The 57671-nt window shown below is 70.7% G+C and carries 49 protein-coding genes and 1 pseudogene (2 of these 50 running past the window's edge); 24 read left to right on the forward strand and 26 right to left on the reverse strand.

The window, feature by feature from the left end; translation table 11 throughout:
- Both LWF15_RS00740 and LWF15_RS37210 read left to right on the forward strand, forming a co-directional pair.
- On the forward strand, positions 1-1186 hold the 3' portion of the coding sequence (locus LWF15_RS00740; protein ID WP_232808345.1) for an FAD-dependent oxidoreductase. The gene continues 473 nt to the left of window position 1, outside the view; the window shows 1186 of its 1659 coding nt (coding positions 474-1659); its start codon lies off the left edge, out of view; the stop codon is at positions 1184-1186.
- Between the two features lie 48 nt (positions 1187-1234).
- Positions 1235-2743 carry an ATP-binding protein gene (locus LWF15_RS37210; RefSeq protein WP_232808346.1) on the forward strand — a complete coding sequence of 503 codons (1509 nt, stop codon included), beginning with the start codon at positions 1235-1237 and terminating at the stop codon, positions 2741-2743.
- Positions 2744-2752: 9 nt separating this feature from the next.
- On the opposite strand, the gene LWF15_RS00750 is transcribed toward LWF15_RS37210, so the two are convergent.
- The gene (locus LWF15_RS00750; RefSeq protein ID WP_232808347.1) at positions 2753-6514 is read right to left on the reverse strand and encodes a BTAD domain-containing putative transcriptional regulator; all 3762 of its coding nucleotides are present in this window, start codon (positions 6512-6514) and stop codon (positions 2753-2755) included.
- Positions 6515-6526: 12 nt separating this feature from the next.
- Positions 6527-6805 (reverse strand): annotated as a pseudogene (locus tag LWF15_RS38040) (AfsR/SARP family transcriptional regulator); the annotation flags it as partial.
- A 448-nt stretch (positions 6806-7253) separates the two neighbouring features.
- Here LWF15_RS38040 and LWF15_RS00755 point away from each other — a divergent pair.
- A complete protein-coding gene (locus tag LWF15_RS00755) occupies positions 7254-9668 on the forward strand; it encodes an MFS transporter (protein WP_232808348.1) in 2415 nt (804 codons plus the stop codon).
- A gap of 18 nt (positions 9669-9686) precedes the next feature.
- Here LWF15_RS00755 and LWF15_RS00760 read toward each other — a convergent pair whose 3' ends face one another.
- Positions 9687-11012, reverse strand: coding sequence for a mechanosensitive ion channel family protein (locus LWF15_RS00760; RefSeq protein ID WP_232808349.1), 1326 nt, complete (start codon positions 11010-11012; stop codon positions 9687-9689).
- Positions 11013-11270: 258 nt separating this feature from the next.
- Here LWF15_RS00760 and LWF15_RS00765 point away from each other — a divergent pair, with 258 nt between their 5' ends.
- Positions 11271-12647, forward strand: a complete 1377-nt coding sequence (locus LWF15_RS00765) for a cryptochrome/photolyase family protein (RefSeq protein WP_232808350.1) — start codon at positions 11271-11273, stop codon at positions 12645-12647.
- Positions 12648-12672: 25 nt separating this feature from the next.
- Here LWF15_RS00765 and serA read toward each other — a convergent pair whose 3' ends face one another.
- On the reverse strand, positions 12673-13911 hold the full coding sequence (gene serA / locus LWF15_RS00770; protein ID WP_232808351.1) for a phosphoglycerate dehydrogenase: 1239 nt from the start codon (positions 13909-13911) through the stop codon (positions 12673-12675).
- Positions 13912-14154: 243 nt separating this feature from the next.
- Between serA and LWF15_RS00775 the strand changes: the two genes are divergently transcribed.
- The gene (locus LWF15_RS00775; RefSeq protein ID WP_232808352.1) at positions 14155-14595 is read left to right on the forward strand and encodes a hypothetical protein; all 441 of its coding nucleotides are present in this window, start codon (positions 14155-14157) and stop codon (positions 14593-14595) included.
- Between the two features lie 49 nt (positions 14596-14644).
- Here LWF15_RS00775 and LWF15_RS00780 read toward each other — a convergent pair whose 3' ends face one another.
- Genes LWF15_RS00780 through LWF15_RS00800 form a run of 5 tightly spaced genes read right to left on the reverse strand, consistent with a single transcriptional unit; the run spans position 14645 to position 19213 of the window.
- Entirely contained in the window at positions 14645-15070 is a 426-nt protein-coding gene (locus LWF15_RS00780) for a hypothetical protein (RefSeq protein WP_232808353.1), read from the reverse strand.
- A 36-nt stretch (positions 15071-15106) separates the two neighbouring features.
- Complete coding sequence (locus LWF15_RS37215; protein ID WP_232808354.1) at positions 15107-15706, reverse strand: DUF5666 domain-containing protein; 600 nt, start codon at positions 15704-15706, stop codon at positions 15107-15109.
- Between the two features lie 32 nt (positions 15707-15738).
- Positions 15739-17025: an ABC transporter permease gene (locus LWF15_RS00790; RefSeq protein ID WP_232808355.1), complete on the reverse strand. Its 1287-nt coding sequence runs from the start codon at positions 17023-17025 to the stop codon at positions 15739-15741.
- Complete coding sequence (locus LWF15_RS00795) at positions 17022-17783, reverse strand: ABC transporter ATP-binding protein (RefSeq protein ID WP_232808356.1); 762 nt, start codon at positions 17781-17783, stop codon at positions 17022-17024. The genes LWF15_RS00790 and LWF15_RS00795 overlap by 4 nt, the downstream gene beginning before the upstream one ends.
- Positions 17780-19213: an efflux RND transporter periplasmic adaptor subunit gene (locus LWF15_RS00800; protein WP_232808357.1), complete on the reverse strand. Its 1434-nt coding sequence runs from the start codon at positions 19211-19213 to the stop codon at positions 17780-17782. The genes LWF15_RS00795 and LWF15_RS00800 overlap by 4 nt, the downstream gene beginning before the upstream one ends.
- Positions 19214-19435: 222 nt before the next feature.
- On the opposite strand from LWF15_RS00800, the gene LWF15_RS00805 reads away from it, so the two are divergent.
- The gene (locus LWF15_RS00805; protein ID WP_269809404.1) at positions 19436-20167 is read left to right on the forward strand and encodes a response regulator transcription factor; all 732 of its coding nucleotides are present in this window, start codon (positions 19436-19438) and stop codon (positions 20165-20167) included.
- A 16-nt stretch (positions 20168-20183) separates the two neighbouring features.
- A complete protein-coding gene (locus LWF15_RS00810; RefSeq protein ID WP_232808359.1) occupies positions 20184-21803 on the forward strand; it encodes a sensor histidine kinase in 1620 nt (539 codons plus the stop codon).
- Here the strand turns inward: LWF15_RS00810 and LWF15_RS00815 are convergent.
- From LWF15_RS00815 to LWF15_RS00845, 7 genes are all read right to left on the reverse strand, one after another.
- On the reverse strand, positions 21800-23983 hold the full coding sequence (locus LWF15_RS00815; protein ID WP_232808360.1) for a histidine kinase N-terminal 7TM domain-containing protein: 2184 nt from the start codon (positions 23981-23983) through the stop codon (positions 21800-21802). The genes LWF15_RS00810 and LWF15_RS00815 overlap by 4 nt on opposite strands.
- Positions 23984-24100: 117 nt before the next feature.
- Entirely contained in the window at positions 24101-29734 is a 5634-nt protein-coding gene (locus tag LWF15_RS00820) for an EAL domain-containing protein (RefSeq protein ID WP_232808361.1), read from the reverse strand.
- A gap of 1141 nt (positions 29735-30875) precedes the next feature.
- Positions 30876-31688, reverse strand: coding sequence for an ABC transporter permease (locus tag LWF15_RS00825; RefSeq protein WP_232808362.1), 813 nt, complete (start codon positions 31686-31688; stop codon positions 30876-30878).
- Between the two features lie 14 nt (positions 31689-31702).
- Positions 31703-32698 (reverse strand): ABC transporter ATP-binding protein, encoded by a 996-nt coding sequence (locus LWF15_RS00830; protein WP_232808363.1) that lies wholly within the window; start codon positions 32696-32698, stop codon positions 31703-31705.
- Between the two features lie 26 nt (positions 32699-32724).
- Entirely contained in the window at positions 32725-33579 is an 855-nt protein-coding gene (locus LWF15_RS00835) for a DUF4097 family beta strand repeat-containing protein (RefSeq protein WP_232808364.1), read from the reverse strand.
- An 8-nt stretch (positions 33580-33587) separates the two neighbouring features.
- Positions 33588-34121 carry a hypothetical protein gene (locus tag LWF15_RS00840; protein ID WP_232808365.1) on the reverse strand — a complete coding sequence of 178 codons (534 nt, stop codon included), beginning with the start codon at positions 34119-34121 and terminating at the stop codon, positions 33588-33590.
- A 160-nt stretch (positions 34122-34281) separates the two neighbouring features.
- Positions 34282-34575, reverse strand: coding sequence for a DUF1540 domain-containing protein (locus tag LWF15_RS00845; protein ID WP_232808366.1), 294 nt, complete (start codon positions 34573-34575; stop codon positions 34282-34284).
- A gap of 321 nt (positions 34576-34896) precedes the next feature.
- On the opposite strand from LWF15_RS00845, the gene LWF15_RS00850 reads away from it, so the two are divergent.
- The 6 genes from LWF15_RS00850 (at position 34897) to LWF15_RS00875 (ending at position 40061) form a co-directional block, all read left to right on the forward strand.
- Entirely contained in the window at positions 34897-35229 is a 333-nt protein-coding gene (locus tag LWF15_RS00850; protein ID WP_232808367.1) for a DUF1330 domain-containing protein, read from the forward strand.
- 57 nt (positions 35230-35286) lie between these two features.
- On the forward strand, positions 35287-35922 hold the full coding sequence (locus LWF15_RS00855) for a hypothetical protein (RefSeq protein WP_232808368.1): 636 nt from the start codon (positions 35287-35289) through the stop codon (positions 35920-35922).
- Positions 35923-36161: 239 nt separating this feature from the next.
- The gene (locus LWF15_RS00860) at positions 36162-36791 is read left to right on the forward strand and encodes a copper chaperone PCu(A)C (protein ID WP_232808369.1); all 630 of its coding nucleotides are present in this window, start codon (positions 36162-36164) and stop codon (positions 36789-36791) included.
- On the forward strand, positions 36788-38008 hold the full coding sequence (locus LWF15_RS00865; RefSeq protein ID WP_232808370.1) for a Dyp-type peroxidase: 1221 nt from the start codon (positions 36788-36790) through the stop codon (positions 38006-38008). Before LWF15_RS00860 ends, LWF15_RS00865 begins: the two co-directional genes overlap by 4 nt.
- 198 nt (positions 38009-38206) lie before the next feature.
- A complete protein-coding gene (locus LWF15_RS00870) occupies positions 38207-39106 on the forward strand; it encodes a hypothetical protein (protein ID WP_232808371.1) in 900 nt (299 codons plus the stop codon).
- A gap of 145 nt (positions 39107-39251) precedes the next feature.
- A complete protein-coding gene (locus tag LWF15_RS00875) occupies positions 39252-40061 on the forward strand; it encodes a hypothetical protein (protein WP_232808372.1) in 810 nt (269 codons plus the stop codon).
- A 170-nt stretch (positions 40062-40231) separates the two neighbouring features.
- On the opposite strand, the gene LWF15_RS00880 is transcribed toward LWF15_RS00875, so the two are convergent.
- Positions 40232-40846, reverse strand: a complete 615-nt coding sequence (locus tag LWF15_RS00880; protein WP_232808373.1) for a DUF4386 family protein — start codon at positions 40844-40846, stop codon at positions 40232-40234.
- A 49-nt stretch (positions 40847-40895) separates the two neighbouring features.
- Positions 40896-42707 carry a tetratricopeptide repeat protein gene (locus LWF15_RS00885; RefSeq protein WP_232808374.1) on the reverse strand — a complete coding sequence of 604 codons (1812 nt, stop codon included), beginning with the start codon at positions 42705-42707 and terminating at the stop codon, positions 40896-40898.
- A 206-nt stretch (positions 42708-42913) separates the two neighbouring features.
- On the opposite strand from LWF15_RS00885, the gene LWF15_RS00890 reads away from it, so the two are divergent.
- From LWF15_RS00890 to LWF15_RS00900, 3 genes are all read left to right on the forward strand, one after another.
- Entirely contained in the window at positions 42914-43501 is a 588-nt protein-coding gene (locus LWF15_RS00890) for a SigE family RNA polymerase sigma factor (protein ID WP_232808375.1), read from the forward strand.
- 3 nt (positions 43502-43504) lie between these two features.
- Positions 43505-44497 (forward strand): hypothetical protein, encoded by a 993-nt coding sequence (locus LWF15_RS00895; protein ID WP_232808376.1) that lies wholly within the window; start codon positions 43505-43507, stop codon positions 44495-44497.
- A gap of 356 nt (positions 44498-44853) precedes the next feature.
- On the forward strand, positions 44854-45039 hold the full coding sequence (locus LWF15_RS00900; RefSeq protein ID WP_232808377.1) for a hypothetical protein: 186 nt from the start codon (positions 44854-44856) through the stop codon (positions 45037-45039).
- 24 nt (positions 45040-45063) lie between these two features.
- Here LWF15_RS00900 and LWF15_RS00905 read toward each other — a convergent pair whose 3' ends face one another.
- The 4 genes from LWF15_RS00905 to LWF15_RS00920 all read right to left on the reverse strand — a co-directional run bounded on the left by LWF15_RS00905 (position 45064) and on the right by LWF15_RS00920 (position 47491).
- Positions 45064-45252 (reverse strand): hypothetical protein, encoded by a 189-nt coding sequence (locus LWF15_RS00905; RefSeq protein WP_232808378.1) that lies wholly within the window; start codon positions 45250-45252, stop codon positions 45064-45066.
- A gap of 45 nt (positions 45253-45297) precedes the next feature.
- Positions 45298-45720, reverse strand: a complete 423-nt coding sequence (locus LWF15_RS00910) for a hypothetical protein (RefSeq protein ID WP_232808379.1) — start codon at positions 45718-45720, stop codon at positions 45298-45300.
- A gap of 78 nt (positions 45721-45798) precedes the next feature.
- On the reverse strand, positions 45799-46560 hold the full coding sequence (locus LWF15_RS00915) for an alpha/beta hydrolase (RefSeq protein WP_232808380.1): 762 nt from the start codon (positions 46558-46560) through the stop codon (positions 45799-45801).
- 94 nt (positions 46561-46654) lie between these two features.
- A complete protein-coding gene (locus LWF15_RS00920; protein ID WP_232808381.1) occupies positions 46655-47491 on the reverse strand; it encodes a CPBP family intramembrane glutamic endopeptidase in 837 nt (278 codons plus the stop codon).
- A gap of 59 nt (positions 47492-47550) precedes the next feature.
- Here LWF15_RS00920 and LWF15_RS00925 point away from each other — a divergent pair, with 59 nt between their 5' ends.
- Positions 47551-48138 (forward strand): TetR/AcrR family transcriptional regulator, encoded by a 588-nt coding sequence (locus LWF15_RS00925; RefSeq protein WP_232808382.1) that lies wholly within the window; start codon positions 47551-47553, stop codon positions 48136-48138.
- A 50-nt stretch (positions 48139-48188) separates the two neighbouring features.
- On the forward strand, positions 48189-49055 hold the full coding sequence (locus LWF15_RS00930; protein WP_232808383.1) for a DODA-type extradiol aromatic ring-opening family dioxygenase: 867 nt from the start codon (positions 48189-48191) through the stop codon (positions 49053-49055).
- Between the two features lie 5 nt (positions 49056-49060).
- Here the strand turns inward: LWF15_RS00930 and LWF15_RS00935 are convergent, their stop codons facing one another.
- Genes LWF15_RS00935 through LWF15_RS00945 form a run of 3 tightly spaced genes read right to left on the reverse strand, consistent with a single transcriptional unit; the run spans position 49061 to position 50649 of the window.
- Positions 49061-49213, reverse strand: coding sequence for a hypothetical protein (locus tag LWF15_RS00935; RefSeq protein ID WP_232808384.1), 153 nt, complete (start codon positions 49211-49213; stop codon positions 49061-49063).
- A 22-nt stretch (positions 49214-49235) separates the two neighbouring features.
- Positions 49236-50132, reverse strand: coding sequence for a thymidylate synthase (gene thyA, locus LWF15_RS00940; protein ID WP_232808385.1), 897 nt, complete (start codon positions 50130-50132; stop codon positions 49236-49238).
- A 10-nt stretch (positions 50133-50142) separates the two neighbouring features.
- Complete coding sequence (locus LWF15_RS00945; protein ID WP_232808386.1) at positions 50143-50649, reverse strand: PGPGW domain-containing protein; 507 nt, start codon at positions 50647-50649, stop codon at positions 50143-50145.
- Between the two features lie 223 nt (positions 50650-50872).
- On the opposite strand from LWF15_RS00945, the gene LWF15_RS00950 reads away from it, so the two are divergent.
- On the forward strand, positions 50873-51319 hold the full coding sequence (locus tag LWF15_RS00950; protein ID WP_232808387.1) for a BLUF domain-containing protein: 447 nt from the start codon (positions 50873-50875) through the stop codon (positions 51317-51319).
- Positions 51320-51321: 2 nt separating this feature from the next.
- On the opposite strand, the gene LWF15_RS00955 is transcribed toward LWF15_RS00950, so the two are convergent.
- Complete coding sequence (locus LWF15_RS00955) at positions 51322-52041, reverse strand: GntR family transcriptional regulator (RefSeq protein WP_232808388.1); 720 nt, start codon at positions 52039-52041, stop codon at positions 51322-51324.
- A gap of 157 nt (positions 52042-52198) precedes the next feature.
- On the opposite strand from LWF15_RS00955, the gene LWF15_RS00960 reads away from it, so the two are divergent.
- The 5 genes in view from LWF15_RS00960 to LWF15_RS00980 are tightly spaced (at most 33 nt apart) and all read left to right on the forward strand, a layout consistent with a single transcriptional unit that may run on beyond the window.
- Positions 52199-53200, forward strand: a complete 1002-nt coding sequence (locus LWF15_RS00960; RefSeq protein WP_269809470.1) for a BMP family protein — start codon at positions 52199-52201, stop codon at positions 53198-53200.
- Complete coding sequence (locus LWF15_RS00965; RefSeq protein WP_232808390.1) at positions 53200-54741, forward strand: ABC transporter ATP-binding protein; 1542 nt, start codon at positions 53200-53202, stop codon at positions 54739-54741. The genes LWF15_RS00960 and LWF15_RS00965 overlap by 1 nt, the downstream gene beginning before the upstream one ends.
- Positions 54738-55844: an ABC transporter permease gene (locus LWF15_RS00970; RefSeq protein WP_232808391.1), complete on the forward strand. Its 1107-nt coding sequence runs from the start codon at positions 54738-54740 to the stop codon at positions 55842-55844. Before LWF15_RS00965 ends, LWF15_RS00970 begins: the two co-directional genes overlap by 4 nt.
- A complete protein-coding gene (locus LWF15_RS00975) occupies positions 55841-56752 on the forward strand; it encodes an ABC transporter permease (RefSeq protein WP_232808392.1) in 912 nt (303 codons plus the stop codon). The genes LWF15_RS00970 and LWF15_RS00975 overlap by 4 nt, the downstream gene beginning before the upstream one ends.
- Before the next feature lie 33 nt (positions 56753-56785).
- Positions 56786-57671, forward strand: the 5' portion of a protein-coding gene (locus tag LWF15_RS00980) for an ornithine cyclodeaminase family protein (RefSeq protein WP_232808393.1). The gene runs 95 nt beyond the window's last position; 886 of the gene's 981 nt are visible here — the first part of the coding sequence; its start codon is at positions 56786-56788; its stop codon lies beyond the right edge, outside the window.

Consider the following 57671-nt stretch of genomic DNA (forward strand, 5'->3'; position numbering starts at 1 on the left):
GCGCGACTTCCTGGCCCGCAACGGCATGCCCTACCACTGGTACACGGTGGAGGAGGAAGAAGGCCGCAAGCTGCTGCAGGCGGCCGGCGCGGGCGAGGACGACGTGCCGGTCGTGCTCACCGCCGGCGGTGACGCGCTGCTGCGGCCCACCCTGAGCGAGCTGGCCGACAAGATCGGTCTCTCCACCACCCCGGCCGAGGACTTCTACGACCTGGTGATCGTGGGCGGCGGTCCGGCCGGGCTGGGTGCGGCGGTCTACGGCGCCTCCGAAGGTCTGCGCACGGTGCTGGTCGAGAGCCGGGCCACCGGCGGTCAGGCCGGGCAGAGCTCCCGGATCGAGAACTACCTGGGCTTCCCCGACGGAGTGAGCGGCGGTCAGCTGACCGACCGGGCCCGCCGGCAGGCCAGCCGGCTGGGCGCCGAACTGCTCACCGCCCGCCGGGTGGTCGGGCTGGAGACGCACGGCCCCAAGCGCATCCTCGAACTCGACGACGGCAGCCGGATCGCCGCGCACGCCGTGCTGCTGGCCACCGGGGTCTCCTACCGCCGGCTGGGGGCCGACGGCGCCGACGACATGGTGGGCAAGGGCGTGTTCTACGGCTCGGCCGCCACCGAGGCGGATGCCTGCGCCGACCAGCACGTGGTGATCGTCGGCGGGGCGAACTCGGCCGGTCAGGCGGCGATGTTCTTCTCCCGCCAGGCCGCCAAGGTCACCCTGGCGGTGCGCGGGCCCGACCTCGAGCGCTCGATGTCGCACTACCTGATCCAGCAGATCCGCGGCAACGACCGGATCGAGGTGCGAACCTGCACCGAGGTGGTGGCCTGCCAGGGCGACGGGCACCTGCAGAAGCTGGTGCTGCGCGACAGCACCACCGGGGCCACCGAGGACGTGGACTGCGGGCACCTGTTCGTCTTCATCGGCGCCGCCCCGAAGACCGACTGGCTGCCCGAGCAGCTGGTGCGCAACGAGGCCGGGTTCCTGATCACCGGCACCGACCTGCTCGACTCGGGCCGGCGGCCGGCCGGCTGGACCCCCAACCGCGACCCGTTCCACCTGGAGACCAGCATCCCCGGGGTGTTCGTGGCCGGCGACGTGCGGGCCGCCTCGGTCAAGCGGGTGGCCTCGGCGGTCGGTGAGGGAGCGATGGCCGTGACGCTCGTGCACCAGTACCTGGCGCACCCCTGAGTGCATCCGTAAGGGCATTAATCGCGTGTCGAGAACGTTGGAGAACGGGTGACCACCACGGAGCAACCGATGGAGCGGCTCACTCCCGCTGAGCTGTCGCGCTTCTTCCTGTTCGAGAAGCTGAACGACGAGCAGCTGCGCTGGATGTCCGAGCACGGCGAGGTCGTGCGCTATCCGGCGGGCGCCACCGTCTACAGCGCCGACGAGCCCGCGACCTGCTTCTACATGCTGGTCGAGGGCCGCCAGGTGATGCTGAAGCAGGTCGGCGACCACGAGGTCGAGGTCTCCCGCACCGGCCGGCCGGGCGTCTACAGCGGCGCCACCTGGGCCTGGCTCACCTCGGCCCGGGAGGTCACGAAGAGCCCGTTCTACGGCGGCTCGATGCGCACCCTCGAGGAGTCGGTCTTCTTCCGGATCCCCGGTGAGGAACTGGCCGACGTGCTCAAGGAATGGTTCCCGATGGCCATCCACCTGCTGGACGGCCTGTTCACCGGGATGCGCAACTCCGAGGCGGTGGTCGGCCAGCGGGAGCGCCTGACCGCCCTCGGCCGGCTCACCGCCGGGCTCACCCACGAGCTGAACAACCCGGCCTCGGCCGCCGTCCGGGCCACCGCCACGCTGCGCGAGCGGGTGGCGGCGATGCGCGGCAAGCTCGCCCACCTGGCCTCCGGCAAGGTCGACCCGGACACCCTGGTGAAGCTGGCCGGTCTGCAGGAGGACGCGATCGAGCAGTCGGCCAAGGCCAAGGCCGGCAAGAACAAGCACCTGACGCCGATGCAGGAGAACGACCTCGAGGACGAGTTCAGCGACTGGTGCGACGAGCACGGCATCTCCTCCGGCTGGCAGCTCGCGCCGGTCTGGGTGGGCGCCGGTCTCGACCTGGAGTGGCTGCAGGGGGTGGCCGACTCGATCCCGCAGACGCACCTCGAGGCCGGCCTGAAGTGGATCACCTACGCGCTCGAGAACGAGCAGCTGATGGCCGAGATCGAGGACGCCACCGAGCGGATCGCCACGCTGATCAACGCGGCCAAGCAGTACTCCCAGATGGACCGCGCCGAGTACCAGCAGGTCGACATCCACGAGGGCCTGAACAGCACGCTGGTGATGCTCGGGGCCAAGGTCCGTGAGGGCCTGACCCTGGAGAAGGACTACGACAAGACGCTGCCGCGGATCCCGGCCTACCCGGCCGAGCTGAACCAGGTCTGGACCAACCTGCTCGACAACGCCGTGCACGCGATGAAGTGCGACAACGAGGCGGGCCCGGGCACGCTGAGCATCAGCACCCGCGCCGACGGAGACTTCGCGCTGATCACGATCCGGGACACCGGCCCGGGCATGACCCCGGACGTGCAGCGGCGGATCTTCGAGCCGTTCTACACGACCAAGCCGATCGGCAAGGGCACCGGGCTCGGTCTGGACATCGTCTGGCGGATCGTGGTCAACCGGCACGGGGGCGACATCCGGGTGAAGAGCAGTCCCGGAGCGGGTGCCGCCTTCGAGGTCCGGCTGCCGCTGACCGCACCGGCACCGGCCGAGGTGGCCGAGGTCAGCGAGTAGGTCCGGTCGCTACACATGGACGATCGGGTCGGCACCGGTGAGATCGATCAGTTCGGGCGGGCTTTCGGGCCCGGAACTCTCCGGGTCGAGCCGCAGCACCCCGATCAGCGATCCGAACGGCACGGCCGCTCCCCGGGCGGCCGCCCGGCGGATGCTCTCGTCGGTGCGGCCGGCCTGCTCCAGCGCCGACTCGGCGGCGCTGATCAGTTCTCGTTCCCGGCGGCCGGTGACCACGATCGAACGCTGGGCGCCCCAACTGGCCGAGACCGCGAGCAGAGCCGCAGCCCGGTGCGGGTCGTGCGGCCAGTGCGCCACCCCGAGCAGTGCCACGATCCGCGGCAGCGTGAAGAACTTCCCGCCGGCGTGAGCCTCTCGTAGTGCCTGGCGCAGCGAGGTGAGAGCGGCCTGATGGTTGCCGTGGCGTAGCTCGAGCAGCCCGTCGGCCACGGCGACGCCGGAGCGGATCGCCCGTCCGCCGCTGGTGGCCGCCGAGCGGGCCTGCCCGATCAGCACCCGGGCCAGCGCGTCTTCTCCCCGGTCCTGCGCGGCCAGGGCCAGTTTGGCCAGCGGGTAGGCCAGGCGCGTCGGGTCACCACCGGCCGCCGCCCGATGCCGGCTGCGCTGCCAGTGACCGATGGACACGGCCGTGCGACTCAGATCGTCCAGCACGTCGGCCAGCACGTTCAGCACTGCGTGCCAGAGAGTTTCGGGGGGACGCCGGAGCGCCCGCACCCTTTCCAGCGCCCCTTCCGCCTCGGCCAGCGCCTCTTCACACCGGCCCAGCGAACGAGCCGCGACGGCCCGCATCAGCGCCACCCGGATCGCGACCACCGCCCCCGCTTCGCCGGAGGTGGCTCCGGCCGGGATCTGGGCCAGGATCTCCGCTGCGGCGAGCGGGTTTCCGCCGAACAGGGCCAACGCTCCCGCGGCCAGCAGCAGCCGGGCTCCGGTGCGGGCGGTGGGCCGCTGGGCCTGGGCGCGGGCGAGCCAGGCCGGGGCGTCACCGAGTTCCCAGCGGCCGGTGCTCAGGCCCTGGTCGAGCAACGCCGCTACCAGCCGGGCGAAAACCTCACCGTCGCGCCCTTCTGCGTGCGCGGCAGCCGCGGACAGGTTGTCGTACTCGGCCGCGCGTCCGCCGAGTTGCCCGACGGCACTCGCCTTGGCGTTGGGAGTGGTTCTCAGATCGGTGTTTTCGGACGGGTCGAGCCAGCGGTCGGTCAGCGGCGGCAGAGCGTCGGCGAACTCCGCGAAGTAGGCTGCGTGGCGGTCGGCACACGCTGCCTCCTCTTCCGGATCGGCCGCGAGCAGGCGCCGGGCGTGCTCACGCACCGGCGCGAGCAGACCCAGGCGGCCGGTCTCGTCGATCAGCAGCAGATTCTTGTCGGCCAGCCGGCCGATCACGTCGATCACCTGGCCGGGCCCGGGAACCGGACCGCAGACCCGCTCGGCCGCGTCCAGGGTGGCCCCCCCGACGAAGACCGAGAGTTGGCTCAGCACCAGCTTCTCGGTGTCTTCGAGCAGGTTCACCGTCCATTCCAGCACGGCCTCGAGCATCGCCCCGGGCCGCCGGGCCGCCGTCGCGCTGTTCAGATCGCGGCCGATGCCCTCCGGATCATGGCTGCGGGTGCGCGCGGCCGCCAGTTCCAGAGCCAGTGGCAGACCGTCGAGCGCCCGGCACAGTTCCCCGACGGCCGCGGCGTTCTGCTCGGTGACCTCGAAGGCGGGCAGCACCGCGCGGGCTCGCTCGCGGAACAGCCGCACCGCCTCGGCCGAGCGCACGGTCTGTACGTCGCCGGCCCCCGAGAAGGCCCACGGCATGGCCAGCGGCACGAGACCGATGACCTGCTCGCCCGGCACCCCCAAGGCCCGCCGCGCGGTGGCCAGCACCCGCAGCCCGCCGACCCTGGCGATCAGCGCCGTCACCGTGGCCATCGGCTCGGCCTCGACGTCGTCGGCATCCAGGTCGTCCAGCACGAGCAGGCAGGGGATCGCCGCGAGCGCTCGGCACACCGTGTCGATCGGAGCCTCGCCCGGCGTGTCCGGCACTACGCCCAGGATGCGCCGCAGCCGCGCCGCCAGGCCCGCGCCCGGCTCGGCCCCGGCATTGTCTGCGGCCGGAGTGCCTCCCAGCGGAACCACCAGAACCCGGGTGGCCGCCACCTCCCGCCCCGCCTCCGCCAGCCGACGGGTCACGATCTGCGCAGCCAGCCGGGTCTTGCCTGCCCCGCCCGGCCCCACCACCGTCACCAACCGGACGTCTGGACGGCGCAGCAACTCCAGCGCCGCGCCCAGCTCCCCCGTCCGCCCGACCGTTCCCGCGCCGTAGGCCGCGCCAAACGCCGTTCGCTTGGTCCCGATCGACGGGATCGGGCCGGTCTCGGGTACCCCCGGCAGTATCGGGGCGCAGTGCTCCACGGAGAGCGTGGAAGGCTGCGGCACAACCGGTTCCAGCGACGGGGAGAGCGGCGTGGTCTGCATCGGCAGCCGGGCGCTCGCTGGACTCCCCGGCACTACGGGAGGACCGGGCAGCGCAGCGGGAGGTACGGGCAAGCCGCTCGGCGGGTCTGGACGAAGGGCGACCGGAGCCACCCGAGCCTGGTGCGGCAGCCCAGCAAAACCCCCGCCAGACCCCACCGCCTCACCCGAGCGTTGTCCAGGAATCCGCCCGGAACTCCCAACCCCGCTCACACCTGGCCCAGCCGCGCCCCCTGCTGCGATCCCTACTAGACCGACCGGCCTCCCCTCAGCCGCACCAGGCCCCACGAGACAACTGGGCACCGCTCGGGCGCCGTACACCACGGCCCCATCCGGCCCGGCTCCATCTACTGCGGTCGTGCCCCGGGCAACACCCGTCGCGCCACCCGTGAGCGCATCTTCCGCCCCAGCGAGCGCTCGCGACCCCACCACTCCATGAAGCACTCCAGGTACGGCCGCCACCCCCGGATGAATCACCCCACCGGAAACTTCAACACCTGTCGCCCCCGATCCCGGCATCAGGGAAGCCCTTCCCGCTCCCATCCCTTCACGGGCCACGCGCGGTCCCACTACCCCGCCGGCCACCCCCGCTCCCCCGCCCGACAGCGCGACCGAGGCCACCGACGTCCGTGAATTGAAATCGGTTTCCAGCCCGGGACGCTCGGGGTCACCCGCCGAGCGGGACATCGCGGAGAGCGTGTGGGCGCGCATCAGCTGGACAAGCCGCAGATCCCCGGAAATCCCCGACGCAGAATCGGTTTTGTGAACGCCCTCGGCGGACTCGATGAACTCAGCGAACTCGGTGGCGACCGGCCCGACCTCCTGACGCAGCAGCCGGCCGTGCAGATCCCGCAGAGCCGGACACGGATCGATGCCGAGCTCGTCACCCAGGCGGTCGGCCGCCGCCGCGTACGCGGCCAGAGCCTCGGCCTGACGGCCTTCCCAGTACAGCGACGTCATCAACTGACCCACGAAACGCTCGTTCAGCGGATGCTTGCGCACCAGGTCCTGCAGCTCCGGAATCAGCCGGGAATGGCGCCCCAGCAGGGATTCCGCGTCGATCCGGTCGGCCAGGGTGGAAAGCCGCAGCGACTGCAGGCGAGCCACCGAGGCCAGCGCGCCGGGCACGGCGGCCAGGTCCGGAAGGGCCGAACCACGCCACAACTGCAGAGCAGAACGCAATTCGTGAGCCGCGCCCACCGGGTCGCCCGCCGCCAGCCGCGCCCGTCCCGACTCGCTGGCCTCCTCGAACCGGCGCGAGTCGATCGCCTCCGGAGGCAGGTCAAGGAGATACATTCCGGATACCGTACGTAATGCTGGCAGCTCACCGGGGGCGACGAGGAGACGCCGGAGCCGCGAAACATAGACCTGCACGGTGTTTCCCGCAGAGGGGGGCGGAGCGTCGCCCCAGAGCAGATCGACCAGCCGGGACGGCGGAACGGCGACCCCCACCGAGAGGGCGAGCAATGCGAGCAGAGCGCGCTGGCGAGGACTGCCGGCCGAGATCGGCCTGCCCGCCCGCACGATCTCCACGGGACCGAGGATGCGGATCCGGTCGCCTGCGTCCGATCGAGATGCGTGCGCCACGTGCTGAACCTATGCGCAACTGCCGCCCGATGCTCCGTCATTGGCCGTGTTCATGCGTTCTACCAGGTCGTTCAGTAGTCATTAAGTGGCTTGTCGGACCTTCCCAGCAGATTTGTCGTCATCGAAGCCCCGGGGCGCTCCCGGGGCAGGACGACCTGGTGGGAGGTGCACTGTGCGCGGTCAGACCTGGGGCTGAGCTTCTGAGCAGGCCATTGCGCACCGGCCGGTGGATCCGCAAGTCTTGCCGGCGACGAGGTGCGATCAAGATTCACGCGTACTGCCCCCAGCCTGACGGCATGGGGGCCGGTCGCGGTTTTGACCCGAGAAACACCAGCAGCACCAGCAACATCTGTAACACGTACACCAGGAAGGGGCTCCGGAGCTGTGAGGGCGGCACCGGGAGCACCGTGGGCAAGGTCGGCGGGGTTGATGGGGGAGACGACAACGCGTGTCGACGCAGCAGGCAGATCCACCGATCATGCTCGGCGAGCTCGATGAACCAGGCGGCCCAGGGGAAGCCGGCCGTGACGCCCGCGCGGTGAACACCGCGAGCGGGCCCGAGGTTCCGAGCCCCGACGATGTTTTCACAGGGGCCGACGGTGCGGGCGGGGCCGGCGTGCCCGACGTTCCCGAAGGTCCGGCGGGGCAGGCGATCAGCGCCGCCTCAGCGCCTGAGGAATCGGCCGATCGGCCGGCCGGATACCGAGACGTGTTCGGAGTGCGGGAGTTCCGCGCGGTCTTCGCCGCGGACCTGCTCTCCCTGATCGGCGACCAGGTGGCCGCCGTGGCCGTCGCCGTCATGCTCTACCAGGACAGCGGCTCGCCACTGCTCGCCGCCGCCGGCTATGCCACCGCCTATGTGCCCTGGCTGCTCGGGGGTCCACTGCTCGCGGCCTGGGCCGAGCGCTTTCCGGGGCGTTCGGTCATGGTGGCCTGCGACCTGGCCCGCGCACTGCTCATCGCCGTCGCCGCCCTGGCCGGATTCGCGCCGCTCGTGGTGGCCGCTCTGGTCTTCCTGTCGGCGATGCTCGCGCCCCCGTTCGACGCCGCCCGCTCTGCCCTGCTGGCCCAGATCCTCACCGGCAACCGCTACCCCGTAGGCATGTCGCTGCGGCAGGCAGTGCACCAGATCGCCCAGTTGTGCGGTTTCGCAGCGGGGGGCGCGCTGGTGCTGGCCATCAGCGCCCCCGGCGTACTCGCGTTGAACTGCCTGACCTTCCTGGCCTCGGCCCTGTTGCTCCGGGCGGGCCTGGTGCACAGGGCGGCGCCGAACGCCAAGGGCGAGAAGCTTGAAGACGCCGAGCGCGAGGACGATGGGCAGGTCGCCTTTGGTTCGGGGGAAGGAAACGACGAAGGACGAGTGGTCGCGGCCGAGGGGGGCCAGCCGGGAACGGTAGGGGGAACCGAGAAGGCGGATCAGTCGCCTTACCGGCCGCGGCGGGCGCCGGTGGTACCGGTCGTGCCGGGGCAACGGCTGGGTGGGAAGGGCGATCAGCACCACCAGTTCGATGAGGCGGCAGCCGGGACTTGGGCTGAGCCGCATACCGCTCGAGGCAATGCGGCGGTTCCGGCGGAGGATGGGCTGCACCGCCAGGCCGTGACCCGGAGGGTTCCGGGCCCGCGGGGGCAGGGCGAAGAGGACCGCCGCTGGCGTCCGGCCGACCAACACCCGGTCGCCCCGCACGAGGCCGGACAGCACGAGGCCGGACAGCACCCAGCCGACCTGCATCACGTCGGCGGGCAGGACCTGGCCGACCAGCACCCGATCGAACAACCTCCGACCGGCCCGCACCGCATCGATGAGTACACGGCCGACCAGCACGTGACCGATCAGCAGCCCGCCGGCCAGCGCCCGGACGGCCTGGCCAACCCGGCCCATCTCGCCGAGGATTACACCTCCGATCAGCAGCCCGTCCGGCCCTTGGCCGACGAACTGCTTTCCGGTCTGGGCACCTCCGGCCAATCCCCCACCGGTCGACGCGCCGCTGAAAAGCGCAGCACCGATCAGCGCCCCAAGAACCGCCGCAGCGATGGCCGCCAGACCGGTCGACGGCAGGGCAAGCGACGCAGCCGCCGCCAGCCCGAACTGGAAAGCAACGAGCAGTTCCAGCCCACCGGCGGCACCACGAGCACCCGCCGCCGCGTCGCCGTGCGCGCCGCCAGGTTCAGCCCGTCCCAACTGCGCCACCGGGGCCGCCGGGCCGCCGTGGCCCGACAGCGTCGGCGAGCACAAACGTCTTCAGGCACTTCGATCTGGAGCGACATGATCGCCGGCGCCCAGGTGGTGCGCGGCGACCAGCAGATCTGGTTCCCCCTGCTCCTGGGCATCGTCGGGGCGGCGTACGCGATCGTCCCCGAGGCGATTGCCGTGGCCTACGCGGCCGAGCTGGGGCACAGCTCCAGCGCGGTGGGGCTGATCATGGCCGCAGCGGCGGCCGGCAGCGTGATCGGGGGGCTGGCGATCGGCCGGTTCGCCGCCCCCAGCACAGCCGCACGCCTGATGTATCCGCTGGCCCTGGTGGGCACGCTCCCCCTGCTGATCGTGGCGCTGCGCCCCGGGCTGACGATCAGCCTGGCCTTGTTCGTGCTGTGCGGGCTGGGGCAGGCCTTCCAGGTGGTGGCCAACACCCAGTTCGCCTCGCACGTGCCGGCCGAGGTACGTACCCGGGCGTTCGGAATCGCGATCGCTGGGCTGTACGGCGGCCAGAGCCTGGCGATCCTGGTGGCCGGGGCGGCGGCGCAGTGGCTCGCCCCGTCGACCGTGATCGCCGGCTCCGGCCTGGTCGGCGCGCTGGGGATACTGCTGCTCCCCGGGCTGCAGCACGCTGGGTCGGGGCTGCGGGGGCGACACTGCCACCGCTGAGCCCGGCCACCTGATCGCCTACCGCTGCCCCAGCGCGGCACCGGCAGAGGCGCTGGCGCCACCACCACCGTCACCGCTCGGCCGACCGCGCGGGTCCAGCGGAGCAGCGTCCTCGTCGTCGTACTCCTCGGCGTGGTTGGGCATCTGCAGGTCCAGGTGCGCCGTCTCCGGATCCGGCGTGACCGGGGCATGATTCCGGGCCCTCGGCGGGCGGGCGGCCGGCCTGCGCGAGCCGTTCCGGGCAGAGCCGGAGCCGAAGCCGTCCGAGTCGTCCAGCCCGGCCTCCTCGGCACTGACCACCCCGTCGCGGAAGCCCAGCTCACCGGGCACCCCGATGTTGCGCTGCACCGGCAGCGACTGCGGGTGGTGGGTCTGCAGCCAGGTCAGCAGCGACTCGCGGATGTCGCAGCGCAGGTCCCAGGCGCTCGGGCCGTCGTTCGCCGAGGCCAGCACGCGCACCAGCATCGTCGTCTCGGTGGTGTCGACCACCTGCAGCACCCAGGCCTGCCGGTCCCAGAGCGGGTTGGCGTCGATCACCTGACGGGCGTGCTCACGCAGCTCGGTCAGCGGGGTGGCGTAGTCGAGGTACAGCATCACCGAGCCCAGGATCCGGGCCTGGTTGCGGGTCCAGTTCTGGAACGGCGTGGTCACGAAGTAGCTGGTCGGCAGCACCAGCCGGCGCTCGTCCCAGAGGTGCACGACCACATAGGTCAGGGTGATCTCCTCGATCCAGCCCCACTCGCCCTCCACCACGACCACGTCGTCGATGCGCACCGCGTCGGTGAAGGCCAGCTGCAGGCCGGCGAACATGTTGCCCAGCGTGGTCTGCGCGGCCAGACCGGCGATGATGCCCGCCACCCCGGCCGAGGCCAGCAGCGAGGCGCCGAAGGTGCGCAGCTGCGGGAACGACATCAGCACGGCGGCCAGGCCGAGCACGATCACGACCACCCCGAGCACCCGGCGGACCAGGGTGATCTGGGTGCGGGCCCGGCGGACCCGGCGGTTGTCGGCCACGTCCATCCGCAGCCGCCAGAACAGGATCTCCTCCCCCGCCAGCAGCGCTCGCACGATGAGCCAGCAGGCGGAGAGGATGACGGCGATGCCGGCGGCCCGGGTGAACGGGCCGGGGACGCTGGGCAGGGCCTGCACGGCAACCTGCAGCGCGATCATCGCCACGGTGAGGATCACCGGCCGACGGCACAACCGGTTGATCGTGAGGACCGAGCCCGCGTCGGCACGGTTGGCCAGACGTACCGCGAGTCCGGCGATGGTCCAGGCGACCAGCCCGGCTGCGATGGCGATCGCCACCGCGAGGAGAAGGCTGGTCCAGAGGTCGAGGTCCACTGAGCTCCTTTCCCTTCCCACGCTCCACCAATGGGGGCACGGATCAGGTCAGGTCGTTTCGGGTTCTCGGGCTCCGGGCGTCGATGCAGGGGCCGGCGCCGTCGTCACAGCCCGTCCGGAGTTGAACGACGACGTTATCCAGCCCATCCGTCCCGTGCGGCCCGACATTCCCTCGCTGAGCCCTCCCCGGAAGAAACGCGCAGGTCGCAGCGTCGCGCTGAGAGGCGAGTCACTCTTGTGCGGGATAGAAAGGGCGACGTGATCAACGCGCCCCGCACGTCCGTCGTCCTGTTCACCCGGGACCTGCGGGTGCACGACAACCCGGCCCTGCACCATGCCACCCAGGAGGGGCAGGTGGTGCCGCTGTTCGTCCTCGACCCGAAGATCCTCAAGGGCTCGTACAACCGGCCCAACCGCGCGAAGTTCCTGGCCGAGAGCCTGGCCGACCTCGCCGCCGCGCTCGAGAAGCGCGGCGCCGGCCTGGTGGTCCGCCGGGGCGAGGTGGCGGCCGAGGTGGCCGAGCTGGTCCAGACCGTGAAGGCCTCGGCCGTGCACATGGCCGGCGACGCCAGCGGCTTCTCCCACCGTCGGGAGGACGCGTTGCGCGAGGCCCTGGACGAGCTGGACTGCGAGCTGCACGTGCACGACGATTCGCTGTTCGTGGTGCCCCCGGGGCAGATCACGGCCGTGGGCAAGACCCACATGTCAGTGTTCTCGCCCTACCACCGCAAGTGGGAGAAGGAGCCCCGGCGTACTCCGCTGAGCCCGCCCCGCAAGCTCGCGCTGCCCGCCGGGATCGAGACCGGGAAGGTCCCGACGGCGAACGAGATCAGCTCGGGTGAGACGGCGCCGCACATGTCGGCCGGAGGCGAGACGGCCGGGCGCAAGCTGTTCAGGACCTGGCTGGAGCAGCGGGCCGAGGGCTACGCGGACGACCACGACGACATGGCCGGCGACCGCACCAGCCGGATCTCGCCCTACCTGCACTTCGGCTGCCTCTCCCCGCTGGAGGTGGTCACGAAGGCGTGGGACATGGCCCCGGCGTTCACCCGCCAGATGGCCTGGCGCGACTTCCACGCCCAGGTGCTGGCCGCCAACCCCAAGTCCACCCAGGTCGATCTACGGCCCCGCAACGACCGGTGGCGCCGGGGTAAGGACGCGGAGCGTGAGTTCAAGGCCTGGAAAGAAGGCCGTACCGGGTGGCCCCTGGTCGACGCCTGTATGCGCCAACTCGTCGACGAGGGGTGGATGCACAACCGGGGACGCCTGGTGGTGGGCCACTTCCTGTGCAAGACCCTGTACCTGGACTGGCGTTGGGGAGCCCAGTTCTTCGTCGACCACCTGATCGACGGCGACACCGCCAACAACACGATGAACTGGCAGTGGGTGGCCGGGACGGGCACGGACTCCCGGTTCAACCGGATCCTGAGCGTCAGTTCGCAGGCCGAGCGTTACGACCCGAACGGCGACTTCGTGCGCCGCTACGTGCCGGAGCTGTCCGACGTTCCCGGAGCCAAGGTGCACGCCCCCTGGAAGCTGCCCACCGACGTCCGCAAGCAGTTGAACTACCCAGAACCGATTGTGGACGTACGTGAGGGCAACGAGCGTTTCCTCGCCGCCCGGGGTAAGCGGTAGGGGAAAGGCTCGCTGCCCTCAGCGACTAGGAGAGCTGCAGCTCGCGCACGCGGATGGTGTCAGGCAGCTTGCGCAGCGCGTTCAGCACCTGCTCGGTGGGGCGGGCGCCGATGTCGGTGATCACGTAGCCCACCTCGCCGCGGGTGCCCAGGGTCTGACCGTCGATGTTGACCTTCTCTTCGGCCAGCACGCTGTTGATCGCGGCCAGCACGCCCGGGGTGTTGCGGTGGATGTGCACCAGGCGGGTGCCCTCGGCCTCGGGGGTGGCCAGCTGCGGGAAGTTGATGCTCAGCGCCGTGCTGCCGAACAGCGTGTAGTCGCGCAGCTTGCCGGCCACGAACCGGCCGATGTCCTGCTGGGCCTCTTCGGTGGAACCACCGATGTGCGGGGTCAGGATGACGTTCGGCATGCCCTGCAGCGGGGAGACGAACTTGTCGCCGCGAGCCTTCGGCTCCTCCGGGAACACGTCGATCGCCGCGCCGGCCAGGTGACCGCTCTCCAGGCGACGGCGCAGCGCCTCCTGGTCGACCACGAACCCACGCGAGAGGTTGAGGAACAGGCTGCCCGGCTTCATCAGGGCGAACTGCTCGTCACCGAAGAAGTCGGCGTTGCCCCGGCGGCCGTCGACGTGCAGGGTGACCACGTCGACCTGGGAGAGCAGCGACTCCAGGCTGGTGACCGGCTTGGCGGTGCCCAGCGGGAGGCGGTCGGCGGTGTCGTAGAACAGCACCTGCATGCCCAGGTTCTCGGCCAGCACCGACAGCTGGGTGCCGATGTTGCCGTAGCCGACGATGCCGAGCTTGCGCCCTCGCACCTCGTGCAGGCCGGTGGCCGACTTGTCCCAGATGCCCTCGTGCATCCCGCGGTCCTTCTCGGTCAGCCGCCGGGTCATCGCGATGATCTCGGCCAGGGCCAGCTCGACCACGCTGCGGGTGTTGGAGAAGGGGGCGTTGAACACGGCGACGCCCCGGGCCTGGGCCGCGGCCACGTCGATCTGGTTGGTGCCGATGCAGAAGGCGCCGATCGCCAGCAGGTCGGGCAGCTCGGCCAGGGCGCGCTCGGTGACGTTGGTCTTGGACCGGATCCCGAGCACGTGCACGCCGGCGGCCTGCTCGATCAGCTCGTCCTCGTCCAGGGCGCCAGTGACCGAGACGACCTCGGCCCCGACCGCCTCGAACGCGGCCACGGCATCCGGGTGGATGTTCTCCAGCAGCAGGACGCGGAGCCCGGTGGCGGGAGGGTTCTTGATGCTCACTGCAGTCACGCTCACAAGCTGTAGGTCGGTTCGAGGACGGACGTAGCGCTCGGTAGATGCTACGAGCATGTTTCGTGCGCTCTAGAACTCTACTCCCGACGGGCCGGAGTCTGTCTTCTGGTTTCGCGACGCTGCTGTCATGACAAGAACCTGTGAGCTCGCAGTAATCCCTGTAGATGCCGTACGAACGGCCGACATCATTCCCAGCGCGTGTGCCGATCCAGGTCGCGCCGGAGGGAGAGCCGCAGAACGATGTCGATTTCCACGATCAGCAGCACGGCCTACAACCTGAGCCCCTACGCGGTGGGGCAGCCGGGCGCGGCGACCACCGGGGCCGACTACGACGCCGCCTCCGGCCGTTCCCTGAACCCGGCCGGCCTGTCCCCCCAGAACGCCCGCACCCCCTCCGACCTGCAGGCCGTGCAGTTCCGCGAGCGCCGGGACGAGCGCACCCCCGAGCCGGCCCCGCCCAATCCGGACAACGCCACCGGGGTGCTCAGCGGTTCGCTCACCCAGGAGCAGCAGGACACGCTGAACTCACTGAGCTCCCTGCTCGACACCGACACCGAGACGTTGCAGGCGAACCTGCAGAACGGCAGCACCCTGGCCGACCTGGCCGAGCAGGCGGGGGTGAACGCCACCACGGTGGCCTCGGTGAGCCAGGACGGGCTGCTCTTCGACACCTCGGTCTAAGAACGGTCGCGGGCCCTCTTCCGGCGGTCGGACGAGGGCCCGCGCCGGTTCAGCTGCTGGCCGTGGCCGACGCGGTGGGCCGGCCGGTCGGCACCTCCAGGCCGCAGGCCTTCAGGGCGGCCTGGGCGTCCTCGTCCTGAAGGATCTGGCCCATCCCCCCGCCGCCTCCACCGCCGCCGGGCGCACCCGAGGGCATCCCGCTGGGCATGTCCGTGGGCCGGTTGCTGGGCATGTCGGTGGGCATGTCGGTGGGGCGCTCGCCCATGTCGGGCACTTCGATGCCGGCGGCGGTCAGGCATTCCTGGATCTGCTGGAACTGGCCGTTGTTGCCGCCGCCCGGTCCGGCCGCCGCGGAGGCGCTGGCCGTGCTGGTGGCCTCGGTCGACCCGGCCGAGTCGGAGTCACCGCCGCCGCAGGCGGTGAGAGTGATGGCCAGGGCCGAGGCCAGGGTCAGGGCGGTGAGCGATCGGGTCATGTACGGACTCCTTGCGGTTGTGCGGAAGTAGGTAGGTCAGCTGGCGGTGATGCTGGTGGCGGTCACGGTTCCGTCGGACGCCTTCTCGCCCACCACCGAGACCGAGACGCCCTTGGCCAGGCCGCTCAGCGCCGAGTCGGAAGAGTCCGAAACGGTGGTGCCGGCCGGGACCTTGACGGTCACCGACTTGCCGGCGAAGTTCTTGACGGTGAGGGTGCGGCCCGAAACCTTCGTCACGGTCCCGACCACAACCGGAGTGGCCGAGGCGCTTTCGGCGCCCCCACCCGTCCTTTGTTGGGAATTGGCACCTCCCGCCGCGGCGCCCCCGAAACCGCCACCCCCGTAGCCGCCTCCGGGCATACTGCCACCCATGCCACCACCCATACCACCGGCCATCCCGCTGGGCATACCACCCATAGCGCTTGCGCCGCCGGAGGTTCCGAACTGCTTCTGGACGACCACCCCGCCCACGAAGGCCAGGGCGGCGAGGACGGCCGCCATCAGGAAGACCGTCAGTCTGGTCACCTTGCGGCCGTTCTCGGCCAGCAGGTCGAGGTCGTCGGGCTGCACGGCGGCCAGGTCGATCCCGGCCGGGGCGGTGGCAGCGGCGTCGGTCTCGGGGTGGGCGGGTTTCACGGCGATCGGATCCTTAGGCACTGGAGGGTGGCTCACTCGTAGCGGAGGGCGTCGATCGGGCGCAGCGAGGCGGCCCGGTTCGCCGGGTAGAGGCCGAAGAACAGCCCGATCAGCACCGAGACGCCGAAGGCGAGCACGACCGAGTAGGGCTCGATCACCGGTTCCACCCCGACGATGGTGAACTGGCTGCCGACCACGCCGATCAGCACGCCCATCAGGCCGCCGAACACCGACAGCAGGACCGCCTCGATCAGGAACTGGCTGACGATGTCGAACCGCTGCGCCCCGATGGCCTTGCGGATCCCGATCTCCCGGGTCCGCTCGGTCACCGTGACCAGCATGATGTTCATGACGCCGATCCCGCCGACCAGCAGCGAGATCGCGGCCACGGCGCCGAGCAGCACGGTCAGCGTGTCGGTGGTGCTGGTCGCGGCCTCCAGGAAGCTGGAGGCGTTGGAGACGCTGAAATCGGCGTCGGCCGAGGTGGTTTTGTGCCGGGAGTTGAGAATGTCCTCGATCTCGGCCTGGGCGGCGTCCACGGTGTCGGCCGAAGTGGCCTGCACCGTGATCGAATCCACCGATCCGTACCCAGTCAGCGTGTCCTGCACCGCGGTCAGCGGGGCGATCACCACGTCGTCCTGGTCCTGGTTGCCGCTGGTGCCCTTGCTGGTCAGGATGCCGACCACGCTGTACTCGACCCCGTTGAACTGCACGGTCTGATCCAGCAGATCGCTGCCGTCACCGCCGGCCAGTTCCTCGGCCACGGTCGAGCCGACCAGGGCCACCCGCTCGCGGGAGGTGTAGTCGGCGTCGGAGAACACCGAGCCCTGCGCCACCGTCCAGTCGTTGATCGCCAGGTAGCTGGGCGTGGTTCCGGTGAAGGTGGAGACGTCGTGGCTGGCACCGGTGTAGGTGGCGGTGACCGAGCTGGCGGCGACGGTCGGTGCGACCGCCTTGACGTCGGGGGCGAGTTCGTCGTCGAGCAGCGAACCGGCGTCGTCCACGGTGAGTTCGGCCAGCCGGGTCTGGGTTCCGGTGTCGACGGTTCCCCCGCCACCACCGCCCATGCCCGGGAATCCGCCACCTCCGCCGCCGCCTCGCCCGCCTCCGCCACCCTGGCTGCTGCTCACCGTCAGGGTGTTCGAACCGAGTGACGAGATCTGCTCGGAAACCGCTGCCGAAGAACCGGTTCCGACCGAGACCAGGATGATCACGGCGGTCACCCCGATCAGGATGCCCAGTGTGGTCAGGGCCGAGCGCATCTTGTTGCCCAGCACACCCCGCACGGCGAAGCGGCCGGCCTCGGCGAAGCGGCTCATCGCGAAACTCCCGGCGGCGGGCCGTCGATGGCGGTGACCCGCTCGTCCATCACGACCCGGCCGTCCCGTAGCCGGATCACCCGCTTGGCCCGCGCCGCCACCTCGTCCTCGTGGGTGATCACGCACAGGGTGCGCCCGGCCAGGCTGAGCTCGTCGAACAGGTCGAGGATGTCGGCGGTGCTGCGGCTGTCCAGGGCCCCGGTCGGCTCGTCGGCCAGCAGCAGCACCGGGTTGGTGACGATCGCCCGGGCCACGGCCACGCGCTGCTGCTGCCCGCCGGAGAGCTGCGAGGGAATGTGCCCCCGGCGCTCCCCCAGCCCGACCCGTTCCAGTGCGGCCTGGGCCCGTTCCCGGCGCTCGGCCGCCTTCACCCCCGAATAGGCCATCGGCAGCTCGACATTGGCCTGCGCGGTGGTGCGGGCGATCAAGTTGAACGACTGGAAGATGAAGCCGATCTTTCGGTTTCGCACCAGCGCCTGGCGCCGCTCGTCCAGACGCCGGGTGTCCACGCCGTCCAGGAGGTACTGCCCGGCCGAGGGCACGTCGAGGCAGCCGATGATGTTCATCAGGGTCGACTTGCCCGAACCCGAGGCACCCATGATGGCCACGTAGTCACCGCGCTCGACCACCAGGTCCACGCCGTCCAGGGCGTGCACCGTGGTGTCTTCCAGCCCGTAGGTCTTGCGCAGGGAACGCACCTCGATGACCGGCCGGGTCCCGGTCCGGGAGTCTGCCCCGGCCGCCGCGGTGACCGTCACTGCCGGCCCCCGCCACCACCGGGCATGCCGCCACCGAAGCCACCGCCCCCGCCGAAGCCGGGAACCCCGCTGCTGGTGGAGTCCTCGGAGCTGGTGGTGGGGATCTCCACCTCGTCGCCGGCCGCCAGGCCGCTCTTGATCTCGGTGGTGCTCGACCCGACCAGGCCCACCTCGACCTCGGTGGTGGTCGCCACCCCGTCCTTGAGCAGGCTCACCGTGCTCCGGCTGCCGGTGGTGGTGATCGCCGAAGACTGCAGCACCAGGACGTTCTCGGCCGAGCCGGTGGTGATCACCACGCTCACCGAGGCCCCCAGGCGGGCCGAGTCGATCGGGTCGGCGACCGCGATCGTCACCTCGTACTGCACCACGTTGCTGCTGGTGGTGCCCTCCGGCGAGATCTCGCTGACCGTGCCGGTCATCGTCTCGTCGGAGGCCGAGAGGGTGATCTCGGCCTCCTGGCCGGTCTTCACCGAGCCGATGTCGGCCTCGGCGATGCTGGCCGTCACCGACAGCGTGCTGGTGCTCGCCATGGTGATGAAGGCGCTGGAAGAGCCACTGCTTGAGGACGTCTCGGTGCCACTACCGCTGTCGGTCGCGGTCTCGGAGGTGGCGGAGTCCGTGGAAGAGCTCGAAGAACCGGCGCTCACGCTGTCGCCGACCTCCCCGGCGACGGTGAGCACCGTGCCGGCGAAGGGGGCCCGCAGCTTGGTGTCGGCCAGGGCGTCCTCGGCGTCCTGCACACTGACCTCGGCCGAGGCGATCTTGACCTCGGCCTCGGCGATCTCGGCGTCGGTGGCGCCCTCCTGGTTCGACTCCACCTGCACCTTCTGCTGGGCCAGCTGCGACTTGGCCGAGGTGAGCTGGGAGCGCGCCTGCTTCAGCGTCTCCTTGTCCTTGGTGATCGTGGCCTTGGGCGCGTCGGCGGCCCGGTCGTCGGCGAGCTGCTCCTTGGCCTCGTCCACCGCGTCCTGGGCGGAGTCGACGCTGTCCTGCGCGGACTCCAGGGCCAGCGTGTCGACCTCCTTCTCGGCGCTGCTCTGCCCCTCGGTGAGTTCCTCTGAGGAGGCCTTGGCCGAGGCCAGGGAGGCGCGGGCGGAGGCCAGCTCACGCTCGGCCGAGGCGGTGTCCACGGTGGCCAGGATCTGGTTCTTCTTGACCTTGTCGCCGACCTTGACCTTGACCGCGGTCACCGTGCCGGAGGCCCCGAAGGAGAGCGAGGAGCTGCGTGAGCTGGCCAGGTTGCCCGAGCCGCTGACGGTCGCGGTCACCGAGCCGGTGCTGACCGTCGCGGTGCGCGCGGCGGTGGCGGTGCTGGCGTCGGACTTGCCGACGGTGAGGTACGCGATCACCACGATCACGACGAGGATCACCAGCAGGCTCAGGTTCAGCCAGTGGTTGCGCAAGAGGGTGCGTGGGGTACGGTCGGTCACCGCGCGGTCCTCCGATAGCTGGTTCTCAACGCCGGTCTCCTTCGGGGGGTTCAGCGGACGCCACACAGTCCCGGAGGCCGCTGCGCCTGCGCTGTGGCGCGGCTTTGAATTGGCTATGCACCGGCGCCGCCCGTGCTGATCAGGGCAAACGCGGAGATGCCGGGCCCGTTCACAGGGTTTTCACAGAGACGCTCGGGCTGAGGTTCAGGTTCGGCGGTCAGGTTGAACCCTGTGACGACCGCCCCCCTACGCCACCCCAACGGCGCGCCCGTTCGCGTGCTGGTGGTGGACGACGAACGAACCCTCACCGACCTGCTCACCATGGCCCTGCGCTACGAGGGCTGGCAGGTCCGTTCCGCCCCCGACGGCAACACCGCCGTCAAGGAGGCCCGCGACTGGCGCCCCGACGCCGTCGTCCTCGACGTCATGCTTCCCGACATCGACGGCCTCGGTGTCCTGCGCCGTCTGCGGGAGGACGACCGCGACATCCCGGTCCTCTTCCTGACCGCCCGCGACTCGGTGGAGGACCGGATCGCCGGCATCACCGCCGGTGGCGACGACTACGTGACCAAGCCGTTCAGCCTGGAAGAGGTGGTCGCCCGGCTGCGCGGGCTGATCCGCCGCACCAGCCTGGCCGCCCAGCCCCCGGAGGCCCAGTTGACGGTCGGAGACCTGATTCTCGACGAGGACAGCCACGAGGTCACCCGGGACGGTGCGGTGGTCAAGCTGACCGCCACCGAGTTCGAGCTGCTGCGGTACCTGATGCGCAACCCGCGCCGGGTGCTGAGCAAGGCCCAGATCCTCGACCGGGTCTGGAACTACGACTTCGGCGGTCAGGCGAACGTGGTCGAGCTGTACATCTCGTACCTGCGCAAGAAGATCGACCGGGGCCGGACCCCGATGATCCACACGGTGCGGGGTGCGGGCTACGTGCTCAAACCCGCGGCGGCCTGATCCGATCCACCCTCAGGTGAGCAGACGCAGATCCAGACGCGCCGGCGCGCGCCGGGGGCAGTACACCCTGCGCCGGCGCCTGGTGCTGCTGTCGATCGCCCTGACCGTGCTGATCAGCATCGTCATCGGGCTGGTCAGCGTGCTGTCGCTGCGGGTGTTCCTGGAAGACCGCCTGGACAGCCAGCTCACCTCCGCGGTGCGCCGCTCCCGGGAGGCGGCCGACCGCCCGCCCGGCCGGTCCTTCTTCGAGTCCGACGGCGTGCCGGCGATGCTCTCCAGCGATTCCCGGCGCCGGAACTTCCCCGGCCCGGCCTTCCTGAACGCGCCGGGCCAGGGCGAGGACACTCTGGGCGCAGAGATCAGCACCAGCGGCAGCGTGGTCCGCGCCGCCGTGCTGGGCTCCACCGGCAGCGGCACCGCCCTCACCGCACAGCAGAAGAGCGTGATCGTCGCGGTCCCGGCCGACCGCCGCCCGCACACCGTCGACCTCGGCGGCGACCTCGGCCGCTACCGGGTCCTCGCGCAGACCACCCAGGGGCCCGACGGCGAGCAGGTCGTCCTGGTCACCGGCCTGCCGCTGAGATCGGTGCAGGCCGTGCTCTGGCGGCTCACCGGGGTGGTCACCGCGGTCAGCGTGTTCGGCCTGCTCACCGTCGGCGTGCTCGGCGGTGTGATCGTGCGCCGCACCCTGCGCCCGCTGAACCGGGTCGCCCAGGTCGCCTCGGGCGTCACCGAACTGCCCCTGCACCAGGGCGAGACCGATCTGCCGGTCCGGGTGCCCGCGCAGGACACCGACCCGGCCACCGAGGTCGGGCAGGTCGGCGCCGCCCTGAACACCCTGCTCGGGCACGTCGACGGCGCCCTGCAGGCCCGCAACGCCTCCGAGGCCCGGATGCGCCGGTTCGTGGCCGACGCCAGCCACGAGCTACGCACCCCGTTGGCCTCGATCCGCGGCTACGCCGAACTCACCCGCCGCTCCCGGGCCGAGATCCCGCCCGAGGTGGCGCACGCGCTGAGCCGGGTGGAGTCGGAGGCGATCCGGATGAGCGGCCTGGTCGAGGAACTGCTGATGCTGGCCCGCCTGGACGGCGGCCGCCCGATCGCCCACGACCCGGTCGACCTGACCGACCTGCTGGTGAACGCGATCAGCGACGCGCAGGCGGCCGGCCCGGAGCACCGCTGGCGGCTGAACCTGCCGGAGGTGCCGGTGGTGGTCGACGGCGACGAACCGCAACTGCACCAGGTGGTGGTGAACCTGCTCGGCAACGCCCGCGTGCACACCCCGCCGGGTACCACCGTCGAGGCCGCGCTACGCCTGCTGACCGATCGGAACGGTTCCCCCCAGGCTCTGCTCACGGTCACCGACGACGGCCCGGGCATCGCCCCCGACCTGCTGCCGGAGGTGTTCGAACGCTTCGCCCGCGGCGACAACTCCCGCTCCCGCACGGCCGGCAGCACCGGCCTGGGCCTGTCCATCGTCTCGGCCGTGGTCACCGCCCACGGCGGCGAGGTCTCGGTGACCAGCCACCCGGGGCACACCTGCTTCTCGGTGCTGCTGCCCGCCGAACCCCCCGAAGACCCCTTCGAACCAGAGGACGACCCGGCCCACCTTCTCGGGTCGGGCCCAGTCACCTAGGCGACGGCGAGGACGAGCAGGGCCACGTCGTCGCGTTCGGGGGAGAACGCCCGCACCGCCTCCAGCACCGCGTCGGCCACCGCGTCGGCCAGCTGGGTGGCCGGGTGCGGCAGGGCGGTCAGCTCGGCGTGGTCGATCCAGGGGTCGCGCTCGTACTCGGGGTGCTCCCGCCGCCAGTGGGCCGAGGGCCAGTCCTCGCCCACTGCATGCGGCACCGCGGCCAGCACCTCGGCCAGCCGCTTCTCCCCGAACTGCTCGTCCCCGGCCCGGGCCTCGGTGACTCCGTCGGTGTAGGCGAGCAGGACGTCTCCGGGCGCCAGCTCGACCACCACCTCGTGGACCTCCACGTGGGGCAGCAGGCCGAGCGCGGTGCCAGGACGGCCGACCGCGTGCACCGAACCGTCGTGGTGGCGGCGCAGCAGCGGCGGCGGGTGACCGCCCAGGGTGAGAGTGACCCGGAGCCGGTTCCCACCGGAGGCGTCCGGGCCCGGGTCGCTGACCAGGCCGTAGACCACGGTGCAGAAGCGCTCCAGGTCGTCCGGGGTCTGCAGGGCCCGGTTGAGCTGACGCAGCACCTCGCTCGGGGTCCAGCCCTGGGCGCTGAGAGTGCGCACGGTGTAGCGGGCCATCGAGGTGACCACGGCGGCGTGCACCCCCTTGCCGGAGACGTCGCCGAGGACGAACGCGGACTCGCCGCTGCCCGCCGGGTGCACGTCGTAGAAGTCGCCGCCGACTCCCTCGCCCCGGGCCGAGGGCACCGAGCGGGCGGCGAAGCGCAGGCCGGGCAGCTGCGGCAGGGAGGCCGGGCGCAGGCTCTGGCGCAGCGTCTCGGAGAGCCGGGTCTGCTCGTTGAGCAGCTCACGCAGCTTCTTCTCGGTGCGATTGCGCTCGGTCACGTCGCGCAGGACGACCAGCCGGGCGATCTGCCGGCCCACCGGATCGGTCACCCAGGTCATCGAGACGGCTACGTCACGTGGCGGCCCCAGCACGAGCTGCTCGCCGGAATGCTCCCGGGACCGGTCCTGTCCGGTGGGTCCCGGGAGCGCGGAAGGGTCCGCCGCCACCCGGTTGTCTCTCAGGTCGATCTGCCGGTGCACGGCCGGGGAGAAGGGCCGCTCCAGGGCGGCCACCCGCAGCGGCCCGTTGGTCAGGCCCTTACCGGTCTGCGGCAGCTCGGACAGTTCCAGCTCGGGCCGGGTGAACAGGCCGCCCCAGAAACCGGTGAGCGCCTCGTTCACCTGGTCGAACTCGGGCATCGGGTAGATCAGGACCTCGTCCTCGACGGTGTCCACCGACGACCCGACCTCCTGTTTCTCCAGCACCGGGGCCAGACCGGGCACCACGTCGACCACGTAGCGGCCGATCATCACCCGGCGCGGGTAGCTGATGATCGAGGCCGCCGCCGCGTTCACGTCGACCACCCGGCCGTACACGTCCAGCACCAGCACCCCGTCGGCCATCTGCTCGATCACGATGCCGCGGGCCACCGGCGTGAGGTCGAGCAGGCGCAGCCGGAAGAAGCCCCAGACCAGCACCACCGCGGTGATCCCGAACAGGAACGGAGTGGGGTCGACCATGCCCTCGTCGGCAAAGGTGGCGTTCCACAGCAGATTGCCCACACAGGGCAGCAGGGAGGCGGCGATCAGCAGGGCGCCCTGGCGGCGGTAGGGCGGGGCGATCCGGGCCAGCCGGGACAGCAGCACCAGGTCGGCGCCGAGCATGAGCACGTACACGTAGGCGGCGTGCGGCCAGAACAGCGGGCCGGGCCGCGGGGTCTGGGCCAGCAGCACCTGGTCGGTGACCGAGTAGTCCTGGATCAGCCCCCGGGTCTGCGGCACCGCCAGCAGCGTCATCACCACCACGGGATGCACCGCCAGCAGTGCGACGGATCTTCGGGACATTCGGCCGCGGCCGGTGTAGGCGAGGACGAAACTCCACAGCGCGGGCGGCAACGCCACCACACCCAGGTACTTCAGGGCCGACCAGAACATCGCCACGTCGACGTCGGTGCTGCTCAGTTCGAGCGCGTAGCAGACCGACCAGACCTTGACCGCGAGCAGCATGGCGATCAGCGGGCGGCTGCCCACTCCCTGCCGGTTGGCCCAGACGAACCCGGCCAGCGAGAGGTAGCCGACGCCTCCGGCGACGAGCGCGACCACGAGCCAGGCCGACCACGACATCGCGCTCGACACCTCCCGCCGGCCACGTCACCCGTCACTGTCAGGGGCAGGCGCTACGCGTCAATTGCCCAGGTGAACAGGGTATGGGAGCGTCCGGCGGGCCGCAGGGTGATGCGACTATCCACGGATGATCCGGGCGGCCTCCCCGGGCCTGCCGAAATGGTACCCCTGGGCGTAGTCGCAGCCGATCTCCCGCAGCCGCCGGGCCTGGCGGCCCGACTCCACGCCCTCGGCGACCACCCGCATCCCGTGCGCGTGGGCCAGGTCGACGATCGCGGTCACCACGGCGTCGGCCCTGGAGTCCTCGCCCACCGGGGCCACGAACGAGCGGTCGATCTTCATGAAGTCGAAGCTGTAGCTCTGCAGGTTCGACAGCGCCGAGTGGCCCGAGCCGAAGTCGTCGATACCGACCCCGATCCCGGCCGAGATCAGCTGACGCAGGGCGCTCTCCACCGCCGGGTCGACATCGACGAAGGCCTGCTCGGTCAGCTCCACCTTCAGCTTCTCCGGGCCGAAGTCGCCCCGGCGCACCGCGTCGATCAGGTGGAAGGCCAGGCCGGGGTGCTCGGTGGAGCGGGCCGACAGGTTGATCGCCAGCCACGGAGTCAGCACCGGGCCACGACCGGAGGGGTCGGCCACCCGGGCGTCGGCCGCGCGCAGCCGCTCGGGGTTCTCGGTCCAGTCGCGCAGCTGCTCGATCACCGTGTTGATCACCCAGGTGTCGACGTCCACGATCAGGCCGGTGCGCTCGGCGATCTCCAGGAATCGGCCGGGGGCCACGAGGTGCTCACCGCCCTGCGGGTCCTGCAGCCGGACCAGGGCCTCGGCCCCGACGATCCGGTTGGTGGCCAGGTCGATGATCGGCTGGTACTCCAGCATCAGCCGGTCGTCGGCCAGGGCCAGCCGCAGCCGCTGCTCGGCCCGCCGCCGTTCCCGGGTGGCCTCGCGCAACTGCTCGTCGAAGACCGCGTAGCCGTCCCGTCCGGCGTCCTTGGCCCGGTGCAGGGCCACGTCGGCCTCCCGCAGCAGGTCGGCGCCGGTCGAACCGGGCCGGCCGCGGTTGCTGGCCACGCCGACGCTGCCCGGGCAGATCAGCACCTCGCCGGACTCGGGCAGCACGTACGGGGCCCGCAACGCCTCGAGCATGGTCTGGGCCAGGCCGCTCACGTCGGCCTGGGACATCCCGGCGGGGGCCAGCACGGTGAACTCGTCCCCGCTCATCCGGGCGATCAGCGAACCGTCCGGCACCACCGCGACCAGACGCCGGGCCACCTCGATGAGCAGCCGGTCTCCGGTCTCGTGGCCCAGGCTGTCGTTGATCACCTTGAACCGGTCGAGGTCGAGAAGCAGCACGCTGAGCGCGTTCTCCTCGGTGCCCGGGGTCGGGCTGGTGCGTAGCAGCGACTGCACCCGGCGCTCGTAGGCGGACCGGTTGCCCAGCCCGGTGACCGGGTCGGTGGCGGAGATCCGCTCCAGCTCCATCCGGTCCCGGACCTGCCGGGTGACGTCGATGGTGGCGCCGTAGACGGCGGTGATGCTGCCGTCGGGGGCCCGGCCCGGCGTGGCCCACGACTGGACGTGCCGGATCTCGCCGCCGGTGCCGATCAGCCGGAAGGTCTCGACCCAGGCCTCGTCACCGTTGTCCGGGTCGAGGTCCACGTCGACCTGCCGGGCCCGGGCCAGGTCGTCCGGGTGCACGAAGGCGTGCCAGCGGGCCAGGTCGGGCTCGAAGGTCTCGGCGGAAACCCCGACGAGCCGGTACATCTCGTCCGACCAGGTGAGTTCCTGGCTCTGCGGCCGCCACTCCCAGGTGGCCAACCCCGCAAGTTCCTGCGCCGCGCGCAGTCCGGCCAGACCGGAGCGCAGCGAGTCGGCGTCCCGCTCGAAGGCGGTGATATCGACGACCCCGCCCCAGGCCCCGAGCAGGTCGCCGGATTCGTCCCGGCGCACCTCGCTCCAGGCGTAGGCGTGCTTGGCCTGACCGTCGCGGGTGCGCAACCGTAGAGCACCGGCCACCCCCCGCCCGCTGAGCACGGCCTGGACCGCGACATCGAAGCGACCCCGATCGGCGCCGGCCAGAACCTCACGCACGGAGGAGAGGTCGAGCTCGGCGTCGGCAGGCAGCCCGAGCAGCCGGGCGACCGGCGAGGACCAGGTGACAGCGCCGGTTCCGGCGTCCCACTGCCACAGGCCCATGCTGTCGGCTGACGGCATCGAGCTGGGCAGAGCAGATCCCGATGATGGACGCTCGCGGCGACTACGCGGGCCCGGCATGCGTGCGGTTTCGGGCTGGCTACCGCCGGCGAAAAGGGTTGCCCCGGAGCCTGCCAGGCCACTGCCCGTGGGCGGGGTGAGCAGGCCGAGTCCGGTCTCGGGCGGCGGGTTGGGCTGAGAACGATTGACGACGCGTGGGGCCTCGCGGAGTTCGGCAAGGCGGGCGTGCATGGTGGTCGGGGCGGGCAGAGGCGCGGGCATTGGCGCAGACATGGGTGCGGGCGCGACGGTGTCCAGGTCGAGAACCTTCTCCCGCACCCAGATCTCGTCGTTCTCCTTGACCGGGAGCTCGATGGCCGCGGCCGGTTCTGCTGCTCTGGCCGCCGTTTCGTCTGCCGACTGCCGCCGCTGACCCCGCCCAGCCATCGCGGCTACGTCCGCCGCGCGCATGACCACAGGTTCGCTCGTCCGGCCACGCCGCGGTCGCGGCTCAACCTCTTCGACCGCCGCGACATCCACCGCAACATCAACGGCCTCGTCCGCAGCACCGGCCTGGCCCAGCTCTTCCACCAGCTCCGGCTCCCAGGCCGACGCAGCTTCGTCGGCCGACTCTGCCGCTGTGACCGGCATCTGCTCCTCGACCAGCGCTGACGGTCCTGCGGGCGCTGCCCCTTCGGCCTGCCACACCTGCTCCAGCCGAGCCGCCTGCTCCGAACCAGCGGCTTCGTCGGCCGACATCGCCGCTACCGCCGATCGGGCTTCCCCGGTCAGCCCGGACAAACCAGCCCGCACGGCATCCGCATTCGCCGCTTCTTCGGCCGGCCAAGCCTCTTCGGCCTGCCACGACGGTTCCGCCAGAGCCGCCCCCTGCGAATCAACAGGTCCTTCGGCCGACGTCGCCGCTGCAGCCAGTCGCTCTTCTCGGGTCAGCCCAGCCTGTACGGCATCCGCAGTCGCCGTCGGCCCTTCGGCCCGCCACGCCTCTTCGGCCTGCCACGACGGCTCCGTCAGAGCCGCCCTCTCCGAACCAAGACGTTCCTCGGCGGACGTCACGGCCGCAGCCCGGCGCTCATCTCCAGTCAGCTCAGCCAGCCCAGCCCGCAGAGCATCTGCAGTCGCCGCCGCCTCGGCAGCGCGCCGCTCATCTCCGCTCAGGCCGACCTGCGCGACTCGCCGGGCTTCCTCGGGCAGCGCCACTCCTCGAGCCAGCGCCTGCTCTTCCAGCCACGCCGACCGCCCGGCAAGCCCCGCCTCATCAGCCGACGACACCTGCTCCGCCTGATCGGTGGCCTCCTGAGGCGCCACGTCGCCGACCGCGTCGCCGGCGGCCACGGCATGCGTTTTCCGGTGCGGCAGGCGCGCGATCATCACATCGCGGGCGGCCGCGACCTCACTGGCCGACACTCGTTCCTGGGCCAGCGCAGCCTCTCCAGCCAGCGCGGCCTCTCCAGCCAACGCGGCCTCTCCAGCCAACGCGGCCTCGCCAGCCGGCGCAACCTCCCAAGCCCGCGCCGCCTCATCAGCGGGCCACACCCGCTCAGCCTCTTCGGCCAACACTCGCTCGTCAGCCCGCGAAGCCTCATCAGCCATCGCGACCTCACCAACCGGCGCGACCTTTCCAGCCGCAGCCGCGCCGGCCGGCGCGACCCCCCAAGCCCACGCAGCCTCATCAGCCGACCACACCCGCTCAGCCTCTTCGGCCGACACTCGCTCTTCAACCCGCGAGGCCTGATCAGCCATCGCGACCTCGCCAACCGGCGCGACCTTTCCAGCCGCAGCCTCGCCGGGCAGCGCAGACCTTTCGCCCCGCCCAGCCGGCTGAGCCAGAGCGGCCTCCTGCCCCAGCGCAGCCCCCTGCCCCAGGGCTGCCTTTTCAGCCAACGCGGCCTGAGCAAGCGCAGCCTCTTCGGCCAACGCGGCCTCTTCGGCCAGCCTCGCGGCACGGTCCCGCTCCCGGCGGGCCCGTCGCTCCCCCATCCGGCCCGCGCCCAGCTCAGCACTCGGCTCGGCACTCGGCTCGGCACTCAGCTCAGCGCTCGGCTCGGCACTCGGCGCACCAGGGCCCGAAGCCCCGAACACCGGCTCGCCGAGCGCGGCCACCGAAGCGGCCGGGGCAGCCGAGGCCGCCGCGGACTCGTCCTCGAAGTCCTCGTCCGGGCTCAGGGCCTCGTCCAGCGACTCCTCGGCGGCCCAGTCGAACGCCTTCTCCGCCGGGCTCGAGGGCTGGGACTCGGTCTGGTGTGCGCGCTGCTTCGGGGTGAACAAGCCGAACGGGTCGTGCTGGTTCTTCTCGGCCGGGCCGGAGTGCAGGGGCACGCTCGGGCCGGACGGAAGCATCGGCTCGGCCGCCGCCAGAGCTCCGAAGACCGCCGAGGCGGCCGGGTTCTGCGGGTCGTACGAGACCTCGGCCGACTCCTCGAGCGGCAGGGCCGGGATGTTCGGCGTGAACCAGTCGTCAAAGGCCGGACCCGATTGCCCCGAGCCGAGCGACCACAGCGAAGCATTCGACAACGGACGCCCGACCGTCTCCGCAGTACTCGCCCAGGGCTGCGCAGCCTCAACCACCGGCTCGGCCGGGGACGCAGCAGACGCCGTCCCGGCCACCGTGATCACCTGCGCGCGCTCGTCTTCCGGCGCGGCCACCGTCTGCACGACCTCACCCGGCACCAGTGCACGCCCGCGCCCCCGGGAAACCGGCTCAGTATCGCCCTCTTCGAGCATCGCGATCCGCTCGCCCGCAACCTCGGCCAGGTCGGCCGTCGCCTCGATGTCGGCGTCGGTGAACCAGCCCGGCCGGTCGGCGGTGAAGGCCAGCACGGCCAGCACCTCGCGGGTGATGCTCGCATGCCGTCCGGTGGCAGCCGGAGCTGCGCGCAGCAGCGGCACGGCCAGCACGGCGGCCGCCGAACCGCAGCACTCGGTGGTCAGGTCGGCCGAGCTACCGGCCAGCGGGATGCTCTCGGTGCTGACCTCTAGCTCGGGCGAGGCCACGTGCTGGATCAGTGCGGTGCCCCAGGCGGCGCCGCACGCGGTGTTCTCCAGCAGCACCTCGGTACCCAGCTCGACGTTGTCGTCACCGTAGGAGGCCGTCCACACCAGCTGGTCGTCCACCACCGAGGCGATCCGGGTCGGCGCGTCCATCAGCAGGCCGGCGTCACGCACCAGCTCGGCGAGAACGTCGGCGGCGTCCGGCCCGGAGTCGGCGATCCGGTGCAGGGCCGAGTCCAGGGTGACTGCTTCCTCGACCACCGGAAGGGCGACCTCGATCGCCCCGGAAGCCGTTGCGCCCTCGACAGCCGCGGGATCGCGGACGACGTCTACCACCGGGGTCTCGATGTCACCCTCCGACGCAAGCCCTGCCGTAGCGATCGGCCGCGTCAGCGGCACCTCGGAAACGCTGCCGGGCGCACCCGCAACCGGCCCGAGGTCGGCCTGAGAATCCACGTACGACTCCGCATACCCGACGGTCAGGTCCGGCGTGACCCGCACTCCAGCGTCATCCGTCCCGCCCGGCGCAACCAGCTCGGGGTCGGCCATGCCGTGAACCTCCGCCACGCTCTCTTCGCCGGTCTGGTCATTGCGTGACCGGCCGACCTGCGGAGCCCACCACGCGGAATTCTCCTGGGACACCGGGCCCCCGTCCCCTCCGGGAACCGGGGCGGACTTCGCCCCCGGCCTCCCGCTCTGCTCGTCCCCCGCGGTGTCGTCCACGGGCTGTTGCGCTGCGGCAACGGTGCCGGCCGGAGAAGCCGCACCCTCGAAAGCTGTCTGTTCAGTAGCGACCGGCTGGGCACTCGACAGTCGCGGCGTCTCCGGTCGGGCTGCTCCCAGCCACCCCGTCTGACTGGCAGGTGCCGGCTGCCCCGGCCAACCCGACTGACGCTCTACCCCCGACGGACGCTGCCCCACCCAGGCGGAAAGGTCTCGCTGGTTGCGCCCCATCTGCAGCCGGGGCGCCGGACGGGGCGAGCGCCCCGCAGAACGACCGTTCACCACGTCGCCCCAGGTGGCGTCCTCTTGAGCCGGGGTCGCCGTATCGGCCGGCGCGCCCCCGGAAGGGGCACCGACCCCCGCACCAGGCCCACGGACGTCTTCAATCGGTTCTTCCCCCTCGGCGAACGAACCGTTCCGTTCGGGCCGACCCCCGTCATCTGTCGAACGGGGTAGGAGCGAGCGCAGGATGGGGCCGGCATCGCGGTCCGACGGGCGCTGCCGATCGCCGCGCCGCCCGCCGCCGCCCTTGGCGCCACTGCCGTGCAGGAGCGTCATGCCCCCTCCTTCCCGTCATCGCTCGTCCCGACCTCGCCACGGATCGTGTTCTTCCGAGTGTGGAGAGTAGTCGGTTTAGCCTTGTCGGCGCACCCGGGTCGGGCTCATGGACACCACTACGTAGCCGTCACATCAGCCCCTGCCGCCCCTTGTCCCCCATCCTCGGGTCGGCCGGTAAGGCGGTGGAGCACAAGGGATTCCGTTCACCGACAAATGTGGCAAGAGCTTCCCAACCACATCGGGCAAACGCGCCGAACCCCGCATCCCGACCGGCGCGACGAAGCAGCCAAGGATCAGGACACGGGGCGGTGGCGTTTACAGAACGTCGTCGGCGACGAGAGCGGAACGCAGGTCGGCCGAACGTCGTAGGGAGTTCCTCCTGCGGTCGGCGGGCGGTAAATCCGTCGGTTCAGACCTTGCGAGGCCGCCCGTAGAGGCGCCGGGAGTAGAGGTAGGCCAGCACGGTCAGGCCGACACACCATCCGGCCGCCGCCCAGGCGGTTCCGGTTTCCAGTTCGCCGCCGAGCAGCAGCGAGCGCAGCGTGTCCATGATCGGCGTGAACGGCTGGTACTCGGCGAACCAGGCCAGCCCGGAAGGCATCGAGTCGGTCGGCACGAACCCGCTGCCCAGGAACGGCAGGATCACCAGCGGCAGGCCGTAGTTGCTGGCGGTCTCCACCGAGCGGGCCAGCAGACCGCCGGCCACCGAGATCCAGGCGACCGCCAGCGACATCCCGGTGAGCAGAGCGGCCACCCCGAGCCAGTCCAACAGCCCGGCCTGCGGCCGGAATCCGGCGGCGAGACCGACTGCGAAGACGATGACCAGTGAGATCAGGTTCTGCACGACCGCACCGAGGGCGTGCCCGGTCAGCACCGATCCGGGCGAGATCGACATCGAGCGGAACCGGGCGATGATGCCGGTGGTCATGTCCATCGCCACGGTGGTCGAGGTGCCGGTGGCCACCGACCCCACCGTCATCACCAGGATCGCGGGCATCACGTAGTTGGCGTAGTCACTGCGGTCACCACCGGCCGGCCCCGCCCCCGCGGTGAGGCCGGCTCCGAGCGTGTCGCCCAACACGAAGACGAACAGCAGGTAGAACACCAGCGGGATCGCCACGACGATGACGGTCAGCTCGGGATACCGCCGCAGCCGCCGGATCTGGCGGCTCAGCATGGTGATGGAGTCACGCAGTGGCTCAGGATGGGCCGTGCCCGTCATCGGAAAGACCGTACTCATCGAACTGCCTCCGGGTTCCGGGACGTGGTGGCCGGCTGGCCGGTCAGGGCCAGGAAGACGTCGTCGAGATCGGGCGTGTGCAGCACGATGTCGTCCACCGCGACCTGCTGGGCCTCGAGCTGATTGAGCAGATCCCGCAAACTGGGGACGTTTGCGGGCCCCATCACGTCGAGGCTCAGGTCGGCGGGACTCACCTTTGCGGTACTGAGCAGACTCTCGGCGCGGGCCAGGGCGACCTGGTCGGCGAAGCGCAGGGTGATCCGGCCCCCGGGGACGAGCCGTTTCAGCTCTGCCTCGGTCCCCTCCGCCACGATCTTCCCGCCGTCCAGCAGAGCGATCCGGTCGGCGAGCTGGTCGGCCTCTTCCAGGTACTGGGTGGTGAGCAGGACCGTGACGCCGTCGGCCACCAGTTCGCGTACCACGTCCCACATCTCGCGTCGGCTGCGGGGATCCAGGCCGGTGGTGGGTTCGTCGAGGAAGACCACGTGGGGCCGCCCCATCAGCCCCATCGCGAGGTCGAGCTTGCGCCGCATCCCGCCGGAATAGGTCGTGGGCAGCTTGTGCGCCACGTCGGTCAGGCCGAACTGACCGAGCAGCGTCCGGGTCCGGCGCTCGTTCTCGGCCCGGTCGAGATGGTGCAACTTCCCCATCAGCGTAAGGTTCTCGGCGCCGGTGAGCAGGTCGTCGATCGCGGCGAACTGCCCGGTCAGGCCGATCGCCGAGCGCACCCGGGCGGGCTGGGTGGCCAGGTCGTGACCGGCGATCCGCACCACCCCGGCGTCCGGCGCCAGCAGAGTGGCCAGAATGTTCACGATGGTGGTCTTTCCGGCGCCGTTCGGGCCCAGCAGAGCGAACACCGTGCCCCTGCCCACGGCCAGGTCGATCCCGTCCAGAACGGTGCGGTCACCGAAAGACTTGCGCAGATCTCGGACGTCGATCGCGAGTTCGCGGGTGAGGTCCGGCGATGCGGGTGGAACGTCGGTCTGTGCCATGATGCGCTCCCTGGTGAGGTTTTCGGTCAGGCCCGCCGCAGCACGATGTCGCCGTAGTTGACCGAGGCGCGTACCTGGACGGTCAGTTCGGACTCGCCGGGCCCGTCCGCCGCCTCGAGAGAACTCCGCACGCTGCCGTGCCGGGTGTGCACGTCGAGCCAGGCGGCACTGCCGTGGGCGATGCCGATCTCCAGTTGCCCGTAGCTGGTCTTCGCCTCGATCTGCCCGCTGCAGACCGAGTTCAGCAGGATGTCTCCTGCCGGGGTGCTGGCCACCACTCCGGCCAGGGCCCGCTGCACCCGCACGTTGCCGGTCGAGGAGGACAGGCGCAGTTCGCCCCCGCCCTGCTCGACCCGGATGTCACCGAGCGAGGTCTTCACCGTGGCCGCCGCCTCGGTGCGCCCGACCGTGATCGAGCCCATCGAGCTGTTCAGCTCGGCCGGGCCGGTGGCGAGCTCCAGACGGACGTCGCCCATGCCGGAACGGGCCCGCACGTCCGCGGTCTGCTCCATGACGACCTCGCCCATACCGGTGTCGATGTCCACGCTGCCGAGCTCACCGTTGGTGCGCACGTCGCCCCAGCCCCGCACCTCGAGGCGGGACGCCGCGGGCAGGGTGATCTTGATGTCCACCCGCTCACTGCCGCCGAAAAGGTTGCGCAGGCGGGACTTGGTGGTGCGCGGCGTGCGCAGGGTCAGCCGGGCACCGACGAGTTCGACGGTGATCCGCTCGGCCTGCTGAACGTCGGCCGCGCGGGAGGAGCTGTGCGGCACGATCTCGACCGTGGTGGTCCGGCCGCGGGCCACCCCGGTCACCGTGACGTTGGCTCCGCCCACGTCGACCAGGGCGTGGATGGGCTCAGGAGTGTCGAACGTAGGCATGGCCGCGTTCACCGCACCCAGCCGGTGATGCGCTGCGCCGGTCCGGACTGCGGCAGGTACGACGGCGCGGCGGGCGGGGCCGGAGGAACCGGCGGCGGGAGAAGGTTCGGCCCGTCGAGCACCTGGCCGATCGAGCGAACGAGCCAGGCGTTGACCGAGAGACCCGCGGCCCCGGCAGCCTCCTCGACCCGGCCCTTGAGCCGATCCGGAAGCCGGAGACTCAGGCGCGCGGTGCCCCCGTCGTCCTCCGGCTCTTCCGAACTGGCCGGGGCCGCTTGGACCGGCTCAGCCGGCGCGGTGGTCGGTGCAGTGACTGCGAACTGGACCTCCCGGCCCAGCAGGCGCACCTCGACCGACCCGGACGGCAGGTTGTCAGTGATCTCGCCCGCCGCCTCGACCAGTGCATCCAACAGCACCAGACGGATCGACGGATCGAGGACGTGGGCCATCTTCTCGGCGATGGCCAGAGCCTCGTCGCCACCCACCTGACCAGCGGCGTACAGGTCCCGGTGGAGGCGGGCGCCATAAGCGGTGACATCCATGCGCACCATAGTGACGTCACTGTGGCGTCAAAGTCCAGAGCCTTGACGTCATGGCTGCCGCCAGCCGTGACGCCACCCCCAAAACCAATCTTGGGGTGACCCGTGCGCCGTCGCGCAGGTCACCCCAAGGGCCGCCCGCCGGAGCGGGCCGTTCGGTGGATCAGGCCGGCTGGTACGTGAGGCAGTTGGCCCCCGCGCTGCCCGAGCCCGCGCCGACCCGCACATCGCTGGCCGAGCACTCCAGGTCCTTGTTGAACGTGCAGTCGGTGCGCTGGCAGGCCCCCACCTGGGCGACGACCTTGTCCAGGCCGCCCTTGCGGGCCAGCGGGATGAAGGTGCCGCAGTCGGCACTGCCGTTGTTGCCGGCCACCGTGATGGCGAAGGCGTGGCAACCGTCGTGGTTGTAGCCGCAGCCGTCGACCGAGCACTCACTCACCGCGGGCATCGTGGTCATGGCGGAACCTCATTCCTGGACGTGAATTCGCTACTGGCTCTGCCGCACAGATCACCAGGTAATTCCCGGCCGCGCAATTCAGAAATTGTAAGGTAATGCTTTCCTCAGGCCGGAGAGGAAAGCATTACCTTAGTCTACTGAACTGGTAGTCATCCCAGGCCAGAGCTCCTCTGATAATTCCGGGACATGAGGCGTGCGCAATTCATGCCGGGCATTCCAGACCGGCCGCGGGTAAAAATTTCTGGGCCGGGCGTGTCGCGGTCCGGCCGCATGACCTGAGAGGTCATCGCCATCACCGGCAGCGCGATCTAGCGTCGGGCCATGACTGCTTACGCCATCGCCCACTTTCCCACCGTCGACCTGAACCACGAGGTCGTCGAGTACCTGCAGCGCATCGACGCCACGCTGGAACCGTTCGGCGGCCAGTTCCTGGTGCACGGGGCCCAGACCCACGTGCTCGAAGGGGAGTGGCCCGGCGCCGCTGTCGTGATCTCGTTCCCCGACCTCGCCTCGGCCCGGGGCTGGTACGACTCGCCTGCCTACCGGGTCATCCTGCCGTTGCGGCTCCGGAACAGCACCGGTTCGGCGATCCTCGTGGAGGGTGTGCAGCTGCCGCACGCGGCCACCGACATCCTTGCCGCAGAGGCGTCTTGAGGCGGTTTTCGCCGGGCGGCCGGGAGGGCACCGGATGAACACCGTTATCCTGGCCGGGTGAGTGCGCGGGCTGCCGAGCTTCAGCTCGTTCAGGGCAAACTCCGCGTGCTTCGCGCCGGGGTGTTCTCGGCCTGCGCGGTTTCCCTCGCCGCCGCCGCTCACGTGCTCGCCGGTGGGGCTGCCCCGGCGCCGTTCCTGCTGCTGACGCTCGGCCTGCTGCTGGCCCCGCCGGCCGCCGTGGCCGCGGGCCGGCTGCGCGGCGCTGTGCCGGTGGGCGGCACCATGATCGCTGTCCAGGCCGCCCTGCACTGGCTGTTCGGCGTGTTCTCGGGCACCGCTGCCACCTGCGCCCAGATGTCCGCCCACCTGGGCCATCCGGGTGAACCGAGCAGCATGGTCTGCCACGGCGGCCCGATGACGATGGCCGAGATGGGCACGAGCTCGCCGCTGATGACGCTGGCCCACCTGGCCGCCGCCGGCATGCTCGGCCTGCTGCTCAGCCGCGGCGAGAACGCGCTGTGGCGCATGCTTTCGTGGATCCTGCCGAAGCTGCCCGGCCGATTCCGCCCCTTCCCGGCCACTTCTCGCCCGCGCCGCGCCGTCGCGCGCCGGGCCCTTCCACTTTCCCCCGATCCTCTCGCCGGAGCTGTCGGGCGGCGCGGCCCACCCCGCCGCATCGCGATTTTCGCCTGATCACAACGTGATCCGTGTCCGGCCCCGGGGCCGGAAGTCTCTGCCCGTCAGCACCCGAGCTCAGTGCGCGACCCGCGCATTCAACGCATCGGGCTGAGCGCAGACAGATCTGCATCGACGCCCCCGCTCGGCGAGCCGAACGAACACCCACGCCTGCCCAGCACCGGTGCGTCCACCCGTCCTCAAACAGCCCTTCGGCGCTGCCGGACCATCAGAATCTTTCGAGGAGTTCCATCACCATGCGCGCAAACACCCACCGCTCAAGCCGTCTCGCCCTCGCCGCCACCGCCCTGGCCGCGGTCGCCGCCCTGTCCGCCTGCGGCGGCGACTCCGAGGCCGACACCGCCGAGGACGTGAAGGTGGTCGGCGGTCAGGCCGCGGCCACCGGCGCCGACAGCCTGACCATCGAGGACCCGTGGGTGAAGACGGCCGACACCAAGGCCGGGATGACCGCGGTCTTCGGCACGCTCACCAACGACGGCGACGCCGACGTTGTGGTCGAGTCGGCCAAGACCTCCGCCTCCGACACCACCGAACTGCACGAGATGGTGATGAAGGACGGCGCGATGGTCATGCAGGAGAAGGCCGGCGGCTTCAGCATCCCGGCCGGGAGTGAGCACGAACTGGCGCCCGGCGGCGACCACCTGATGGTGCTGAACCTGACCGAGCCGATCGAGGCCGGTGACGAGGTCACGGTGCGTCTGACCCTGGGCGACGGATCCACCGAGGAGTTCACCGCGCTGGCCAAGGAGACCACCGCCGGCGAGGAGAAGTACGACGAGGACGGCGGCATGGAGATGGGTGAGCCCAGCGAGGACGCCACCGACGAGATGGGCGACGAGATGGACATGGAAGGCGCTCAGGAGTGACTCAGCCTCCACTGAGCCGGCGCCGCCTCCTGCTCGGGGGCGGCGCCACCCTCGCCGGGGGCGGGCTGGCCGGTGCGGCGGCTGGGTTGGCCTGGTCAAACACAACTGCGTCCCCGGCGATGCAGACTGTGGCCGAGCAGACCAAGGGCACAGAACAGATCGCGTTCTACGGAGCGCACCAGCCCGGCATCGAAGACCCGGCTCAGGCCCACGCACGTTTCCTGTCCCTGGACCTGAAACCGGGCGCCGACGCGGATCACGTGCGGCGGTTGCTGCGACTGCTCACCGATGACGCGGCCCGGATGATGCGCGGTGAGGTTCCGCTGGCGGCCGGTGATCCGGAGCTGCCGTCGCTGCCCTCCCGGCTCACCGTCACGTTCGGCTTCGGTCCGGGGCTGTTCGACGCGATCGGGCGGCCCGACGACTGCCCCGACGTGATCCGCAATCTCCCCACCTTCACCACGGACCAGTTGGAGGACCGCTTCTCCGGCGGCGATCTGCTGATCCAGGTGTGCAGTGACGACCCGGTGCCCCTGTCCTACGCTCTGCGTCGTCTGACCAGAGACTCCCGTGAGCTGGCATCCGTCCGTTGGTGTCAGAGCGGTTTCAACCCCGCCCGGGGCAGCGAACCCGCCGGGACGACGCACCGCAACCTCTTCGGTCAGCGCGACGGCACCGCCAACCCACCGGGCGCCACCACCGAGTTCGCGGACACGGTGTTCTCGACCGGCCCGGAGTGGCTCAAGGGCGGCAGCATGCTCGTTCTCCGCCGCATCCGGATGGATCTCGACGACTGGGACGATCTGGGCCGCCCGGCCAAGGAAATGGCCATGGCCCGGAAGATGAGCGACGGCAGCCCGGTCACCGGGGGTACGGAGCAGGACGACCCGGACACGGCGGCGGTGGACCAGGACGGCTTTCCCATCGTGGCGCAGGAGGCCCACGTTGTGCAGGCCACGGCCCGTGCCCCCGAAGAACGCATGCTACGGCGGGCGTTCAGCTACGACGACGGCCCCACGGCTGACGGGAAGCCCGACTGCGGGCTGCTTTTCGCCGCGTACCAGGCCGATGCGGCCAAGGCCTTCGTGCCGGTTCAGACCCGGCTGGCCTCGGCCGACGCGATGAACGAGTGGATCACGCACATCGGCTCGGCCACCTTCGTGGTGCCTCCTGGCTGTGCCGAGGGCGAGTTCGTCGGTCAGGCCCTGGTGGGTTAGACCCGATCACCTACCGGCGTCGTTCTCCCCCCGGGGGAACGACGCCGTCCCAGGCAGGAGTCCCGATTTAACTCACAGCAACAACTGCACCTTAAGTTTCGCCGGATGCGGTGGGCGGACCCGTGTACGGGCTCGTAGACCTCACGGCGTGGGCAATGATGAACGGGCCAAGTCATAGTCTTCGAGTTGGGACCGCGCATGCGACCTCGTCCGCTCATTCTTGCTCTGGGTGCCGCTTCGGCCCTCACCATCAGCCTGCTCGCCCCCGCCGGCGCGGCCAGCGCCGCCGGTGAGAGCACCCCGAAGCCGCTCGAGAAGATCGTGAAATCGGCGAACAGAGCCGCGACGGCCGGGGACGACTGCTCGATCACCGACTACGGCCCGCAGAAGATCACGCTCGGCCTGGTCGCCAAGACGGTGCAGTTCGCGGTCAGCACCACCTGCGACGACGCCGACCACGACATGAAGTGGGCGGTCACCGGCGACCTGTTCCCGGGCAGTGCCCACGCCACCTGGTTCGGCGCCTGCACCTACACCTACACCGGCCCGGCCACCCTGAACTGCCCCAAGGGCCAGGACGAGCTCGACGTGATCGGCACCGGCACGTTCAAGGGCAACCAGATGGCCGGTACGAAGAAGGCCTACATCTACGCCTTCGACGACGCCAACGGCAACGGCCGCGACGACGACACCAAGATCGAGTGCGACGACGACGGCAACTGCACGAAGACCTCCAGCGGCCGCGACGACATCACCGGCACCGTCCAGCTGCTGCGCCGCACCAGCTGGGGCAAGAACACCGACAAGGTGTCGAAGGAGAAGGTGAAGGCGGGTGAGCAGATCACCCTGACCTCGCAGCTCACCCGGGCCAACTGGGACACGGCGAAGAACGAGAAGTTCTCGCCCACGGTGAAACTGCAGTTCAAGCCGAACACCCAGTCCACCTTCAAGACGGTGCGCACCGTTCCGTCGACCGGGACCGGCACCAGCGTCACGGTGACCGCCAAACGTTCGGGTGTGTTCCGCTTCGCCTTCCGCGGCGACGAGCAGAGCAATTCCAGCATCTCCTGGGGCGTCGCGGTCACCGTCACCAAGTGACACCGTAGTCAGCGCACCGATGCGCCGAAGGGCCTGCCGCGCAGAGCTCTTCGGCGCATCAGCGTTTTGGGGCGATTCAGCCCCACTCCTGTGCCGCCTGGGTCAGAATGGGCCAGGTCCCCTACCTACCGGAGAAGGGATCAAGTTGAGTACACGTCTGCTCGCCGCCTTCGGCTCCGTCACCGTGCTGGCCCTCACGCTGATCGCCCCCACCACGGCCGCCGCGACAACCGCCCGGCCCGCGCTGGCCGACGACTGCTCGGTCCTGGACACCTCCCCCCACCAGGTCTCGATCGGCCTGAAACCGGTCACCGTCCAGTTCGACGTCGGCACCGACTGCGACGACGAGGACCACAAGATCGAGTGGGCGGTACGCGGCGACTACTTCCCCACCAGCAACGTCAGCTGGTTCGGGGCCTGCACCTACCTCTACTCCGGGCCGGACAGCTACATCTGCCCCGACGGCCGCGCCAAGCTCGACGTGATCGGCACCGGCACCTTCAAGGGCAACAAGATGGCCGGCCCCCAGGAGGTGCACGTCTCCGCCTTCGACGACGAGGACGGCGACGACCAGCCCGACGTCGGTGAGGGCAGCGCCGACGGCGAGAGCTCGATCTCCCTGCTGCGGCGCACCACCTGGGGCACCACGTTCAACGCCGCACCCGAGCCGCGCCGCAAGGGCCAGACGCTGAACATCACCGGTCAGGTCAGCCGGGCCAACTGGGACACCGGGCGCTACGAGAAGTTCGGCGCCTACGTGAAACTGCAGTTCCGGGCCGACGGCGAAGAGAAGTTCCGCAGCGTGCGCACCGTGTGGGACAACGGCGCCGCGGCCGAGACCAAGGTCAAGGCGACTCGTTCGGGCACGTTCCGCTACTGGTACCCGGGCGACGGCACGCATGCGGCCAGCGCCTCCAAGGGCGACCACGTGAAGGTGCTTCGAGCCAAGAACTGAACTGAAGACGTGTGTGGGCACCGACCGCGGTCGGTGCCCACACACGTCCTCAAAGCAAGAATTCACTGGCCGCGCACCGTCACGCCGACGTACCGTTCTGCTGACCAGGACGACCAGTCAAGGACGTGAGCCCTTGCTCCTCATCGGCCGACGCTCGTCAGACTTCACCTTCACGCTGAACCGCTGGCCGCTGCCCCCGCCGCGGGAACACCCCTGGGCAGCCCTCGGGCGATCAGGAGGACAGGGAAGGCGATCTCGAACACTGACCCTGGGGCCAAGAAGAGGAATCCGGCGGTGGACTCCAGCTCGACGCCCCCCGCGAACTCTGTGACCACGCCCGCCAGCAACGCCGCGTAGCCGATCAGGCCGAGGGTGGTCAGCCAGGTCGGCGCCGCGCCCGAAGTGCGCAGCAGGCCACAGAGAATCAGGCCGCCCACCCCGGTGAAGGCGTAGATGGTGGCGTCGTAGCTGGACAGGGCGTCGACGGTGGTCAGGAAGTAGATGCCGAGACCGACGATGGTGGCGCACTCGAGCAGGCGCAGACCCAGGTAGGCGGCGGCCTGCCGGGGTGCGGCCGGTCCGAGCAGGTCGCGCAGGATCACCCCGATGACGACCACGGCGATGCCGCAGACGATCTGGAAGAGCACGCCCGCCAGCAGTTTCCCGTTGCGGACCCCCTCGTCCAGCGCCTCGGTGAGCAGGGTGTTGCCGATCGCGAAACTGACGGTGGCCACGATGAACAGGACGCCGGCAAGGGCGGCGGGGCGACGGGCGGCGCTGGACATGTGGCCAAGGGTGGCGCCCGGCGCCCTCCCCAGCCATCCGGATCTTCCCTCAGCCTGTCCCTGACCCGCCCCTGAGAGCGCCCGTCTCCCGGGCCCGGCGCAGGTTGTCCTCGAACTTCCTGGTGATCGGGTGACCGGCCCCCAGGGTGCTCAGCGCCCCTTCCCAGGCCTGCGCGAAAAGCCTGAGGGCGGTTTCGGTCTCGCCGGTGCCGAGACACGCGTAGGCCAGGTTGTTCAGGCAGGCCAGGGTGTCCTGGTGGGTCGGCCCGAGGATCCGGCGGCGCCCGTCCAGGGCCTGCTCGTGCAGAGGCCGGGCGTCGGCCGGGTGACCGGCCCGGTTCAGGGCCGAGGCCAGGTTGTTCATCGAGGCCAGGGTGTCCAGGTGATCGGCCCCGAGCACGGCGCTGCGCTCGCTCAGCACCTGGGCGTGCAGGTTCAGGGCGGCCCTGATCCGGCCCACGGCCAGGTGGGCCTGGGCCAGGTTGTTCATCGAGAGCAGGGTGTCGGGGTGCCGTTCGCCCAGGGTCGCCCGGCGTCCGGACACCACCTTGCGGCACAGCCGGTAGCCCCGGAACACCTTGCCCGAGTCGGCGTAGGCGGCACTCAGGTTGCTCATCACGGTCAGCGTGTCGGGGTGCTGGGCACCGAGTTTCGCCCGGCGCAGCCGGAGCACCTCTTTCATCAGCGCGATCGCCCGGGGCAGGTCGCCGGCCCGCTGGTGGGCGCTGGCCAGGTTGCTCTGCGAGATCAGGGTGCTGGGGTGGTCGGCGCCGAGCACCCGGGCGCGACTGGTGTAGATCGTCTCGAAAACACTGACCGGGACGGCTGTTCCGTCCAGGTCACTGTACGCACCGATTAGGTTGTTGGCGGCGGTGAGGGTGTCGGGGTGGTCGTGCCCCAGCGATTCCTGCCGCTCCTCGAGCACCTGACGCAGCAGGGGCACGGCGCGGCCGTAGTCGCCCACCGCCCGATAGCTCTCGGCCAGGTTGCCCAGGATGGTCAGGCTGACCGGGTGCCCGTCGCCGTAGACCGCGCAGCTCGCCGCGAAGGCCTTCTCGTACAGCGGGATCGCCTCGGCCACCTGCCCGGCCGCACCTCGGGCGTAGGCCAGGTCGTGGGTCATCGTGATCAGTTCGGGCTGGGCCAGGCCGCCCGGATCGGGCCGGGTGGTGAGCATCGGGGCGAGCAGGTCGGCGGCGCGGGCGGCGTCTCCGGACGAGAGCAGGAGCCCGCCCAGCCGGCCGGCCGCCAGCAGGGTCAGCGGGTGCTCGTCGCCCAGCACCCGGCGGCACCCACCCAGCACGTCTTCCGCCGCCTCCACCGCGCGTTCCGGCTCGCCGGCCGACTGCAGGTGCCCGATGGCCAGCGTGACCATCTGGTTCACCGGCTCGAGAACACGCTGTTCGCTCATCGTCAGTGCATGATTCCACAGGGTGATCGCATGCCGGCCCAGCTCCCGGGCCGTGCGGCGTACCGCTGCGGCGTCGTCGCCCTCGGGGCGGGTGGCGGTGACCATCCCACTGAGGACGTCCGCCAGCCCTTCGATGCGGCCGGCGGCGGTTGCGTCGGTGTGGTCCTGGGCGCGCAGGGCGCGGGCGACCGACACCGGGATCTTGAGGACGCCGGTGCTCGCCTCGCGCTTCAGGCCGCCGGTGGCGATCAGGGCGTCTACGGCGGGAGCGAACCCCGGCAGTCGGGCCAGCACCTCGGGCCCCAGACCGTCGGGGTGGAAGTAGGCCAGGACGCTCAGGACGGCGTCGACCGCGGCCCCGCCGGCCAGTTCCGCGGCCGCCTGCCGGGCCCGGCCGAAGCTCTGTGCGACGTCGTCCTCACCTGGCGTCATCGCCCCCGGTTCCCCCACGGTCGCGATTTTGCCAGAGCAGGCCGCTCCGGCCAGGATCTCAACACCCCTGCACGCGGCCTTATCCGCGGCAAAACATAAATTCCCCCGCAACCGGGCAACCTTTGCTGGTTCTCACCCGACCTACAGCACGTACGGAAGGCCCCCGCGGGCATTCGGGTGTCTTCCGTACGGCTCGAGACAAGGACAAGGAGACGGCTCCACGGATGAGCAAACCCCCGGCGACGGGAAGCCCGGTCCGGCTCGGCAAGGCCAGCGCACGAGCCGAGTTCGAGGACTTCTTCCGTCGTCATCACCGTGAGCTGGCCCGCCTGGCCTACAGCATGACCGGTAACCGGGCCGAGTCCGACGACGTGGTCGGTGAGGCGCTGGCCTCCGCCTGGGAGCGCTGGGATCGGGTGCAGGCAGCGGACAGCCCGCTCGCCTACGTGCGCAAGATCGTGGTCAACCTGTCGGTGGAACGCGTCCGGACGGCTGTGCGGGACCGGCAGCGGCATCGCCTGATGGCGCCGCTGACCCGGTGGTTCTACCACTCGCCGGACGTCGGTGGCGCGGTCGACCTACAGGCTGCCGTCCTGGCCCTGCCCCCTGGGCGCCGGGCCTGCGTGGTGATGCGCCACGTCCTGGACCTGCCGGAGGAAGAGGTCGCCCGAACCCTGGGCATCAGCCTCGGCACGGTCAAGAGTCAGACATCCAAAGGTCTTGCCCAGCTGCGCAGTCAGCTGGCCCCGAACGAGCTCGCCACTGCCGCAAGCAGTGCGCGGGCCGCCAGAACGAACCGGAAGGAGGCGTGATCCGTGCCCGAGGATGAACTGCTCGAAGCCCTGCGAGGACTGGGGGCGGATCACGAACCCGACGTCGCGGCCATCCGTCGCCGGATGGAGGGTGAGCGCCCGAACGTCGTGCCGCTGCGCCGCCGGGTCGTCGAACAGGGACCGCGCCGCCGGCCGGTGTTCCTGTCCGCGGCCGCCGCGATCCTGATCGGCGGCGGCGTCACGGTCGCGGCCTCGCAGATGGGCCCGTCCGACACCGGCACCCCGGCCACCAAGCTGCCGGTGGAGATGCCCGAGTTGACCACCCCGAGCCACACCCCGACCTCGGCGGCGCCCACCACCACCGAGAGCGACTCCGACGACCGTAAGGAGTCCACGCCGGACAAGGAGGCCACCTCCAAGGGGGGCCAGCCCGACGGCGAGAACAAGACGTCCGACGACAAGGACAGCACGCCGCCGACGAGCACCACACAGTCGAAGCAGCCGCCCGCCTCCAGCGGGTCGGGAACGGGTGCGGCCGCCGCGATCGGCACGGTCACCCCGCTCAGCACCGGCCAGGAGATCGTCCTGGGCGACGCCGACGAGGACTGGCTGGCCATCGGCTCCCGCAACGACATGAAGACGGTGCGCAAGAAGTCCTCCTCCACCTCCCCGCTGCTGAACTTCGTCGCCCCGGACTCGGCGTCCAGCGTCGACGGGCCGTTCAAGCTCTCGTGGGAAGGCGGGGTCCCCGAGTCGAACCGGGCCGGCAGCACCCGCTGGATGCAGACCAACGGCGCGGTCGTCACGGTGACGGCCTCGCAGGCGGCGCGCACGGTCACGCTCTACACCGGCAACGCGATGAACATCGTGGTGAAGGGCGGCGGCCTGAAGGATCTGAACGTGACGCTGGGCGACAACGCCCAGGGATTCGTCACCACCCTGCAGATCCCCTCGCACGCCGGTGACACCACGATCGAGTTGCAGAGCGGTCGCGGACCGGTGCACCTGGCGGCGGCCACGGCGGCCTCCCGCTAGTCCGCCGACAGGTCCGGAAAAAACTTCCGGAACACGAGCAACCTTTGCCCCACCCCGAACGACTGACGCGCTGAGGAGATGCGGTTCCGTCGGCCACGAGACCGCATCGCTTCCTGCTCAGGGCGCCGGATTCATGACCGGTGTCCTGAGCAGTAGGTCCCGTCGTGTCCCTCCCACGGCGGGACCTCATCCCCCAGAGCGCCCCTCCCGGCTGGTCGGAGCCGGGAGGGGTCTGGGCGTTCCTGGCCAGGTACGCCCAGAGGGGCACCTTACGGAAGACGCGCGGGCAGCCGGACATCCACCCCGGACCTCGGCCCGGCTGCTTCGATGGCTGCCCTCGGCGAAGGGGGCGCGTCGTGACCGCAGTGCTGCTGACCTGGCTCTTCATGGCGAGCTGGGCCCTGGTCGCAACCGGCTGGGCGGTCTGCGCCCAGTACCGCTGGGTGGGCCGGTGCGAGTACCTGATCCGGTGCGAGTACCGCACCTGGGACGACTACTGGCCGATCGTGGTGCCGGCCGTGGTGGTGGTCGACCTGTACTGACCTGCACTGGACCCGTAAGGGCCCCTACTGGGCCTGGTCGGCGAACCAGTTGTAGTTCTGCTGGGGCTGCTTCGGGTCGAGCCTCAGCACCTCCTGCTCGTGCCACGCACGCAGGCGGTAGACGAAGTCGAACGGCAGATCCTCGGGACTCGCCGCCGCGAGGACGGTCATTGCCTGCTCGATCTGCTCCATGCCGGGTGACGACTCACTCATGCCGGGCAAGAGTAGAGCAGCCACCTGGGTCCCGCTCGGGCGCGTTCACTCGGGCCAGGCGAGCGGGGTGGTGAACGGGTCACCCCGTGAGTACTCGATGTGCATCATCCAGACCCAGGGGTCGTAGCGCACCCAGGTCGGTTCGCTGAACTCGCCGATCCGGTCGGCGAACCGGTGGATCTCGGCCGAGGCGGTGAACTCGTTCCAGAACGAGCGACTGACCGCCACCACCTCCAGGTGCGGCACGTAGAGCGCCCAGGTGTGCGGCACCAGTTCGTGCCCGGTGACCCGGCGCGGTGAGTTGCCGGTCGCCGGTGCGTGCACCCGGAAGGCCGGGTCCAGTTCCAGGGCCTTCACCCCGAACCGCACGGCCTCCTCACGGTTGCCCTCGTCCAGGGCGAGCTGCGCCCGGGCCCAGGCCTGCGTGATGGCTTCGGTGTCCACCTGCTGCGTCTCCCCGTTGCCCATGACACTCAAGGCTAGGCACCAGCCCCCGCCGCGGGTAGCGCCGTCCGGGGGCCTTCCCGCTCACCGGCTCACTCGGGCTCACAGCTGACGCAGCCAGCGTTCGCACAGGTCGGTCCAGCCGGCCGTGTGCGGGATGCTGACCAGCGGGGGCATCCGCTCCCCCTCCGGCGCCTCGCCCCACGACACGCCGTCGGCCAGCCCGATGCCGTGATACCCCTCCGGGAAGACATGGATCTCGCAGCTCACCCCGGCCGCGGCGCAGGCCCGGACGAGCTCCAGCGTGTTGGGCAGACCGGGCGGATCGTTCAGAGTGCACCAGGCGAAGACCGGTCCCGTCCCGGGCGAGATGTGGGTGACCGGCGAGAACTCGTCGCGCAGGTGCAGGCGCCCGTTGGTCATGGCCTCGACCGGCGCATCCGGGAGCAGCTTCAGATCTGCCACCGAGTACGCCAGTACACTGAATTCCGGCCTCGGGGGCGATGTTCCGGGCGCGTCCAGACTCAGCACCGCACCGGTGGCCAGCAGCCCGGCCAGGTGCCCTCCGGCGCTGGCGCCGAACACCCCGACCTTGCCGACGTCCAGCCCGTGCTCGCCGCCGCGCACCCAGTCCAGGGCCTGCCGGGCGGCGACCAGCGGCCCCGGCCAATCGGTCTCGGACGGGAACGGGTAGCGGAAAGTGAAGGCGTGCACCCCGATGGAGGCGAACCAGTGCGCGACCCCGGCCCCCTCGTGCGGGGCGTGGAACCGGTAGGCGCCACCTGGGAACACCAGGACGGCGGGGCGGGGACCTGCTACGGGGGCCGGGACCACGTCGATCCGGGCAGCGATCTCGAAAGGCAATGTCGACCTTGAGGTTCGGCTCCTCCATGCCTGACGCAGTCCGCCAGCGGCACGCGAAGCTGATCGACACCATGCCCCGGTCGGTCGACTGCCGTCAAGCGCGCCGGCGTAGGACGACGAAGCCGAGTCCCGCCACCAGCAGGTAGACCAGCACAAGCAGTTCCACACCCGGTTCGGTCGCCACCGACAGGCCGGTGTCGAAGTTGTCGCTGGGCAGAAGGATGCGGTTGGCGGTGAGGAAGGTCAGATGTACGCCGATCGCTGCCCACAACGATCCCGTCGCCTCCCGGGCCAGCAGCAAGACCGCGCTGAAGGCGGTGAGCAGCACGGCGTAGGCCACCGGATCCTGGCCGCCGGGTGCGAAAGTGGCCGGATCAGTGGGAATGCCGAGCACCTGACCAGCCGCCGCGGTCAATGCGATGGCGGCCGCCGGAGCCACGACGAAACTGGCCGTGGTCAGGACGGCCGCCAGTTTCAGCCGCCCACTGCCGCGCAGTGAACCGTAGACCGAACCCCGGAACGCCAGCTCTTCCGGGACGGCTTCGTGCGCCAACGCCAGAAGGGTGTTGGTGACCAGGAAGAGCAGCAGCACAGCCGGTTCGACGGCGGTGAAGGAGATCCAGCCGGCCAGGAAGGCGGGCCCGAAGGTGATGCCCACCGCGGCGACGGTGACCATCGCTCCAGCAAGAGCTTGCTCCGGGTGCGCGAGGGCCAGCGGCGACCGGTCCCGCCGGTGCACGAGCAGCACCAACGGCACCCCGACGAGCAGCGTGATGACGGCCGGAACCGCCTTGACCAGGACATCCGGAGGGTGGCTGACGGCCTCTTCGAACGCGGCCAGGCCGAGCGAGGCCGCGGCCATCGCCACGACGAACGCACTCCAGCCCAGCAGCGCCCGAACCCCCCGGGCAGTACGACTGTATTGCCTCATCGATCCAGCATCAGCAATACAGTCGTATCGGACAAGTAGACCAAAGACTAGGATTGCGCATGGACCAGGCCTGGGATCCGACACGCGGCCGACAGGTGATCGCCGAGGCGGCGGTACACCTGGTGGCCACCCACGGCCTCGAGGGCGTGAGCGTGCGCAAGGTCGCCACCCAGGCGCGGGTGAGCGCCGGCCTGGTGCAGCACCACTTCCCCACCAAGCAGGCCCTGCTGCTGGCCGCGATGCACCAGGTCGACGCCGCGGTCCAGGCCCGGCTCGAGCCCCTCGTGAGCGACCGGCGATCAGCCTCCGCGCGCCTGCGGGCTCTGGCCCTGGAGATCCTCCCCCTGGACGAGACCCGGGCCACCGAGGCCCGGGTGTGGCTGGCGTTCATCGCCGCAGCGCCCGCCGATCCAGCGATCGCCCAGGCTCATGCCGCCACCTGGCAGGAACTGGCCGAGATCCTCACCCGCCTGCTCACCCACCACCACGGCAGCGACCAGCCCGAACTGGACCGGGCCACCCTGCTCCTGGCCGGACTCGACGGCCTGGCCGTCACCGCCCTGGCCGAGCCGCAGCGACTTCCCCCGCCCCGCCTGCTCGCACTCGCCGAGCAGCTGATCGGGCAGGCCCTCTCGCCATATAGTTGAGGATTCAAGTACAGTGACGGCTCTCAACCGCACGCTCCTGGGAGCTCGCCATGTCTGATCCGTTCAACCCCAAGGTGCCGGCCGGGGCCTACGATGCCCTCCTCGCCGACGTCCTGCCCCAGGCCCGCGAGCAGCGCCTCTGGGAACCGGCCGACGGCCCGCTCCCGTCGTTGTTCGTCAGCCACGGCGCCCCACCCACCCTGGACGACGCCGACTGGCTGCGTGACTTGTACACCTGGGGCCAGTCGATGCCGAAGCCCAGGGGCATCGTGATCGTGTCGGCGCACTGGGAGAACGCCCCGCTGGCGATCTCCGCATCGGCAGCCGGCACCGAGCTGTACTACGACTTCGGCGGCTTCCACCCGCGCTACTACGAGCTGAAGTACCGCTCCCCCGACGCGAGCGCCCTGGCCCATCAGGTGGCAGGCAGCCTGGCCGACACCGAGCCCCTGCACCAGTTCGTCGACCGTGGCCTCGACCACGGCGCGTTCATTCCGATGATGGCCATGTACCCGGCCGCCGACGTGCCGGTGATCCAGCTCAGCATGCCCAGCATGAACCCGGCGGCCCTGCTGAAGCTGGGCGAGCGGCTGCGCTCCCTGCGCCAGGAGGGCATCCTGGTGATCGGCTCGGGCTTCATGACGCACAGCTTCGCGGTGTTCCGGCACCCCGAACTGATCGGGCACAACCAGGCTTTCGACACCTGGGCGGTGGACGCGATGGCCCGCGGCGACGTGGACGCCCTGGTCGACTACCGGGCCAAGGCTCCCGGCGCGCAGGTCGCCCACCCCACGGCCGACCACTTCGTGCCCCTGCTGCTCACTCTCGGCGCAGCGTCGGCCCCGGGCCAGGGCATCGAGACCGCTTTCGGCCGCATGGTGATGGGCAACTCGATCCGCTCGATGCAGATGGCCTGAGACCCTCAGAAGGCCGCGAAGATCCCGAAGATCACCAGGACGACGCCGACCAGCGCGGGCACCAGGCCGGAGACCCCCAGCGACTGCATCGCCACCGCCAGGACCCCGAGCCCCACACCGAGGGCCATGGCCCAGATCCCCACCGCTCTGCTGATCACAGCAGGACGGTACCAACCGGCCTCAGGTGGCGACCGGAATGCCCCGGATGCCGGGATGCGGGTCGTAGTCGGCCAGTTCGAAGTGTTCGGCGCGGAAGTCGTGTATGTCGCTCACGGCCCGCCCGGCCTCGGTCAGCCGCACGGTCGGGAACGGCCGCGGGTCGCGGGCCAGCATCGTCTCGACCGCTTCCTTCTGGTCGAGATAGATGTGGGCGTCCGAAATGGTGTGGTAGTACGTGTCCGCCGGATACCCGGTGAGCTGTTCCAGCATCAGGGTCAGCGCCGCGTACTGCACGATGTTCGAGGGCACGCCCACCGGAACGTCTCCCGAGCGCTGGAACATGTGCAGGTGCAGCCGGCCGCCGAGCACCCGCACGTGGACCCAGCCGTGGCACGGAGCGATCGTGGTCCTGGGAAGCTTTCCCGCACCGCGGATCTGGTACTGCGGGATCCACGGCGAAACGAAATGCGTGCGGTCGCCGGGCAGTTCGCGGATCTGCTCGACCAGGTGCTTGAACTGGTCGAACCCGCCGCCCTCGGAGGTGGGGAAGTCGTGGAAGGCGCCGCCGTACGAGCCGGGGCCGAGCGTGCCCGGCTCGATCCCCTTCTTCAGGGTCTTCTCCGGGGTGGCCCACGCACCCCACCAGTCGCACCCGAACTCCTCGAACTCGTCCATCGTGGTGGCGCCGTTGACGAACGCGCAGAGCTCGCCGATCGCCTTCTGCCAGAACGCCTTCACGCTGCGCTCGGTGATCAGCGGGAACCCGTTGGCCAGCGGGAAGGTCATGGTCTGCTGCATCAGGGTGAGCGCGGTCACGCCCTGACGGGTGGGCACCTCGACGCCGCTGGTGAGGATCCGCCGCAGCACCTCGCGGTACTCGGAGGAAGGCTGACGTTCGGCGTAGGGCAGGTACTCCACGCCCGCCACACTACCTCCCGGACTGCTGCGACCTCCGCCGCTCCTCGGCCTCCTCCTGCGCCTCCTCGACCGCCTCCTCGTGACGGATCTCGCGGAAGTTGAGGTACGAGTAGACGATGGTGGCCGCCGCGATCAGCGCCGAAACGATCAGCGAGGCCCCCACGCCCCAGCCGCCCTTGAGCCACCACTCGTCGTCGATCGGCCACCACGAGGGCACCGGCGTGCCAACCCCCCAGACGATGCCGATTGCCATCAGCGACAGCACGCCGAGCACCGACATCGCGATCCGCCAGGGCGCCGCCACACTGTCGGCCGCGGTGCGCAGCGCCGCCTTCTTCACCGGCTCGAGCCGCCGCTCGGCCCACTCGTACTGGGTGGCCAGCACGGCGAGCCCGGCGAAGAGCGCCAGCAGACCCGGCCCGGGCAGCACCAGGGCCGCGATCCCGGCCAGCACCAGCGCCCAGCCCACCACCTGCAGCGCAAGGCTCTTCAGGGCGTTCGTCCCGGGCACTCTCATGGCAGCTACCTGTACTTTCGTCATCGGGCCGGCGCGGACATTCCACCGCGCCGGAGCCTGCCCCGCGAGGCCATCCTGCCCAACGGCCGACGCCCGCACGCCGGTTCCGCCGGATATTCACCTGAAAGTGCCCTCCGGATCGCCGATCCGTCTCGAGTCGCCGCTCAACCTGACTCGGGTAGCTTGCCGAGGCTCAGTCGAAGCCGAAGGTTGGGAGCACTCGTTGTACGAGCTCATCTACGCCAGCCGGGCCGTGGTCGACCTGAGCGAGAACGAACTCGAGGTCTTCCTCGGCCGCAGCCGTGAGCGCAACGCCGCCGCCGACATCACCGGCTGCCTGTTGCACGTGCACGACCGCCCGGGCGATGCGGCCTACTTCGTGCAACTGCTGGAAGGCCCTCAGGAGGCGGTGGAGGAGACCTACCGGCGCATCACCCAGGACCTGCTGCACGTCGACAGCACGGTGGTCTACCAGGGCGAACGTGAGGGCCGCGGGTTCGAGGGCTGGCGGATGCGGCTGGCCACCATCACCACCGAGTCGGTGCTCGCGCTGATCGCCACCGACCCGGAGTACCTGAACGACCCCCGCCCGACCGCCGAGCTGCTCCAGAACCCCTCGCTGGCCCGGGCCCTGCTGGAGCTCCAGGCCGGCCGGGCGGTCACCCCCTAGCCTCAGCGCCGGCGTGAGCGGGTGACCTCGACCGGGTTGATCGTGGCGGCCGACCACTCCCGGGCCAGCGCGATGCTGTCTTCCCGGCCCGAGGTGACGTGCTCGAACGCGCAGCGGGCGGCCTGCTCGGCATCGCCTGCGGCCAGCGCGTCGTACAGCTCCTGGTGCTCGTCGCACTGCTGCCCCAGGTCGCGCTGCCGGGTCAGGTGGAACAGCCACTGCGTGCGGGCCTCCAGAGGCCGCATCATGGACGTCAGCAGCGGGTTGTCGGCGATCCGCACCAGCACACGGTGGAACTGCGAGTTCGCCGCCGCGATGGCCGGGTGGTCCTGGGCCGCCAGGGCCCCGCGGGCCCGGTCGATCTGCTCGCGCAGCTCGGCCAGCCCCTCCTCGCCCACCCGGTGCGCGGCCAGGCGCGCGGCGAGCACCTCCAGGCTCTCGCGGACATCGAACAGATCACGGACGTCGGCGGCGGTGAACGGGGCCACCAGGGCTCCCTGCCGGGGCACCAGGACGACCAGGCCGTCGTTGGCCAGCAACTGCAGCGCCTCGCGCAGCGGGATCCGCGAGACCTCGAGTTCCGCCGCCAGGTCGCGCTCGAAAAGCCGCTGCCCGGGCGCATAGACGAGATTGACGATGCGGCTGCGCAGTTCGTCGTAGGTCGCCTCGCGCAACGACGGCGCCGATCCCTGGTCGCCGGGCTTCTCTCTGCCGTTCCGCACCACCGTCACACCCCCAGCATTGCTCACCGCCCTCGTCCCCCACGAACTTTCCCGACCTTTACCCCGCCGAAACGTGGCCGTCACAGCCCCTCACCACCCTCGTTGCTTAGTGGTATACCGCTAATTGGTGAACGCAGACAACGAAGGGCTCACTGCCATGGCCTCCCGCTCGTTCCCGCCCCACAGCCTTCTGGCCGCCACCCTCGTCGGGGCATCCGTGCTGCTCAGCGCCTGCGGCTCGGACAGCCCCGAGGCCTCCCCGGCGGCCGGCGACGACGCCCTCAAGGTCGGCGTGTTCTTCCCCGGCTCGATCTCCGACACCGGGTTCATGCAGTCCGGCTACCTCGGCTACGAACGCCTGAAGAAGGCCGGTGAGGTCGAGCTCAGCTACGTGGAACAGGTCGAGGCCGCCGACTACGAACAGGCCCTGGTCCGCTTCGCGTCGCAGAACGACCTGGTGATCTCGCTGGGCGGGCAGACCGACGCCGACGTGCGCAAGGTCGCGCCGCAGTTCCCCGAGGTCGAGTTCGTCGAGATCGGCGGCCCGGCCGATGCCGAGCCCCTGGCCAACCTCGCCTACTACGACCCGCAGCAGGCCGAGGCCGAGTTCCTCACCGGCGCCGTGTCGGCGATGGCCTCGGCCAAGGGCACCATCGGCTTCGTCGGCGGGGTGGAACTGCCCGCGATCGTCAATGCGGCGAACGCCTTCAGCAACGGCGCGCAGTTCGCCGATCCCGCCGTGAAGGTACTTCCGCCGCAGTACGTGGGCGATTTCAACGATCCCGCCAAGGCCAAGCAGGCGGCCGCCGCGAACTACGGCGCCGGGGCCGACGTGCTCGGGCAGATCGTGAACCTCGGCAAGCAGGGCATCCAGCAGGCCGCGGCCGAGAGCAGCGCCCGGATGATCGGCGGCCCGATCCCGGGCAGCTGCGACGACGAGTCCTACGTCGGCTACGTGCAGACCGACATCGGCAAGGAGATCGAGTACGCGGTCGCCGCCGTCCAGGACGGCACCTGGAAGGCCGAGCAGGTGCCGTTCGGCCTGACCTCGGACAAGGACGCCACCGACTTCGTGCTCTGCGACGAGGACGCCGAGATCCGGGCCACGCTGGAGAAGGCGAAGACGCAGCTGGCCTCCGGCGCGGTCGAGCCCTACTGATGACCACCCTGCTCCGGCTCAGCGACCTCGGTAAGCGTTACGGCCCGGTCGAGGCCCTGCACGGCGTCGACCTCCAGGTCCGCGCCGGCACGGTGCACTGCGTGCTCGGCGAGAACGGGGCCGGCAAGTCCACGCTGTGCAACCTGGTCAACGGCGGCGTGCGGCCCTCGTCCGGCTCGATGACCCTCAAGGACCGGCCCTACCGCCCCTCGTCCCCGGCCGACGCCCTGAGCAGCGGTGTGGCGATGGTGCACCAGCACTTCTCGCTCATCCCGACCCTGACCGTGCAGGAGAACCTGCTGCTGGCCTCGGGCCGGTTCTTCGGCCGGCGCTCGGCCCGGCTGGGCCCCCGTCTGGAGCGCATCCGCGACGAGTTCGGCCTGTCCGTCGCCCTGAACGCCCGGGTGGCCGACCTGCCGGTGGGCGGGCGGCAGAAGGCCGAGATCGTCAAGGCGCTGCTGACCGATCCGGACCTGATCCTGCTCGACGAGCCCACCGGAGTGCTCGACGGGGCCGAGATCGACGCGCTGATCGGAGTCTGTCAGGCGATCGCCGCGTCCGGCCGCGGCGTGGTGCTGGTGACGCACAAGCTGGGCGAGGTCTCCCGGGTCGCGGACGAGGCGACGGTACTGCGCCACGGAACCGTCGCCGGCGGGGGACGTCTGAGTGAAGTTGCGGTGGCAGAATTGCTTTCGCTGATGCTGGGTCAGAAACCCGAAGACGTCTCGAGCGTTGCGGCCGCAGCGGCCGGGGCCGGGGTCACCCGCCGATCGGTCACCCGGACCGCAGCCGAGCCGGTGCTTTCGGTGCGGGACCTTTCGGTCACCGCCGCCGACGGGTCGAAACTGGTGGACGGCGTGCAGCTGGATCTGTTGCCGGGCCGGATCACCGGAATCGCCGGGGTCGAGGGCAACGGCCAGAGCGAACTCGTGCGGGTGCTCTCGGGAGCGTTGCGGCCCACGTCGGGTTCGGTGAAATTGAAGACCCTCGACCTGACCGACGCGCCTCCGGCGCTGCGCACGGCTCACGGTCTGGGTGTGGTTCCGGAAGACCGGCACCACGAGGGCATGGTCGCGGACCTTTCCGTGGCCGAGAACCTGTTCCTGTCCCGCCTGGGAGACTTCCGCAGGTACGGGCTGCTCGACCGAAAGACGCTGGAAGCCGCTGCCGCACAACTGATCGAGACCTACGACGTACGGGTGCCGGGACCCCGCACGCCGATGAAGTCCCTTTCCGGCGGCAATCAGCAGAAGGTCGTGCTGGCCCGGGAGCTGTCGATCGAGGGGTTGCAGGTTCTGGTCGCCGCGCAGCCCACCCGGGGTCTCGACGTGGGCGCGGTGGCGGCCGTGCTTGAGCGGCTGCGCGAGGCCGCGGGCCGCGGCGTGGCCGTGCTGGTCGTCTCCAGCGAGGTCGACGAGCTTCTCACCCTGTGCGACCAGGTGCTGGTCAGCTACCGGGGTCGCCTGCTCGGACCGGTCGAGGCAGGAACCCCCTCGGCCGAGGCCGAGATCGGCGCCCTGATGACGGGAACGACGGCATGAGACTCACCTACCACCCGGCCTTCACGGCCCTGGCCTCGACCGCCGCGGCCGCGGTGATCGGGCTCGTTCTGTGCGCGGTCGCCGGAGCCTCGCCTGCCACCGCCGTCTCCGCCCTGGCCGAGGGCATGTTCGGAACCCCCTACGCGATCGGCAAGTCCGTCAACACCGCAGCCGTGCTGCTCCTGGTGGCGGCCGGTTTCGTCCTGGCCTACCGGGCCGGGCTGGTCAATGTCGGCGGCGAGGGCCAGATCTGCGCCGGAGGCATCGCCGCGGCCGCCATCGGCACCACCCTCCCCACCGGCACCCCGGCCGCCCTGGCTCTGCCCCTGGTCCTGGCCGGCGCCGCAGCCGCCGGCTTCGGCTGGGCCGCCATCGCCGCCGCACTACGCGCCTGGCTGGGCACCAGCGAGATCATCACCACGCTGCTGCTGAACTTCGTCGGCATCGCCCTGGTGACGCTGATGGTGCACGAACCCTTTCTGCTGCGGCAGCCGGTGACGTCCTCCGAAACCCTGCCCCAGTCGTCCGCTCTGATCGACGGCGCCCGCCTGCCTCTGCTCGGCCTGACCGGCTCACCCGCCACGATCGCCGTCGTCATCGCTCTCATCGCCGTGATCGCGGTCGGAGTCCTGCTGCGCCACACCGCCTCCGGCATCCGGCTCAGCGCGCTCGGCCACGCCCCCGAGGCCGCCGCCCGCCTGGGCATCCCGGTGGCGCGCACCCGATTCCTGACCCTGTCCGGCGCCGGGGGTTTCGCCGGGCTGGCCGGAGGCCTGCTGGTGGCCACAGCGCCGTTCATCCTGGCCGAGGGTTTCACCTCCGGCTACGGCTTCTCCGGGCTCGTGGTCGGCCTGCTGGCCCGCGGTTCCATGCTCGGCCTGGTGGCGGTCGGCCTGCTGCTGGCCTTCCTGGTCTCCGGCGGGATCAACCTGCAACTGGTGGCCGGGGTGCCGGCCACCACCGTGTCGATCGTCGAGAGCCTGATCATCCTCTTCATCGCGGCCACGGCCGGCTGGGCCACCCGGCGCCGGCTCGCCCGCACCCGCGACGGAGCCGGCCCGGCCTCCGACCGGGCGGCCGAACTGACGGGAGCCGGACGATGAGCATCCTCACCCAGATCCTGGTCAGCGGCATTGGTTTCGCCCTCCCCCTGCTCGTGGCCGCGGTCGGCGAGCTCGTGAGCGAGCGGGCCGGCGTCCTCAATCTGAGCTTGGAAGGCATGATGCTGACCGGCGCCTTCACCTCGGTGGCGGGGGCGGTGGCCACCGGATCACCCTGGCTGGGCGCCGCCTGCGGGGTGCTCGGGGGGCTGCTGACCGGTCTGGCCCAGGCGATCCTGTCGGTGCGCTGCCGGGCCGACCAGATCGTGGTCGGCATCGCCCTCAACGCCCTCGCCCTGGCCGCCACCACGTTCGGGGCACGGCTGTGGCTGGACTCCACCGACACCGTTCCCGCCTTCGACGATCTGAATCTGCCCGGACTGAGCGCGATCCCGGTGATCGGCCCGGCCCTGTTCGACCTGACCCCGCTCGGCTACCTGTGCCTCCTGCTGGCCGGCGGGGTGGCCCTGACGCTCTCGCCCCGCACCGGGCCCGGCCTGCGCATCGATGCGGTCGGCGAGGACGCGGTGGCGGCCGACCGCACCGGCCTGCCCGTGCTCCGGCTGCGCACTCTGTGCATCCTGCTCACCTCCGCCCTGGCCGGCCTGGCCGGAGCCCAGCTGGCCCTGTCCGAGGTGCGGGCGTTCAGTGACAACATGACCGCAGGTATCGGCTACCTGGCCGTGGTCGCGGTCATCGCCGGGCGCTGGCGACCGGTCGGAACTGCTCTGGCGGCAGTGGTCTTCGGCGTGGTTCAGGCCCTGCAGTACGCGCTGCCGGCCCTCGGTGTGGACGTACCGCCCGCCCTGCTCACGATGCTCCCCTACCTGGTCGCAATCATCGCGGTCAGCGGCCTGGCCGGCGCCAGCCGCGCCCCTTCGGGCCTGACCGTGCCCTTCGCCCGAGCCTGACCTCCCCACCCCGACTCCCGTGAGGACGTCCCCTTGCTGATCCTGACCCACTCCGACGTCAGCCGACTCCTCGGCGAAAACCCGCACTCCGACGTCCGTTCGGCTCTTCAGCAGGCCCACACCGAACTGGCCCTCGGCCGGGCCGTGGTGCCTGCCCCACCGGCGATGACCATGAACGGCGCCTCGCTGGTGCCCATGGTCGCCGCCACCCCCACCACCGCAGCGGTGAAACTGCTGGCCGACATCCCGGCCAACGCCGGGCGCGGCCTCGCCGTGCAACGCTCTACGATCCTGGTCACCTCGGCCGAGACCGGTGAGTGCCAGGCGTTGATCGACGGACGATTGGTGACGGCGGTGCGCACGGCCGCCGCGAGTGCCCTGGCCACGGCCTTCCTGGCTCGCCCGGAAAGTCGCACTCTGGGACTGGTGGGTGCGGGCGGCCTGGCGGTCCAGCACACCCGCGCGCTGAACGAGGTGCTGGACCTGGAAACCGTTCTGGTCTGGTCGCGTACCCCAGCCACGCTGGAACGCTATCGCCAGGCCGTCGCCGACCTCGGGATCACCGTGAAAAGCGTTCAGACGGTGGAGGAAGTGGTACGCGGCAGCGATGTCGTCTGCACCCTCACGCCGTCACGCGATCCCTTGGTGCTGGGCGCCTGGTTCGGCCCCGGCCTGCACGTGAATGCCGTGGGTGCGCCTCCGCGGCCGGATCATCGGGAGATCGACGGGGAGGGGCTGCGACGTTCCCGGGTGGTGGTCGACTCGCTGGCAACCGCTCTGGCCAAGTCCGGAGAAGTGGTGTTGGCTCTGGCCGAGGGCGCCGTGGTGCAGGCCGATGTGTCGGTCGAGCTCGGCGTGGTGACAGCCGGCCTCGCGCCGGGCCGCTCGGACGCGCAGGAGGTCACGTTGTTCAACTCGG

Source organism: Kineosporia rhizophila (assembly GCF_021277265.1).
GTDB lineage: Bacteria > Actinomycetota > Actinomycetes > Actinomycetales > Kineosporiaceae > Kineosporia > Kineosporia rhizophila.

Excerpts from the sequence above, each read along its gene's own strand:
- LWF15_RS00750 (WP_232808347.1), bottom strand. The coding sequence starts at position 6,514 with ATGTATCTCCTTGACCTGCCTCCGGAGGCGATCGACTCGCGCCGGTTC.
- LWF15_RS00775 (WP_232808352.1), top strand. The coding sequence starts at position 14,155 with ATGTCGATTTCCACGATCAGCAGCACGGCCTACAACCTGAGCCCCTAC.
- LWF15_RS00780 (WP_232808353.1), bottom strand. The coding sequence starts at position 15,070 with ATGACCCGATCGCTCACCGCCCTGACCCTGGCCTCGGCCCTGGCCATC.
- LWF15_RS00790 (WP_232808355.1), bottom strand. The coding sequence starts at position 17,025 with ATGAGCCGCTTCGCCGAGGCCGGCCGCTTCGCCGTGCGGGGTGTGCTG.
- LWF15_RS00815 (WP_232808360.1), bottom strand. The coding sequence starts at position 23,983 with ATGTCGTGGTCGGCCTGGCTCGTGGTCGCGCTCGTCGCCGGAGGCGTC.
- LWF15_RS00820 (WP_232808361.1), bottom strand. The coding sequence starts at position 29,734 with ATGGCCGACCCCGAGCTGGTTGCGCCGGGCGGGACGGATGACGCTGGA.
- LWF15_RS00825 (WP_232808362.1), bottom strand. The coding sequence starts at position 31,688 with ATGACGGGCACGGCCCATCCTGAGCCACTGCGTGACTCCATCACCATG.
- LWF15_RS00830 (WP_232808363.1), bottom strand. The coding sequence starts at position 32,698 with ATGGCACAGACCGACGTTCCACCCGCATCGCCGGACCTCACCCGCGAA.
- LWF15_RS00835 (WP_232808364.1), bottom strand. The coding sequence starts at position 33,579 with ATGCCTACGTTCGACACTCCTGAGCCCATCCACGCCCTGGTCGACGTG.
- LWF15_RS00840 (WP_232808365.1), bottom strand. The coding sequence starts at position 34,121 with ATGGATGTCACCGCTTATGGCGCCCGCCTCCACCGGGACCTGTACGCC.
- LWF15_RS00845 (WP_232808366.1), bottom strand. The coding sequence starts at position 34,575 with ATGACCACGATGCCCGCGGTGAGTGAGTGCTCGGTCGACGGCTGCGGC.
- LWF15_RS00850 (WP_232808367.1), top strand. The coding sequence starts at position 34,897 with ATGACTGCTTACGCCATCGCCCACTTTCCCACCGTCGACCTGAACCAC.
- LWF15_RS00860 (WP_232808369.1), top strand. The coding sequence starts at position 36,162 with ATGCGCGCAAACACCCACCGCTCAAGCCGTCTCGCCCTCGCCGCCACC.
- LWF15_RS00870 (WP_232808371.1), top strand. The coding sequence starts at position 38,207 with ATGCGACCTCGTCCGCTCATTCTTGCTCTGGGTGCCGCTTCGGCCCTC.
- LWF15_RS00880 (WP_232808373.1), bottom strand. The coding sequence starts at position 40,846 with ATGTCCAGCGCCGCCCGTCGCCCCGCCGCCCTTGCCGGCGTCCTGTTC.
- LWF15_RS00890 (WP_232808375.1), top strand. The coding sequence starts at position 42,914 with ATGAGCAAACCCCCGGCGACGGGAAGCCCGGTCCGGCTCGGCAAGGCC.
- LWF15_RS00905 (WP_232808378.1), bottom strand. The coding sequence starts at position 45,252 with ATGAGTGAGTCGTCACCCGGCATGGAGCAGATCGAGCAGGCAATGACC.
- LWF15_RS00910 (WP_232808379.1), bottom strand. The coding sequence starts at position 45,720 with ATGGGCAACGGGGAGACGCAGCAGGTGGACACCGAAGCCATCACGCAG.
- LWF15_RS00920 (WP_232808381.1), bottom strand. The coding sequence starts at position 47,491 with ATGAGGCAATACAGTCGTACTGCCCGGGGGGTTCGGGCGCTGCTGGGC.
- LWF15_RS00925 (WP_232808382.1), top strand. The coding sequence starts at position 47,551 with ATGGACCAGGCCTGGGATCCGACACGCGGCCGACAGGTGATCGCCGAG.
- LWF15_RS00930 (WP_232808383.1), top strand. The coding sequence starts at position 48,189 with ATGTCTGATCCGTTCAACCCCAAGGTGCCGGCCGGGGCCTACGATGCC.
- LWF15_RS00945 (WP_232808386.1), bottom strand. The coding sequence starts at position 50,649 with ATGAGAGTGCCCGGGACGAACGCCCTGAAGAGCCTTGCGCTGCAGGTG.
- LWF15_RS00960 (WP_269809470.1), top strand. The coding sequence starts at position 52,199 with ATGGCCTCCCGCTCGTTCCCGCCCCACAGCCTTCTGGCCGCCACCCTC.
- LWF15_RS00965 (WP_232808390.1), top strand. The coding sequence starts at position 53,200 with ATGACCACCCTGCTCCGGCTCAGCGACCTCGGTAAGCGTTACGGCCCG.
- LWF15_RS00970 (WP_232808391.1), top strand. The coding sequence starts at position 54,738 with ATGAGACTCACCTACCACCCGGCCTTCACGGCCCTGGCCTCGACCGCC.
- LWF15_RS00975 (WP_232808392.1), top strand. The coding sequence starts at position 55,841 with ATGAGCATCCTCACCCAGATCCTGGTCAGCGGCATTGGTTTCGCCCTC.